The organism is Frigidibacter oleivorans (assembly GCF_003993775.1).
Classification (GTDB): domain Bacteria; phylum Pseudomonadota; class Alphaproteobacteria; order Rhodobacterales; family Rhodobacteraceae; genus Frigidibacter; species Frigidibacter oleivorans.
In genome coordinates, this window is sequence record NZ_RJRZ01000001.1 from 161,941 (window position 1) to 217,337 (window position 55,397).

The 55,397-nt window shown below is 70.6% G+C and carries 55 protein-coding genes, 2 tRNA genes and 1 riboswitch (2 of these 58 only partly in view); of the genes, 18 read left to right on the plus strand and 39 right to left on the minus strand.

The annotated features are described in order from the left end of the window. The 3 genes from EEY80_RS00875 to EEY80_RS00885 form a co-directional block, all read right to left on the minus strand. A protein-coding gene (locus EEY80_RS00875) for a trimethylamine methyltransferase family protein (RefSeq protein ID WP_126974676.1) crosses the window boundary here: on the minus strand, positions 1–1,283 show its 5' portion. Its footprint begins 313 nt before the window's first position; only the first 1,283 of its 1,596 coding nucleotides appear in the window; its start codon is at positions 1,281–1,283; the stop codon falls past the left edge of the window. A 114-nt stretch (positions 1,284–1,397) separates the two neighbouring features. After that, on the minus strand, positions 1,398–2,135 hold the full coding sequence (locus EEY80_RS00880) for an HAD family hydrolase (RefSeq protein ID WP_126974677.1): 738 nt from the start codon (positions 2,133–2,135) through the stop codon (positions 1,398–1,400). Between the two features lie 80 nt (positions 2,136–2,215). Then, positions 2,216–2,515, minus strand: a complete 300-nt coding sequence (locus EEY80_RS00885; RefSeq protein WP_126974678.1) for a DUF3572 domain-containing protein — start codon at positions 2,513–2,515, stop codon at positions 2,216–2,218. A gap of 196 nt (positions 2,516–2,711) precedes the next feature. Here EEY80_RS00885 and EEY80_RS00890 point away from each other — a divergent pair, with 196 nt between their 5' ends. From EEY80_RS00890 to EEY80_RS00900, 3 genes are all read left to right on the plus strand, one after another. Further along, positions 2,712–4,322, plus strand: a complete 1,611-nt coding sequence (locus tag EEY80_RS00890; RefSeq protein WP_126974679.1) for a diguanylate cyclase — start codon at positions 2,712–2,714, stop codon at positions 4,320–4,322. A 385-nt stretch (positions 4,323–4,707) separates the two neighbouring features. Further along, a complete protein-coding gene (locus EEY80_RS00895; RefSeq protein WP_126974680.1) occupies positions 4,708–6,015 on the plus strand; it encodes a cation:proton antiporter in 1,308 nt (435 codons plus the stop codon). A 239-nt stretch (positions 6,016–6,254) separates the two neighbouring features. After that, positions 6,255–8,225 (plus strand): TonB-dependent receptor domain-containing protein, encoded by a 1,971-nt coding sequence (locus tag EEY80_RS00900; protein ID WP_164738091.1) that lies wholly within the window; start codon positions 6,255–6,257, stop codon positions 8,223–8,225. 60 nt (positions 8,226–8,285) lie between these two features. On the opposite strand, the gene EEY80_RS00905 is transcribed toward EEY80_RS00900, so the two are convergent. From EEY80_RS00905 to glpD, 9 genes are all read right to left on the minus strand, one after another. Next, positions 8,286–9,449 carry an iron-containing alcohol dehydrogenase gene (locus EEY80_RS00905; RefSeq protein WP_126974682.1) on the minus strand — a complete coding sequence of 388 codons (1,164 nt, stop codon included), beginning with the start codon at positions 9,447–9,449 and terminating at the stop codon, positions 8,286–8,288. Beyond that, positions 9,449–10,945 carry a glycerol kinase GlpK gene (glpK, locus tag EEY80_RS00910; RefSeq protein WP_126974683.1) on the minus strand — a complete coding sequence of 499 codons (1,497 nt, stop codon included), beginning with the start codon at positions 10,943–10,945 and terminating at the stop codon, positions 9,449–9,451. Before glpK ends, EEY80_RS00905 begins: the two co-directional genes overlap by 1 nt. Before the next feature lie 89 nt (positions 10,946–11,034). Next, positions 11,035–12,762, minus strand: coding sequence for an ABC transporter substrate-binding protein (locus EEY80_RS00915; protein ID WP_126974684.1), 1,728 nt, complete (start codon positions 12,760–12,762; stop codon positions 11,035–11,037). Between the two features lie 81 nt (positions 12,763–12,843). Then, a complete protein-coding gene (locus EEY80_RS20340) occupies positions 12,844–13,290 on the minus strand; it encodes a DUF2160 domain-containing protein (protein ID WP_164738092.1) in 447 nt (148 codons plus the stop codon). Between the two features lie 13 nt (positions 13,291–13,303). Then, positions 13,304–14,110 carry a carbohydrate ABC transporter permease gene (locus EEY80_RS00925; protein ID WP_126974685.1) on the minus strand — a complete coding sequence of 269 codons (807 nt, stop codon included), beginning with the start codon at positions 14,108–14,110 and terminating at the stop codon, positions 13,304–13,306. Continuing rightward, positions 14,107–14,979: a carbohydrate ABC transporter permease gene (locus tag EEY80_RS00930; protein WP_126974686.1), complete on the minus strand. Its 873-nt coding sequence runs from the start codon at positions 14,977–14,979 to the stop codon at positions 14,107–14,109. The genes EEY80_RS00925 and EEY80_RS00930 overlap by 4 nt, the downstream gene beginning before the upstream one ends. Next, positions 14,979–16,058: an ABC transporter ATP-binding protein gene (locus EEY80_RS00935; RefSeq protein ID WP_126974687.1), complete on the minus strand. Its 1,080-nt coding sequence runs from the start codon at positions 16,056–16,058 to the stop codon at positions 14,979–14,981. The genes EEY80_RS00930 and EEY80_RS00935 overlap by 1 nt, the downstream gene beginning before the upstream one ends. Continuing rightward, on the minus strand, positions 16,058–17,164 hold the full coding sequence (locus EEY80_RS00940; protein ID WP_126974688.1) for an ABC transporter ATP-binding protein: 1,107 nt from the start codon (positions 17,162–17,164) through the stop codon (positions 16,058–16,060). Before EEY80_RS00940 ends, EEY80_RS00935 begins: the two co-directional genes overlap by 1 nt. A gap of 10 nt (positions 17,165–17,174) precedes the next feature. Beyond that, positions 17,175–18,788: a glycerol-3-phosphate dehydrogenase gene (glpD, locus tag EEY80_RS00945; protein ID WP_126974689.1), complete on the minus strand. Its 1,614-nt coding sequence runs from the start codon at positions 18,786–18,788 to the stop codon at positions 17,175–17,177. Positions 18,789–19,029: 241 nt separating this feature from the next. Between glpD and EEY80_RS00950 the strand changes: the two genes are divergently transcribed. The 5 genes from EEY80_RS00950 to EEY80_RS00970 all read left to right on the plus strand — a co-directional run bounded on the left by EEY80_RS00950 (position 19,030) and on the right by EEY80_RS00970 (position 23,355). Further along, positions 19,030–19,806, plus strand: coding sequence for a DeoR/GlpR family DNA-binding transcription regulator (locus EEY80_RS00950; RefSeq protein ID WP_126974690.1), 777 nt, complete (start codon positions 19,030–19,032; stop codon positions 19,804–19,806). Between the two features lie 248 nt (positions 19,807–20,054). Further along, positions 20,055–21,017, plus strand: a complete 963-nt coding sequence (locus tag EEY80_RS00955) for a glycosyltransferase (RefSeq protein ID WP_164738093.1) — start codon at positions 20,055–20,057, stop codon at positions 21,015–21,017. Then, positions 21,007–22,101 carry an acyl-CoA dehydrogenase family protein gene (locus EEY80_RS00960; protein ID WP_126974692.1) on the plus strand — a complete coding sequence of 365 codons (1,095 nt, stop codon included), beginning with the start codon at positions 21,007–21,009 and terminating at the stop codon, positions 22,099–22,101. The genes EEY80_RS00955 and EEY80_RS00960 overlap by 11 nt, the downstream gene beginning before the upstream one ends. After that, positions 22,098–22,805: a PIG-L deacetylase family protein gene (locus tag EEY80_RS00965; protein ID WP_126974693.1), complete on the plus strand. Its 708-nt coding sequence runs from the start codon at positions 22,098–22,100 to the stop codon at positions 22,803–22,805. The genes EEY80_RS00960 and EEY80_RS00965 overlap by 4 nt, the downstream gene beginning before the upstream one ends. Beyond that, positions 22,798–23,355, plus strand: coding sequence for an SAM-dependent methyltransferase (locus EEY80_RS00970; protein WP_126974694.1), 558 nt, complete (start codon positions 22,798–22,800; stop codon positions 23,353–23,355). The genes EEY80_RS00965 and EEY80_RS00970 overlap by 8 nt, the downstream gene beginning before the upstream one ends. 97 nt (positions 23,356–23,452) lie before the next feature. Here EEY80_RS00970 and EEY80_RS00975 read toward each other — a convergent pair. From EEY80_RS00975 to EEY80_RS01040, 14 genes are all read right to left on the minus strand, one after another. Beyond that, positions 23,453–23,528 (minus strand) — tRNA-Phe (locus EEY80_RS00975). 165 nt (positions 23,529–23,693) lie between these two features. Then, positions 23,694–23,888, minus strand: a complete 195-nt coding sequence (locus tag EEY80_RS00980; RefSeq protein ID WP_126974695.1) for a DNA gyrase inhibitor YacG — start codon at positions 23,886–23,888, stop codon at positions 23,694–23,696. Positions 23,889–23,921: 33 nt separating this feature from the next. Then, the gene (locus EEY80_RS00985) at positions 23,922–24,971 is read right to left on the minus strand and encodes a ribonuclease E/G (protein ID WP_126974696.1); all 1,050 of its coding nucleotides are present in this window, start codon (positions 24,969–24,971) and stop codon (positions 23,922–23,924) included. Beyond that, positions 24,968–25,585 carry a Maf family protein gene (locus EEY80_RS00990; protein ID WP_126974697.1) on the minus strand — a complete coding sequence of 206 codons (618 nt, stop codon included), beginning with the start codon at positions 25,583–25,585 and terminating at the stop codon, positions 24,968–24,970. The genes EEY80_RS00985 and EEY80_RS00990 overlap by 4 nt, the downstream gene beginning before the upstream one ends. Before the next feature lie 7 nt (positions 25,586–25,592). Then, entirely contained in the window at positions 25,593–25,811 is a 219-nt protein-coding gene (infA, locus tag EEY80_RS00995; protein ID WP_126974698.1) for a translation initiation factor IF-1, read from the minus strand. A 73-nt stretch (positions 25,812–25,884) separates the two neighbouring features. Further along, positions 25,885–26,790 (minus strand): carbon-nitrogen hydrolase family protein, encoded by a 906-nt coding sequence (locus tag EEY80_RS01000; protein WP_126975071.1) that lies wholly within the window; start codon positions 26,788–26,790, stop codon positions 25,885–25,887. A gap of 11 nt (positions 26,791–26,801) precedes the next feature. Beyond that, on the minus strand, positions 26,802–27,383 hold the full coding sequence (locus EEY80_RS01005) for a GNAT family N-acetyltransferase (RefSeq protein WP_126975072.1): 582 nt from the start codon (positions 27,381–27,383) through the stop codon (positions 26,802–26,804). A gap of 2 nt (positions 27,384–27,385) precedes the next feature. Continuing rightward, positions 27,386–27,799 carry a ketosteroid isomerase-related protein gene (locus EEY80_RS01010; RefSeq protein WP_126974699.1) on the minus strand — a complete coding sequence of 138 codons (414 nt, stop codon included), beginning with the start codon at positions 27,797–27,799 and terminating at the stop codon, positions 27,386–27,388. Positions 27,800–27,801: 2 nt separating this feature from the next. Next, positions 27,802–28,281 (minus strand): arsenate-mycothiol transferase ArsC, encoded by a 480-nt coding sequence (locus EEY80_RS01015; RefSeq protein WP_126974700.1) that lies wholly within the window; start codon positions 28,279–28,281, stop codon positions 27,802–27,804. A 1-nt stretch (position 28,282) separates the two neighbouring features. Then, entirely contained in the window at positions 28,283–28,762 is a 480-nt protein-coding gene (locus tag EEY80_RS01020) for a UPF0262 family protein (RefSeq protein WP_126974701.1), read from the minus strand. Beyond that, complete coding sequence (hisD, locus tag EEY80_RS01025; RefSeq protein ID WP_126974702.1) at positions 28,759–30,072, minus strand: histidinol dehydrogenase; 1,314 nt, start codon at positions 30,070–30,072, stop codon at positions 28,759–28,761. Before hisD ends, EEY80_RS01020 begins: the two co-directional genes overlap by 4 nt. A 99-nt stretch (positions 30,073–30,171) precedes the next feature. Further along, a complete protein-coding gene (locus tag EEY80_RS01030) occupies positions 30,172–30,651 on the minus strand; it encodes a DUF2948 family protein (protein WP_126974703.1) in 480 nt (159 codons plus the stop codon). 90 nt (positions 30,652–30,741) lie between these two features. Continuing rightward, positions 30,742–32,010 (minus strand): UDP-N-acetylglucosamine 1-carboxyvinyltransferase, encoded by a 1,269-nt coding sequence (gene murA, locus EEY80_RS01035; RefSeq protein WP_126974704.1) that lies wholly within the window; start codon positions 32,008–32,010, stop codon positions 30,742–30,744. An 80-nt stretch (positions 32,011–32,090) separates the two neighbouring features. Then, entirely contained in the window at positions 32,091–32,399 is a 309-nt protein-coding gene (locus EEY80_RS01040) for a hypothetical protein (protein WP_126974705.1), read from the minus strand. Positions 32,400–32,515: 116 nt separating this feature from the next. Between EEY80_RS01040 and EEY80_RS01045 the strand changes: the two genes are divergently transcribed. The 3 genes from EEY80_RS01045 (at position 32,516) to EEY80_RS01055 (ending at position 35,192) form a co-directional block, all read left to right on the plus strand. Then, positions 32,516–32,590 (plus strand) — tRNA-Thr (locus tag EEY80_RS01045). Between the two features lie 124 nt (positions 32,591–32,714). Continuing rightward, the gene (locus EEY80_RS01050; protein ID WP_126974706.1) at positions 32,715–34,049 is read left to right on the plus strand and encodes an aspartate aminotransferase family protein; all 1,335 of its coding nucleotides are present in this window, start codon (positions 32,715–32,717) and stop codon (positions 34,047–34,049) included. Positions 34,050–34,115: 66 nt separating this feature from the next. After that, the gene (locus tag EEY80_RS01055; RefSeq protein WP_126974707.1) at positions 34,116–35,192 is read left to right on the plus strand and encodes a lysine-2,3-aminomutase-like protein; all 1,077 of its coding nucleotides are present in this window, start codon (positions 34,116–34,118) and stop codon (positions 35,190–35,192) included. Positions 35,193–35,256: 64 nt separating this feature from the next. On the opposite strand, the gene EEY80_RS01060 is transcribed toward EEY80_RS01055, so the two are convergent. The 3 genes from EEY80_RS01060 to EEY80_RS01075 form a co-directional block, all read right to left on the minus strand. Continuing rightward, positions 35,257–35,862: a 50S ribosomal protein L25/general stress protein Ctc gene (locus tag EEY80_RS01060; RefSeq protein WP_126974708.1), complete on the minus strand. Its 606-nt coding sequence runs from the start codon at positions 35,860–35,862 to the stop codon at positions 35,257–35,259. A gap of 149 nt (positions 35,863–36,011) precedes the next feature. Then, complete coding sequence (trpA, locus tag EEY80_RS01070) at positions 36,012–36,803, minus strand: tryptophan synthase subunit alpha (RefSeq protein WP_126974709.1); 792 nt, start codon at positions 36,801–36,803, stop codon at positions 36,012–36,014. Between the two features lie 113 nt (positions 36,804–36,916). After that, positions 36,917–37,378, minus strand: coding sequence for a VOC family protein (locus EEY80_RS01075; protein ID WP_126974710.1), 462 nt, complete (start codon positions 37,376–37,378; stop codon positions 36,917–36,919). Positions 37,379–37,539: 161 nt separating this feature from the next. Here EEY80_RS01075 and ychF point away from each other — a divergent pair, with 161 nt between their 5' ends. Further along, positions 37,540–38,637 (plus strand): redox-regulated ATPase YchF, encoded by a 1,098-nt coding sequence (ychF, locus tag EEY80_RS01080; RefSeq protein WP_126974711.1) that lies wholly within the window; start codon positions 37,540–37,542, stop codon positions 38,635–38,637. A gap of 57 nt (positions 38,638–38,694) precedes the next feature. Here the strand turns inward: ychF and trmB are convergent, their stop codons facing one another. The 10 genes from trmB to miaB form a co-directional block, all read right to left on the minus strand. Further along, entirely contained in the window at positions 38,695–39,408 is a 714-nt protein-coding gene (gene trmB, locus EEY80_RS01085; protein WP_407920708.1) for a tRNA (guanine(46)-N(7))-methyltransferase TrmB, read from the minus strand. 78 nt (positions 39,409–39,486) lie between these two features. Further along, the gene (locus tag EEY80_RS01090) at positions 39,487–39,933 is read right to left on the minus strand and encodes a DMT family transporter (protein ID WP_126974712.1); all 447 of its coding nucleotides are present in this window, start codon (positions 39,931–39,933) and stop codon (positions 39,487–39,489) included. 48 nt (positions 39,934–39,981) lie between these two features. Further along, positions 39,982–41,148, minus strand: a complete 1,167-nt coding sequence (gene metK, locus EEY80_RS01095; RefSeq protein WP_126974713.1) for a methionine adenosyltransferase — start codon at positions 41,146–41,148, stop codon at positions 39,982–39,984. 7 nt (positions 41,149–41,155) lie between these two features. Continuing rightward, positions 41,156–41,207: riboswitch (SAM-SAH riboswitch) on the minus strand. A gap of 33 nt (positions 41,208–41,240) precedes the next feature. Beyond that, entirely contained in the window at positions 41,241–42,743 is a 1,503-nt protein-coding gene (gene lnt, locus EEY80_RS01100) for an apolipoprotein N-acyltransferase (protein ID WP_126975074.1), read from the minus strand. A 65-nt stretch (positions 42,744–42,808) separates the two neighbouring features. After that, positions 42,809–43,708 carry a transporter associated domain-containing protein gene (locus EEY80_RS01105; RefSeq protein WP_126974714.1) on the minus strand — a complete coding sequence of 300 codons (900 nt, stop codon included), beginning with the start codon at positions 43,706–43,708 and terminating at the stop codon, positions 42,809–42,811. A gap of 60 nt (positions 43,709–43,768) precedes the next feature. Then, positions 43,769–44,275 (minus strand): rRNA maturation RNase YbeY, encoded by a 507-nt coding sequence (gene ybeY / locus EEY80_RS01110; RefSeq protein ID WP_126974715.1) that lies wholly within the window; start codon positions 44,273–44,275, stop codon positions 43,769–43,771. Beyond that, on the minus strand, positions 44,256–45,278 hold the full coding sequence (locus EEY80_RS01115; RefSeq protein ID WP_235829671.1) for a PhoH family protein: 1,023 nt from the start codon (positions 45,276–45,278) through the stop codon (positions 44,256–44,258). Before EEY80_RS01115 ends, ybeY begins: the two co-directional genes overlap by 20 nt. A 166-nt stretch (positions 45,279–45,444) precedes the next feature. After that, positions 45,445–45,747 (minus strand): hypothetical protein, encoded by a 303-nt coding sequence (locus EEY80_RS01120; protein WP_126974717.1) that lies wholly within the window; start codon positions 45,745–45,747, stop codon positions 45,445–45,447. Positions 45,748–45,760: 13 nt separating this feature from the next. Further along, positions 45,761–46,270 (minus strand): OmpA family protein, encoded by a 510-nt coding sequence (locus tag EEY80_RS01125; RefSeq protein WP_126975075.1) that lies wholly within the window; start codon positions 46,268–46,270, stop codon positions 45,761–45,763. A gap of 238 nt (positions 46,271–46,508) precedes the next feature. Then, entirely contained in the window at positions 46,509–47,891 is a 1,383-nt protein-coding gene (gene miaB / locus EEY80_RS01130) for a tRNA (N6-isopentenyl adenosine(37)-C2)-methylthiotransferase MiaB (RefSeq protein ID WP_126974718.1), read from the minus strand. A gap of 186 nt (positions 47,892–48,077) precedes the next feature. On the opposite strand from miaB, the gene EEY80_RS01135 reads away from it, so the two are divergent. From EEY80_RS01135 to EEY80_RS01155, 6 genes are all read left to right on the plus strand, one after another. Further along, complete coding sequence (locus EEY80_RS01135; protein ID WP_126974719.1) at positions 48,078–48,941, plus strand: hypothetical protein; 864 nt, start codon at positions 48,078–48,080, stop codon at positions 48,939–48,941. Between the two features lie 188 nt (positions 48,942–49,129). Beyond that, the gene (locus EEY80_RS19945; RefSeq protein WP_164738094.1) at positions 49,130–49,300 is read left to right on the plus strand and encodes a hypothetical protein; all 171 of its coding nucleotides are present in this window, start codon (positions 49,130–49,132) and stop codon (positions 49,298–49,300) included. A gap of 200 nt (positions 49,301–49,500) precedes the next feature. Next, a complete protein-coding gene (locus tag EEY80_RS01140; protein WP_126974720.1) occupies positions 49,501–51,399 on the plus strand; it encodes an AMP-binding protein in 1,899 nt (632 codons plus the stop codon). 134 nt (positions 51,400–51,533) lie between these two features. Next, the gene (locus EEY80_RS01145) at positions 51,534–53,057 is read left to right on the plus strand and encodes a response regulator (RefSeq protein WP_205749005.1); all 1,524 of its coding nucleotides are present in this window, start codon (positions 51,534–51,536) and stop codon (positions 53,055–53,057) included. Then, positions 53,054–54,481 (plus strand): sigma-54-dependent transcriptional regulator, encoded by a 1,428-nt coding sequence (locus tag EEY80_RS01150; protein WP_126974722.1) that lies wholly within the window; start codon positions 53,054–53,056, stop codon positions 54,479–54,481. The genes EEY80_RS01145 and EEY80_RS01150 overlap by 4 nt, the downstream gene beginning before the upstream one ends. 76 nt (positions 54,482–54,557) lie before the next feature. Continuing rightward, positions 54,558–55,397: the 5' portion of a DUF305 domain-containing protein gene (locus EEY80_RS01155; RefSeq protein WP_126974723.1), read on the plus strand. 72 nt of this gene lie beyond the right edge of the window; only the first 840 of its 912 coding nucleotides appear in the window; its start codon is at positions 54,558–54,560; its stop codon lies off the right edge, out of view.

Below are 55,397 nucleotides of genomic sequence, written 5' to 3' on the forward strand. Positions count from 1 at the left end.
TCCGGCCCCGCCGCGGTCAGGCCCGGTTGCAGATAGCGCTGGATCATCGTCAGCATCTCGCAATCCAGCACGAACTTCTCGGGGCTGGCGGTCAGCCCGCCCTCGAGCCAGCCCGCCGCGTGATAGACCATGTTCGCGCCGGACTGCACCGCCGACCACAGGGCGTTCGACGTCTCCCACATCGACTGGCCGTCGGGGACATTGGCCGAACAGGCGCCCGATCCGCGCAGGGGAAGCCCGTAGAACCGCGCCATCTGCCCGGCCATCTGCGCCGCGCGCATGTTGTCCGGCGTGCCGAAGGCCGGCGCGCCGGAGGCCGGGTCCACGTTCGAGGTGAAGGTGCCGAAGATGCAGGGCGCGCCCGGCACCACCGTCTGGATCAGCGCGATCGCCGACAGCGCCTCGGCCAGGGACAGCGCCACCGCCCCCGCCAGCGTCACCGGCGCCGTCGCCCCCGCCAGCGTCACCGGCGTCACCATCACCGCCTGTCCCGCCCGGGCGCAGCGCAGCGCCCCGTCGATCATCTGCCGGTCATGCTTCAGCGGCGAGGCGGAGTTGATGTTGGTATAGGTGCGGGGCGCGGCCCGAAACGCCTCGGGCGTCAGGCCCGCGGCGATGCGGATCATCTGCAGCGCATCCTCCACCCGCCCCTCCCCCAAGGCATAGGCATGCACGACCTTGTCGGTCAGCAGCAGCGTGTCCTGCAGGCAGTCCAGATGCCGGATGGCGGCGGGGCTGTCGGCGGGTTCGACCGGATAGCCGCCGACGAAATGGATGCAGTCGAAATGCTGGGCGAGGATCAGCAGGTTGCGAAACCCCGCCATGAAGCCCGGCACCCTGCCGGTTTCCAGGTCGCGGTAATGCGGCGGCGAGGACACGCTGCCGAAGGCCAGCGCCCGGCCCCCGACCGGGATGCGCCGGTCCGGGTTGCGCGGGGTGATCGCGAATTCGGCCGGACAGCGGCGCAGCATCTCGCCCACGAAGGCGGCGTCCATCCGCACCAGATCGTCGCGGACGATGCAGCCCGCGCCCCGGAAGACCGCCAGCGCCTCGTCGTTCTGGAACCGGATGCCGATCTCCGACAGGATCCGCATCGCGCCGTCATGCAGCGCGGCCACGCCCTCGGGCGACAGCGGCTCGACCGGGCTGTCGGGGTTGAGCGGCACCTGCCAGCCGGAGCGGATGATCGCCGGCGCCCCGGCGCGGGTGCCGCGGCGCCGGATCTCTGCCGTCCGGCCGGCGCGCGCCGTGCCCCTGCCCGCGCTGCCCGCGTCACCCGCCATGCCTGCCTCCTGCATCCACGGGCGCAGGATCGGACGGGGGAGGTCGCGCGTCCCCGCGCCGCGCGACAGGCTTGCGTCGTTTTCGGGACAGGGCAACCGCGCGACGGAAATGGATCAGGCCGCGGTTTCCCGCGCGCCCGCCAGCGCCGGCCGTGCCGCGCGGCCGGCCAGCCAGTCCGGCAGATGGCCGATATCGGGCAGCACCTGATCGGCGAAGGGCGACAGATCCTCGGCCCGGGCCAGCCCTGTCAGCACCGCCACCGCCGTCATCCCCGCTGCCCGCGCCGCATGCAGGTCATGCCGGGTGTCGCCGACCATCGCCACCTGCGCGGGCATCAGCCCCTGCGCCTCGGCAAAGGCCAGCAGCTGCCCCGGCGCGGGTTTGGAGCCGTGGCCGCTGTCGAAGCCCGCGACGAAGTCGAACAGATCCTCGACCCCCGCGGCGGCGAGATGCGCCCGCGCCGGGCCTTCGGCATCGTTGGTGGCGACGCCCAGCCGAAGGCCGCGCCCCTTCAGCACCGCCATCAGCGGCGCGAGTGGCACCGCCTGGGCCTGCGGGGCCTCGGCGGCCAGCTGGTTCATCCGCGCGACCAGCGTCAGCGGGCTGGCCCCCGGCAGATGCGGCAGCAGCGCCTCGGCGATCTCGCCCGGCGTCCCGGCGATCACCGGGCTCCACGGCAGGAACCGCTGCTGCGGCAGGTCGTAGCCGATGGCCTCGCCCAGGATCGCCGCGCGGGCCGGATCGTCCCCCGCGAGGTCCATCAGCAGCGCGCGCGTCCAGGCCCCCCATGTCGCGACGAAGTCGAACAGGGTGCCGTCCTTGTCGAAGACGATTCCGCGAATGTCGGACATGTGAATCTCTCTCCCCGGACCAAGGTGGCCGATGGGGGCCGCGATTGCAACCGTGACGGGCAGCGCCGGCCGGGGCGAGGTCAGGTCCAGTGCGGATCGCCCCCGCCCGGCAACAGCGCGCGGGCGGCCAGCGGCGCCTCGGGCGGAAGGCCGCTGGTCCGCGCGAAGGCGAGGATCGTGGCATCGTCGGCCAGCAGGAAATCCAGCACGGCGGCAAGGAACAGCGGGTCCCCGACCCGGTCGCGCAGGTCGGCGGGGGCGCATCCCGTGGCGTTCAGGAACTGCGGGAAGACCTCGTCCTGCGCCGCGATCCAGGCGAGGGCGGACAGGGCGACCGTCTCGGCCGCGTCCCGCGTGGTGACCGTTCGCTGCCCCGCCATTCCGCCTGTTCTCCTGTCGGCCCATCCGTCACCGGCACCGATAGCAGCCCCGGCCGACGCGGAACAGACCCGGCCCGGATCGGCGGCGGATGGCCGGGTAGTAGGCCGGAAAGGAAATGTTAACTCTTCGCCCCGATCTATGAGGACGGGAGGCCCGGAACGCGGCCCGACCCCGAACAGCCGTGAAGAGGCGCAGATGGCCGGCAGGATCCTCATCGTGGACGACGTTGCGACGAATCGCATCGTGCTGAAGGTGAAGCTTGCCAATGCCTGCTATGACACGCTGCAGGCCGCCGACGGGCAGGAGGCCTTGCTGCTGGCGCGGCGGCACCGGCCCGACCTCGTACTGCTCGACCTGCGGCTGCCCGACATGGACGGGCTGGAGATCTGCCGCCGGCTGAAGGCCGATCCCGCCACCGCCCGCTCTGCCGTGGTGATGCTCAGCACCGAGGCCGGCCCCGGGCAGGCGGGCGCCGCCGCGCGCATCGCCGCGCTGGAGGCCGGGGCAGAGGACATCCTCGGCAAGCCGGTCGATGACGGGCTGCTGCTGGCGCGGCTGCGCAGCCTACTGCGGGGGCGCGAGGGCGAGGAGGAACGCCGCCTGCGCGAGGCGGCGGCGTTGCCCGACCCCGGCATCGCCCCCGGGATCGCCCTGGCGGCAGGCGCCTTCGCCGGACGGCCGACCGCCGGTCGCGCCTGTGCCGCCGACGGTCCGGCGCCGCGTCCTGCGGGGCCACGCCCCCCGGCACTGGCCGAGGCCGCCGCCCCCTATCTGACGCCGAATCCGGCCCCGTGCCGGCGCGACCTGCCGGCCGGCACCATCGCGCTGGTCGCCTCCCGGCGCGATGCGATGCTGGGCTGGAAACGCGACCTCGCGGCGCTCTTGCCGCATCGGCTGCAAATCCTCGACCCGGCGGCGGTCTTCGCCGGGGCGGACCGTGCCGGGGATGCGCCCGACGTCTATCTGATCTGCACCGCGCCGCGCGACGGGGGCAGCGGCCCGGGCCGCTTTCGCCCCGACCTGCATGATGGCGGCCCGGTCGAGGGCAGCCTCGGCAGCGACACGCTGAAATTCATCGCCGAACTGCGCGCACGACGCGCGACGCGGCACGCGGCGATCTGCGTCGCCGCCCCCGCCGGAGCGGCCGAGACGCTGGCGATGGCGCTCGACCTGGGCGCGGCGGATGTGATGGACACCGCCTGCACGCCCTCCGAAATCGCCCTGCGCCTCGACCGCCAGCTGCTGCGCAAGCGCGAGGCCGACCGCGACCGCGCGCGTCTGGCCGAGGGCCTGCGCCACGCCCTGACCGACCCGCTGACGGGCCTGCACAACCGGCGCTATGCCCTGCCGCGACTGGCCCAGATCGCGGAGCAGGCGCGCCTGACCGGACGCTGCTTCGCCGTCATGGTGCTGGACCTCGACCGGTTCAAGCTGGTGAACGACGGCTGGGGCCATGCCGCGGGCGATGCGGTGCTGCGCGAGGTGGCGCAGCGGCTGATCGCGAACCTGCGCCCCCGCGACCTGCTGGCCCGGCTGGGCGGCGAGGAGTTTCTGGTGGTGATGCCCGACGCCGACGAGGACCGCGCCCTGCAGGCCGCCGAGCGCCTGCGCCGCGCGATCGAGGCCCGCCCGGTCGCCCTGCCGGACGGGGGGGTGGTGCCGATCACCGTCTCCGTCGGGCTGGCCATGGGCGGCGCCGCGCGCGCGCCGGTGCTGACAGACCGCCTGCTCGACGCCGCCGACCGCGCGCTGCGCGGGTCGAAGGCCGAGGGTCGCAATCTGGTGACGATCAGCCCGGCCGCGTGACGGGTCGCGGACGGGAGGGGCGGCGTCGCGGTGCCGGATCGGCGGTGACCATGCTTGACCGGGGCGCGCCCGGTCGCCCCACCCGACAGAGCGGCGGTGCCAATAGCCGTCTTCATCGGGCTGGCGATGGGCGGCGCCTCGCGCGCGCCGGTGCTGACCAACCGCCCCTTCACCCGCGCAACCCCGCAGCCGGGACGCTGTGCCGGTTGCCCGCTTTCCGGCCCCGCGGCCACCGCCCGGCTCATTGCCTTCAGTCCGGGCGGCCAGCCGCGCCGCGCCCGCCCCGAAGTGCCCGCCTTGAACCGCCCGCCCCCCGAACCCGCCGGCGCGTCACGATTCCGCATCCGCCGCGGGAGCAAACATCGTCCCGCCGGGTTCTCATGCCATGGACTTCATCCTCGACTTCCTTCGCGACACCGCGACCGGTCCCGTTCTGGTGATCATCGCCGCAGGCCTGCTGATCGCGCTCGTCGCCTGGCTGCCGCTTGCGCTGCGGGGTCTGCCGCTGTCGCTGCCGGTCGTCTGCGTGGCGATCGGCGCGGCAATCTTCTCGCTACCGCATGTACCGCCGGTGCCCTCGCCGCTGGACCGCCCGCATATCGCCGAACGCTATGCCGAGTTCATCGTCATCGTGGCGCTGATGGGCGCGGGGCTGAAGATCGACCGCATCTTCGGCGTCCGGCGCTGGCGGATCACCTGGCGGCTGATCCTGCTGACCATGCCGCTGAGCATCCTCGCCATCGCGCTGCTGGGCGGCTTCTGGATGGGGTTGCCCTGGGCGGCGGCGGTGCTGCTGGCGGCGGCGCTGGCACCGACGGATCCGGTGATGGCCGCCGATGTGCAGGTCGGCCCGCCGCGGACGGGCGCCGAGGACGAGGTCCGCTTCGGCCTGACCTCGGAGGCCGGGCTGAATGACGGCGCCGCCTTCCCCTTCGTCCACCTTGCCATCGCCATGTCGCTGGCTGCGGCGACCGGCGAGCCGTTCCTGCGGGACTGGTTCCTCGAGGCCGTCCTTTGGGAGATCGCCGCGGGCGTCGGCTGCGGCTGGCTAATTGGCCGCGCCTTCGGCTGGATCACCTTCCGCATCCCGGCCGAGACGAAGCTGGCCCAGACCGGCGACGGGATGATCGCACTGGCCGCCACCTTCGTGTCCTACGGCGTGACCGAGGCGGTGAACGGCTACGGCTTTCTCGCCGTTTTCGTCGCGGCGCTGGCCTTCCGCGACGCGCACCGGACCCATGACTTCCACCGCGAGATGCACGACATCACCGAACAGGTGGAGCGGGTGGCGATGATGGTGCTGCTGATCTTCTTCGGCGGCGCACTGGTCGGCGGACTGCTGGCGCCGCTGCGGGCGGTCGACGTGGCGGGCGTGCTCGCCATCCTGCTGGTGATCCGGCCGCTGGCGGGGTGGCTGGGGCTGGCGGGGCTGCCGCTGGCCCCGGGCGAACGGTGGGTCATCGCCGTCTTCGGCATCCGGGGCGTCGGGTCGATCTACTACCTCGCCTATGGCCTGAACCACATGCAGACCGGCGAGGGCGCGCGGCTGTGGGCCATCACGGGTCTGGTAGTGCTGTGTTCCGTGCTGATGCACGGGCTGACGGTGACGCCGATCATGCGCCGGCTCGACCGGGGGCGCGGGGACGACCCGGACGCACCGGACGCACCGGACGGCCCCCGCGGGACGGACTGAGCGCCCCCCGGGGCGGCATCGGCCCCACAGGCCCGGAAAACTTGCACCCACGGCGCCGGTTCAGGTTGACACGGGCGCCCCCGGGGTTGTCTTGTCGCCCCGCTCTGACGACGCCCGCCAGGTTCATTCCCCCAGCAGGTCGATCATGCCTTCGCCGCCCGCGTTCCGGGCGGCCCTGACCGCCTGTTTGAATGAATGCGCGGCCCGCCCCGTACCGGGCCGCCCGCGAGGAGACCACCATGCCGTCCCGACCGAATTTCCGCCGCGTGGCCCTGGCCACGGGCACCGGCCTGCCGCTGCTGATGCTGTCCGGCCTTGTCGCCCATGCGCAAACCGAAGCCGACCCCTACCAGCTGGACGAGATCGTCATCACCGCGACCGGCCGCGACCAGCAGATCGCCGACGCGCCGGCGACGATCACCGTCATCACCTCGGAACAGATCGAGGGCCGCGCCTATACCAATGTCACCGACATCCTGCAGGACACGCCCGGCATCTCGATCGAGAACGGTGGCAAGCTGAACGCGCCCTCGGTGACGATCCGGGGCATGACCGAGAACTACGTGCTGTTCCTCGTCGACGGCCGGCCGCTCGGCGACACGCAGGACGCCTTCTACAACGGCTGGGGCGGCGGGCAGAAGACCTCGCTGCTGCCGCCGCCTTCGGCCATCGAACGGATCGAGGTGATCCGCGGTCCGATGTCCTCGCTCTACGGATCGGCGGCCTCGGGCGGGGTGATCAACGTCATCACCAAGAAGGTGGGCGACGTCTGGACGGGCTCGATCACGGCAGACGCGACGGTCCCGGAGTCGTCGGACGCAAAGACCGGGACGCAGGGGCGCTTCTATGTCAGCGGCCCGCTGGTCAGGGACCGGCTGGGCCTGACCGTCTTCGGCTCGGCCTATGACCGCGACTCGGACGAGGTCGAGGGCGGTTCGCCCGAAACGCATCGGGACTCGCTGGGGCTGCGGCTCGACTGGCGGATCGACGCGGCGCAGGACCTGACCTTCGACGCCAACATCGTGACGCAGGATTACAAGGACTATGCCGAACTGACCGGCGAGGCCGGCGATGTCGAAAGCGAGGAACTGCGCTTTGGCCTGACCCATGTGCTGCGCTGGGGCGCCGGGCACGAAACGACCAGCTTCCTGACGCAGGAACGGCTGGAGGTGGAGAACGGCGATCTGGTCTCCGCCTACGAGATGCTGAACTTCAACACCAAGACCGCGATGACCTTCGGCGACCACAATGTCGTCGCCGGGCTCGACTGGCGGAACGAGACCACCGAACATGACGAGGCGCGGTTCACCGGATCCGTCGCCACCGATCTGGAACGCTGGCAATATGCGGTCTTCGCCGAGGACGAGTGGTGGATCACCGACCGTTTCGCGCTGACGCTGGGCGGGCGCTATGACGAGAATGAAAACTACGGGTCGCACTTCACCCCGCGCGTCTATGGCGTCTTCCACCTGAACGACCAGCTGACGCTGAAGGGCGGCGTCAGCGCGGGCTACAAGGTTCCCGCGCTGAAGCAGGCCGACGACAACATCGTCGAACCGGCGGGCCGGGGCGCGGGCTGGGATCAGGGCAACACCGACCTGCAGCCGGAAGAAAGCACCAATTACGAGATGGGGCTGGTCTGGAACGCGCCGCGGGCGATCCAGCTGGGTCTGGTGGCCTATCACACCAGGTTCGAGAACAAGATCGACCGGGAATATGTCTGCGAAACGCCCGACGGATCGCCGCCGAGCTGCACCTACAACGGCGAGACGCGCGAGTGGATCCGCCAATACGTGAACCGCGACGCGGCCGAGCTGAACGGGGTCGAACTGACCTTCGACATGCCGCTGGGTCCGGTCGACATCAGCGCCAACTACACCTGGCAGGACAGCGAGATCACCAGCGGCGCCGGAGAGGGCGAGCCGCTGAACGACCTGCCCGAGCATATGGCCAACCTGCGGCTGGACTGGGAGGCGACCGACCGGCTCGATGTCTGGGGCAGCGCCCGCTACAAGAGCGAGACGGTGCAGGACGAGGACGCCACCCCCGGCTACACGCTGGTCGACATGGGCGTGGAGTACGAGTTCACCGACAGGCTGCAGGGCTTTGCCGGGGTCTACAACGTCTTCGACAAGACCATCGACAGCGACACCTACGGCAAGGTTCTGGACGGGCGCCGCCTGCACCTCGGCATGACCTCGACCTTCTGAGCATCGCCTTGGCCCGGCCATTCCGGCCAGTAAACTGGGCCGGACCGGCGGCGCGCCGCGCTACTCGCCGGCCCCGGCCATGTCGAGGATGCGGGCCAGATCGGCGGTGGCGAGCGGAACCGGGTTGCCGCGGGTCGACGAGGCCGCCGCCGCGGCCTCGGCTACCGCCGCGATATCGGCGCGGCCCACCCCCATGTCGCGCAGCGAGGGCAGGCCCGCGCCGCGGGCCCAGTCCGACAGCCGCGCGGGCGCGTCATCGGCAGAACCACCCAGCACCGAGGCGATGGCGGCGCAGGCCGCGTCGATCCGCGCCCGGGCGGGGCCGGTGGCGCGGTCGCGGTTGACGTTCAGCGCCGGGCCGAGCAGCAGCCCGCAGATCGCCCCATGCGCCGCCCCGGTCCGCCCGCCGATCACGCCCGCAAGCCCGTGCACCGCGCCGAGCCCGCCATTGGCCAGGGCGAGCCCGCCTGACAGCGAACACCAGGCCATCGCGTCACGGGCCGCCCGCCGCCGTTCGTCGGCCGGGTCCTGCGGTCCGTCGACCAGCTGCACCAGCGCCGCGAGGCCCGGCGCCATCGCGCCCCGGGTCAGGGCATCGGTATAGGGCGTGGCGCGGCAGCTGACGAAGGGTTCGATCACCTGCGCCACCGCGTCGAGCCCCGAGGCCAGCGTCACCGCGCGGGGGCAGTCGTCGGTCAGTGCAGGGTCCACCACCGCCAGCCGCGCCAGCATCCGGTGGTCGCGCAGGCTGACCTTGCGGCCATGATCGGGCAGGCCGATCACCGCGTTCTTCGTCACCTCCGCCCCGGTGCCGGCGGTCGTGGGAATAGCGACGAATGGCAGGGGCGGTGCGTGCAGGGGACGTGCGCGGCCAACCACCTCCAGATGGTCCAGCGGATCGCCCGCCGCAGGGATCAGCGCCGCCAGCGCCTTGCCAAGGTCCATGGCAGCGCCTCCGCCAACGCCGGCGATCCAGAGCGGGTCGAACGCTCGCGCATAGCCCAATGCCTCTTGCAGGTCGGGCAGGGTCGGCTCGCCCCGGCTGGGCCAGCGCATCAGGGCACACCCGTCCAGCGCCTCGGCCAGCCAGTCGGATCGCGCGAAACTGGCGCCATGCACGATCACCCCCCGGTCGCCGAAAGCGCGGATCAGGTCGGGCGCCTGCGCCGCCACGCCGCGGCCGAACAGGATACGACCCGGCATCTCGATGGAGAACGGGTCCATCAGAAGGATATGGTCGCGGCGATGGCCCGGGTCCAGCGAGCGAATTTCGCATCGCGTTCGGCCTCGTCCATCTGCGGTCTGAACTGGCGGTCGAGGGCCCATTGCGCGGCAAAGCGGGTCTCGTCGGTCAATCCGGCCTGACGGGCCGCAAGCCAGGCCGCGCCGAGGGCGGTCGTCTCCGTCACCTGCGGCCGGTCCACGGGCGCGCCCAGGATGTCGGCGAGGAACTGCATCGTCCAGTCGCTGGCCGCCATCCCGCCATCCACCCGCAGCACGTTGTCGCCGGACCCGGACGGTCTGGCGCCCGACCAGTCGGCGCGCATCGCCTCGATCAGGTCGCGGGTCTGGAAGCCCACGCTTTCCAGTGCCGCCCGCGCCAGTTCCGCAGGGCCGGAGTTTCGCGTCAGGCCGAAGATCGCGCCCCGGCAGTCGGGCCGCCAGTAGGGCGCGCCAAGCCCGGTGAAGGCCGGGACCAGCACCACGCCCTGCCCCGGGTCGGCCGCCTCGGCCAGGCCCTGCGTCTCGCCCGCCGCGCGGATCATCCGCAGCCCGTCGCGCAGCCACTGGACGACCGCGCCGGCGATGAAGATCGACCCTTCCAGCGCATAGGTCATGCGCCCGTCCAGCCGGTAGGCGACGGTCGTCAGCAGCCGGTGGGTCGAGGGCACGCGGTCCGCCCCGGTGTTCATCAGTGCGAAGCAGCCCGTTCCATAGGTCGATTTCATCATGCCGGGGGCAAAGCAGGCCTGACCCAGGGTCGCCGCCTGCTGGTCCCCCGCGACGCCGAGGATCGGGATCTCGCGGCCGAACAGGTCGGCCCGCGTCACGCCGAAGGAGGCGGCGCAATCCCGCACCTCGGGCAGGATCGCGCGCGGCACGTCGAACAGCGCCAGCATCGCGTCATCCCAGTCGCCGGTGCCGATGTTCCACAACAGCGTGCGCGCGGCATTGGTGGCGTCGGTCGCATGTACCGCGCCGCCGGTCAGCTTCCAGATCAGGAAGCTGTCGACGGTGCCGAAGGCCAGCGCCCCGCGTGCCGCCCGCTCGCGCGCGCCGGGGACGTTGTCCAGCAGCCAGCCGATCTTGGTGGCCGAGAAATAGGGATCGAGCAGCAGCCCCGTCCGCGCCGTCACCTCCGGCTCGTGTCCCGCCGCGATCAGCCCGGCGCAGGCATCGGCGGTGCGGCGGTCCTGCCAGACGATGGCGTTGTGGATCGGCTCGCCGGTGGCGCGGTCCCAGATCAGCACCGTCTCTCGCTGGTTGGTGATGCCGATGGCGGCGATGTCGGCCGCCGTCACCCGCGCCTTCTCGATCGCCGCCCGCGCGGTGCCGGCGACGGTGGCCCACAGGTCGGAAGGATCATGTTCCACCCAGCCCGGCCGGGGATAGTGCTGCGCGAATTCCTCCTGCGCCGCCGCCACCGGGCGAAGCTCGGCATCGAAGAGGATCGCGCGCGAGGATGTGGTGCCCTGGTCGATGGCAAGAACATGGGTCATGGCGTCTTCTTTTTTCCTTGCGGCAGGCGGCGGGACCGCACAGGCCCCGCCGCACCCCGTTCATCCTTCGCTGCCGCGCCGCTGGCGCGTCAGTTCCGCCAGGAGGCGATCAGCTCGTCGTAATTGACCGTCTCGCCCGCCGGCTCCTCGTTGTCGAGCTTGGCCACCGGGGCACCCGGCGCGTCGAGCCAGACATGCGGATCCTGCGGCTCGTTCAGCTTCGGCCCGATGTCGCCCTGCACCCCGGCGCGTTCCAGCCGTTCCAGCACCCGCTCCTGCTCTTCGCACAGGGCGTCGAGGGCCTCTTGCGGGGTCTTGGCGCCGGACATGGCGTCGCCGATGTTCTGCCACCACAGCTGCGCCAGCTTCGGATAGTCGGGGATGTTGGTGCCGGTGGGCGACCACTGCACCCGCGCGGGCGAGCGGTAGAATTCCACCAGACCGCCCAGTTCCGGCGCCCGTTCGGTGAAGCTGTCGTGCTGGATCGTCGATTCCCGGATGAAGGTCAGGCCGACATGGCTTTTCTTCACGTCGACGGTCTTCGAGGTGACGAACTGCGCATAGAGCCATGCGGCCTGCGCCCGCTCCACCGGCGTCGATTCCATCAGCGTCCAGGCTCCGGCGTCCTGATAGCCGACCTTCATGCCGTCCTGCCAGTAGGCCCCGTGCGGCGAGGGCGCCATCCGCCATTTCGGCGTGCCGTCCTCGTTCATCACCGGCAGGCCGGGCTTGACCATGTCGGCGGTGAAGGCGGTGTACCAGAACATCTGCTGGGCGATGTTGCCCTGCGCCGGGACGGGACCCGCCTCGCCGAAGGTCATGCCCTGCGCTTCGGGCGGCGTGTATTTCTGCAGCCACTCGATCGCCTTGGTCACCGCATAGACGGCCGCCGCGTCGTTGGTCGCCCCGCCGCGCGCCACGCAGGACCCGACCGGACGGCTGTTCTCGTCCACCCGGATGCCCCATTCGTCGACCGGCAGGCCGTTCGGTTCGCCCACGTCGCCCATGCCGGCCATCGACATCCAGGCATCGGTATAGCGCCAGCCGAGCGAGGGGTCCTTCTTGCCGTAGTCCATGCTGCCATAGACGCCCGTCGCCGGACCCCCGACATAGGACATGTCGCGGCCGGTGAAGAATTCGGCGATGTCCTCATAGGCCGTCCAGTTCAGCGGCACGCCGAGGTCGTAGCCGTACTTGGCCTTGAAATCCTCCTGCGTCTTGGCGTCGCTGAACCAGTCGTAGCGAAACCAGTAGAGGTTCGCGAACTGCTGGTCCGGCAGCTGATAGACCTTTCCGTCCGGTCCGGTGACGAATTGCAGGCCCACGAAATCCTCGAGGTCGAGGTTCGGGTTGGTCACCGCCGCGCCGTCGCCCGCCATCCAGTCGGTCAGGTTTCGGGCCTGCTGATAGCGCCAGTGGGTGCCGATCAGGTCGGAGTCGTTGATATAGGCGTCGTAGATGTTCTCGCCGGTCTGCATCTGGGTCTGCAGCTTCTCGACGACGTCGCCCTCGCCGATCAGGTCATGCGTGACCGTGATGCCGGTGATCGCGGTAAAGGCGGGCGCGAGCACCTTGGATTCGTATTCATGCGTCGTGATCGTTTCCGACACGACCTTGATTTCCATTCCCGCATGGGGCGCGGCCGCGTCGATGAACCACTGCATCTCGGCTTCCTGCTCTTCGCGGGTCAGCGACGACAGGTCGCCGATTTCCGCATCGAGGAAGGCGCGCGCGGCCTCCATGTCGGCCCAGGCCGGGCTCAGCCCGGTGGCCATCAGTGCCGCGGCCATTGCCGTGGCTGTGGTGCGAAGTCTCATGGTTCTCCTCCCTTATACAGCGTTGTCGTTTCGTCACCGGCCCGCGGCCTCCTCCCGCGGGTCGGTTCCTTGTCGTTTCGTCTAGACCCAGCGGAACACTGCCGCGGCATAGACGAGGCACAGCGCGAGCGCCCACCAGAGCGGCGAGCCCGCGAAGAACAGCCAGGCAAGGCAGATGAAGGCCGAGCCGAGCAGCGAGATGAACAGCCGGTCGCCGCGCGTCGTCTCGATCCGCAGGATCCCGATGCGGGGCGTTTCCGGCAAGCGGATCGCCAGCAGCGTGAAGATGACGAGCAGCGCCCCGATCACGTAGAAGAACAGCGCCCCGGGCAGCGTCCAGGCCATCCAGCCCGAGGCGATCATCGGCGCGAACCAGTCGATCGCGCCGTCGCGGCGCGGGGCAGCCGCGAAGATCGCGGCAAGGATCGCCAGCAGGATCAGGCCGGTGGCCAGCGCGATCAGTCCCCATCTGCCGCGGGGGCCGGCGGCGGTGCGGGCGGCGGGGGCGGACGCTTCGGTGCCGGACATTCGGTCAGCCTCCTCACACCCGGCCGAGGGCGAAGCCCTTGGCGATGTAGTTGCGCACGAAATAGATCACCAGCGCGCCGGGGATGATCGTCAGGATCCCGGCCGCGGCCAGCACCCCCCAGTCCATCCCCGAGGCCGAGACGGTGCGCGTCATCGTCGCGGCGATCGGCTTGGCATTGACCGAGGTCAGGGTGCGGCTCAGCAGCAGTTCCACCCAGGAGAACATGAAGCAGAAGAAGGCGGCGACGCCGATGCCGCTGGCGATCAGCGGCATGAAGATCCGCAGGAAGAAGCGGGGGAAGGAATAGCCGTCGATATAGGCGGTCTCGTCGATGGCGCGCGGGACGCCGCGCATGAAGCCTTCGAGGATCCAGACCGCGAGCGGCACGTTGAACAGGCAATGCGCCAGCGCCACGGCGATATGCGTGTCGAACAGCCCCACCGAGGAATAGAGCTGGAAGAAGGGCAGCGCGAAGACGGCGGGCGGCGCCATGCGGTTCGTCAGCAGCCAGAAGAACAGGTGCTTGTCGCCGACGAAGCTGTAGCGGCTGAAGGCATAGGCGGCCGGTAGCGCGACGGTGATCGAGATCACCGTGTTCATCACCACATAGATGATCGAGTTGACATAGCCCATGTACCAGCTGGGATCGGTCAGGATCACGGCATAGTTGCGCAGCGTCAGGTCGCGGGGCCACAGCGTGAAGCTCGAGGTGATCTCGGCATTGGTCTTCAGGCTCATGTTCAGCAGCCAGTAGATCGGCACCAGCAGGAACAGCAGGTAGAGCGTCATCACGATGGCAGAGGATTTCGGGCGGGTCATGCGCCGGACTCCCGGTCGAGATTGGTCATGACCGTGTAGAAGACCCAGGACACCAGCAGGATCACTAGGAAATACATGATCGAGAAGGCGGCGGCCGGCCCGAGGTCGAACTGCCCGATCGCCATCTTCACGAGGTCGATCGACAGGAAGGTGGTGGAGTTGCCGGGCCCGCCCCCCGTCACCACGAAGGGTTCGGTATAGATCATGAAACTGTCCATGAAGCGCAGCAGCACCGCGATCAGCAGCACGCCCTTCATCTTGGGCAGCTCGATGTAGCGGAAGACGGCCCAGCGGCTGGCCTGGTCGATCCGGGCCGCCTGGTAATAGGCCTCGGGGATGGATTGCAGCCCGGCATAGGCCAGCAGCGCCACGAGGCTGGTCCAGTGCCAGACATCCATCACGATCACGGTGATCCAGGCGTCGAGCGGATCGTTGGTGTAGTTGTAGTCGATCCCCAGCGCCGCGAGCGTATGGCCCAGCAGCCCGATGTCCACGCGGCCGAAGATTTGCCAGATCGTGCCCACCACGTTGAAGGGGATCAGCAGCGGCAGCGCCATCAGCACCAGGCAGAGGCTGGCCCAGAAGCCGCGCTTGGGCATGTTGAGCGCGATCAGGATGCCCAGAGGCACCTCGATGGCGAGGATGATGGCCGAAAACAGGATCTGCCGGCCCAGCGCATCGTGCAGCCGGTCGGAGGTCACCATCTCCTCGAACCATTCGAGCCCGGCCCAGAAGAACTGGTTGTTGCCGAACGTGTCGTTCAGCGAATAGTTGACCACCGTCATCAGCGGGATCACCGCCGAGAACGCCACGACCGCCAGCACCGGCAGCACCAGCAGCCATGCGCGGTTGTTCACGGTCTTTTCCATCAGGCGGCCCTCCCCTCGATCCGCCAGTCATCGGCGTAGACGCTGATCCGGTCCGGCGGGAAGGCGACATGAGTCAGTTCCGCGCCGATCGGCATGCCTTCGGGCACGACGATGTCGACGGGCTGGCCCGCCGTCTCGGCCCGCACCAGCCGGTGCCGGCCCACATCCTCGACCCGGCGGATCGTCACCGGCAGGCCCTGCCCGGCGGTCAGCACCGCATATTCCGGCCGGATGCCGATGCGGGTGCGGCCGGCCCCGGCCGCGTCGTAATGCCCGGCCAGTTCCACCTCGCCGCCCGGCAGGCGGGCGCGGTCGCCCTCGATCCGGGCGTCGAACAGGTTCATCCCCGGCGAGCCGATGAAGTAGCCGACGAAGGTGTGGGCCGGCCGTTCGAACAGGTCCTCGGGCGTGCCGGTCTGCACCACCCGGCCATCGTACATCACCACGACCTTGTCGGCGAAGGTCAGCGCCTCGGTCTGGTCATGGGTGACGTAGATCATCGTGTGCCCGAACTGGCGGTGCAGCGTCTTCAGCTGGGTGCGCAGCTCCCATTTCATATGCGGGTCGATCACCGTCAGCGGCTCGTCGAAGAGGATCGCGTTGACATCCTCGCGCACCATGCCGCGGCCGAGGCTGATCTTCTGCTTGGCATCGGCGGTCAGGCCCTTGGCCTTGCGGTTCAGCGCCGTTTCCATCCCGATCATCCGGGCGATGGACTGCACCCGGTCCGCGACATAGGCCGCGTCGCGGCCGCGGTTGCGCAGCGGGAAGGCGAGGTTTTCGCGCACCGTCATCGTGTCGTAGACCACCGGGAACTGGAAGACCTGCGCGATGTTGCGCTCGGCCGTGGGCGCGCCGGTCACGTCGCGGTCGCCGAACAGCACCCGCCCCTCCGAGGGATGCAACAGTCCCGAGATGATGTTGAGAAGCGTGGTCTTGCCGCAGCCCGAAGAGCCCAGCAGCGCATAGGCGCCGCCATCTTCCCAGACATGGGTCATCCGCTTCAGCGCATAGTCGGCCTCGCCCGCAGGGGCCGGCAGGTAGCTGTGCGCGAGGTCGTCGAGCGTGATCCGTGCCATCAGGCCGCCCTTTCCGCGTCTTGGGCATAGGGCGCCGGGGCGGCCAGCCGCCCGTCCGGGTGGAACAGGTAGACATGCGCGGGGTCGAGCCAGACGCCGACCGCGCTGCCCGGCGCCAGGTCATGCACCCCGTGCACCAGCCCCACCCAGCGGTCCGGCCCGTGATCGACATGCAGGAAGGTTTCGGACCCGGTGATCTCGGTCACCGCCAGCCGGCAGCCGAATTCCATCGCCGCGGCGGCGTGGCGGCGAAGCTCCAGGTGATTGGCGCGAAAGCCCGCGACATAGCGCCCGTCCGCCAGCCCCGCCGCCGCGCCGGTGGCGGCCGTCGCCGTCCCCTGCCCCGCGCCGAAGCTCAGCCGCCCGCCCTCCTTGACGCAGGGCACGAAGTTCATCGGCGGATCGCTGAACACCCGGGCGCTGACCATGTCGGCGGGCTGGCGATAGACGCGGGGGGTGGGGCCGAACTGCGTGACCCGGCCCTCCCACAAGGTCGCGGTATTGCCGCCCAGAAGCAGCGCCTCTTCCGGCTCGGTGGTGGCATAGACGAAGATCGCGCCCGATGCCTCGAAGATGCGCGGGATCTCGATCCGCAACTCCTCGCGCAGCTTGTAGTCGAGATTGGCGAGCGGTTCGTCCAGCATCACCAGCCCCGCCCCCTTGACCAGCGCCCGGGCCAGCGCGCAGCGCTGCTGCTGGCCGCCCGACAGTTCCAGCGGCCGGCGGTCGAGCAGCGGCGAAAGGCGCATCAGTTCCGCCGTCTCGCGCACGCGACGGTCGATCTCGTCCGCCGGGCGGCGCAGGATCCGCAGCGGCGAGGCGATGTTCTCGTAGACCGTCAGGCCGGGGTAGTTGATGAACTGCTGATAGACCATGGCCACGCCCCGGTCCTGCACCCGCATCCCGGTCACGTCCCGTCCGTCCCAGACCAGCCGCCCGCGCGTCGGCGCGTCGAGCCCCGCCATCAGCCGCATCAGCGTGGTCTTGCCCGACAGCGTCGGCCCCAGCAGCACGTTCATCGTGCCCCGCTGCAGCACGAGGCTGGTCGGATGGATGTGGACCTTGCCGCCCACGCTGCGCGTCACCTCCCGCAGTTCCAGCGTCATCCGCGCCCCCTCATTCCGCGGCCTGCCCGGCCGGCAGCCGCGCCAGATGATCGTCGAGCGCCGCGATCTCGGCCGGCGTCATCCGCAGGCCCAGCTTGCTGCGCCGCCAGACGATGTCCTCGGCGGTGCGGGCATATTCGCGCGCGACCAGCCAGCGCGTTTCCGCCTCGGTCAGGCCGGCGCCGAAATCGAGGCCCAGATCCTCCGGCCCGGTCGCGCCCTCCAGCAGAGTAAGCGCATCGGTGCCATAGGCCCGCGCCAGCCGCCGCGCCTGCGCCGGGGCGAGCCAGGGATGCACCGCGGCCAGCCGCGCCACCAGCGCGTCGAAGCCGTCATGCGGGAAATCCCCGCCCGGCAGCGGCACCCGCGCCGTCCAGGCGCCCGACCGGCCGGGGAAAAACGGCGCCAGCTGCGCCAGCGCGCTTTCCGCCAGCCGGCGATAGGTGGTGATCTTGCCGCCGAACACGTTCAGAAGCGGCGGCCCCGCGCTGTCGAGCCGCAGCACATAGTCCCGCGTCGCCTGCGTGGCAGACCGCGCCCCGTCGTCATAAAGCGGGCGCACCCCGGAATAGGTCCAGACCACGTCATCGGCGGTCACCGCCTTCGCGAAATAGCGCGAGGCGAAGGCCAGCAGGTAGTCGCGTTCCTCGGGCGTGCATTCGGCCTGGCTCGGCGTGCCGGTATGGTCCTTGTCGGTGGTGCCGATCAGGGTGAAATCGCCCTCGTAGGGGATGGCGAAGATGATCCGCCCGTCCTGGCCTTGGAAGAAATAGCAGCGGTCATGGTCATAAAGCCTGCGGGTGACGATATGGCTGCCCCGCACCAGCCGCACCCGTTCGGCCGTGTTGATCCGCGCCACCTGACGGATGACGTCGCCCACCCAGGGACCGGCGGCATTGACCAGCGCCCGTGCCCGGTACACCTGCCGCGCGCCGGGCGCGTCGCCCGGGCGCACACCGGCATCCTCGGTCACCACCTCCCACAGGTCGCCCACGCGGGTCGCGCTGACGACGCGGCGGCGGGTCAGGATGCGCGCGCCCCGTGCCTCGGCATCGCGGGCGTTCAGCACCACCAGCCGCGAATCCTCCACCCAGCAATCGGAATATTCCCACGCCTTGCGGAAGCCGGGTTTCAGCGGTCGCCCCGCCGGGTCGCTGGCAAGGTCCAGCGTGCGGGTCGCGGGCAGGATGTGCCGCCCCCCCAGCGTGTCGTAGAGAAACAGCCCCAGCCGGATCAGCCATGCCGGGCGGCGCCCCTTCATCCAGGGCATCACCCTGGCCAGCAGCCGCGAGGTCGGCGTTTCGCTGTCGAAGCGCATCGCCGGGTCCCAGGGCAATACGAAGCGCATCGGCCACGAGATATGGGGCATCGCCACCAGCAGGGTTTCGCGCTCTTCCAGCGCCTCGCGCACCAGCCGGAACTCGAAGAACTCCAGATAGCGCAGCCCGCCGTGGAACAGCTTGGTCGAGGCAGAGGAGGTGGCCTGCGCCAGATCGCCCTGTTCGGCCAGCACGACCGACAGCCCGCGCCCCGATGCGTCGCGCGCGATGCCGCAGCCGTTGATCCCGCCGCCGATGATGAAGATATCGGCCACGTCGGGCCGTTCCTCCTGCGCCACGTCCATATTCCTTTCGCGGCCCTCCCCGCCCCGTCAGTCCTGCACGGCGGCCTGCGGCGCGTCAACTGCGATCTTTCGTTTTCGCGCGTTTCATGACAAAACGAACCTCAGCGCGCGGCCACAGGTGCCGGTGCGGGAGTTTGGCAGAGGATTGCTGCGAAACCGCGCAAAAACGAATGCAACCGCGGCAATGCGGATGCAGCGAAGGCGCGGCAGTGAAGAACGGCGGGGCGGGGCGAGAACACGAATGGCGCTGAACATCCGGCAGAACAACATTCTGGATATCGCGCGGGCCGAAGGCCGTGTGCTGGTCGAGGATCTGGCCCAGCGGTTCGACGTGACGCTGCAGACGATCCGGCGCGATCTGGGCGATCTGGCCGAGGCGGGGCTGCTGGACCGGGTACATGGCGGCGCGGTCGCGCGGACCGGCGTGGCGAATATCGGCTATGAACAGCGCCGCCGGATGAACGAGGCCGGCAAGGCCGCCATCGCCCGGGCCTGCGCGGCCGCGATCCCCGACAACTCGTCGCTGATCCTGAACCTCGGCACCACGACCGAGGCGGTGGCGCGGGAATTGCTGCATCACCGCAACATCACCGTCGTGACCAACAACATGAACGTGGCGAACATCCTTCTCGCCAATCCGGGCTGCGAGATCATGGTGGCCGGCGGGGCGCTGCGCCGGTCGGATGGCGGGCTGGTGGGCGAGCTGACCACCCGCTTCTTCGAGCAGTTCAAGGTGGATTTCGCGGTGATCGGCACCTCGGTTCTGGACCTCGAGGGCGACCTGCTGGATTTCGATCTGGCCGAGGTCCGCGTCAGCCAGGCGATCCTTGGCCAGGCGCGGCGGGCCTTCCTCGTCACCGACGCGTCGAAGCTGGGCCGGTCCGCCCCGGCGCGCATCGCCTCGCTGGCGCAGATCGACACGGTATTCATCGACCGCCCCCTGCCCGCGCCGCTGGCCAGTGCCTGCGAGGGCTGGGGCACCCGTGTGGTGGTGGCGGAACCGCCCGGACCGGCCTGACATCCCCGCAAGCCTGATCCGCCGCACGCCGCCGCGCCGGCTGCGAAGGCCGACCTTCGCGCGGACGGGAACCCGGATCGACGCCTGCGGGTTTCCCCCTCGGACCTGCCATTCGCATGTCCCCACAGGCATTTCCCGCGGCGGCGGGCGCGCGAGGCATGGAATTGAGTTTCGTCACCCGTCTTCCCCACCCTCGCCCCGACCGCCCCGAGCCCGGTTCCCGACCAGCCCCCCGACTGGCCGCCAGAATGCGGCCGACACTGACAGTCGCCCTTCCGGCCCGGAACGAATCCCGCCTGATCGGCGCCTGCCTCGCCGCGCTCGACCGCGCTGTGGTCGCGGCCGGCCTGCCGGTGACGACCGTGGTCTTCGCCAACAACTGTTCGGATGACACCGCCGCCCGGGCGCGCCGGTTCCTTCCCTCGCCCGGGCATGTCGTCGAGGTCTGGACCGGAACGGTCGAACCGGGCAGCGCCGGCATGGCGCGGGCCATCGCCATCGATCTTGCCCGCGCCCGGCACCCGACGCTGGGCGTGCTGACCACCGATGCCGACGGGCAGATGCATCCGGCGGCGGTGGCGCGGATGGCGGCAGCGCTTGCCACCGCGGATGTTGCCTGCGGGCGAAGCTGGTTCCGCGGCGCCGGGCTGTTCGCCACCGCCGAGGAAACCGAATACAGCGAGCTTCTGCACGACCTGCGGCACCGCATCGACGTGATGGCGGGGCGGCAACCGGCGGATGCCCGGCCGCATTACATCGAATCCGGCGCCTGCATCGCCATCCGGACCGGAACCTTGGCGGCGATCGGCGGCCCGCCCCGGTTGCCGTCGAGCGAGGACCGGGCGCTGGTCGCGGCGGCGGAACGCGCCGGCGCCCGCATCCGCTATGTCGATGCGCGGGTGCGGGTGTCCGGCCGGCTGATCGGGCGGGCGGAGGACGGAATGGCCGCCTGCCTGCGGGCGCGGCGGACCGACCCCGACCCCTGGGTCGACCAGGGCCTGATCCGCGTCGATGTGCTGCGCGTGCTGTGGCAGCAGGCCTGCCGCCCGCCCGCCCTGCCCTTCCCCAGCCGCGCCCTGCCCTGCGGCCCCCGGATGCGGATCAGCGAGCTTCGCGCCGAACTGCCCCGGCTGCGGGCCCTTCTGGCCGATCTCGGGGACGAGGGCCTTGTCGCGGGTCCGTTGCCTGACCCGGTCGCCCATGTCGCCTGACGCCTGCGCCCTGCGCCACCGGGTCGACGAGGCCTGCCGATGGATCGCCGGCCTGCCGGATGCCGGGGACGGCCCCTCCGGTCCCGATCTGGTGGCGGCGCTGCGCGGCTCGAGCCTGCTGGCGGCGGCGGCCCCGGCGCAGTTCGGCGGCCTCGGCCTTGCCCATCAGCCGCACTGCGCCGAGGATCTGGTCGAGGCGCTGGCGGCGGTCGGCGGCAGCAGCCTGTCTGCCGGCAGGCTGTTCGAGGGCCATGTCAACGCGGTAAAACTGGCCGTGCTGCATGGCAGCGAAGCGCTGCAGCGCGAGGCCGGCCAGGGCGCCCTGCTGGGGGTCTGGGGCGCCGACGGGCCGGACCCGGTCCGGATCGACGGCGGCGTCCTGCGGGGGGCGAAGCTGTTCGCCAGCGGCGCGGACACCGTCGATACGGCGATCGTCACGGCACGCGACGGGGCGGGCGCGATCCGGCTGCTGGCGCTGCGCCGCCCGGCGATGGCCGGGCGCCTGCACCCGGAGGAATGGCAGACGGGCGGCATGTGCGCCACCGCATCGGGCCGCGCCGATCTCGACGGTCTGGCCCTCGATGCGCTGGAACCCCTCGGCGGACCCGATGCCTATTTCATCGAGCCGCATTTCCAAGGCGGGGTCTGGCGATATGCGGCGGTGCAGATGGGGGCGATGCGGCGGCTGACGGCCCTTGCTGCGGACCAGTTGTCCCGGCGCGGCCAGCAGGAGGCGCCGCTGCAGGCCGACCGGCTGCGGCAGATGGTCTGCGCCTGCGAAACAGCGCGTCTGTGGCTGCTCTCGGCGGCGGGCGAGGTCGAACGCGCCGATGCCGGGGCCAGCGCGGCAGAGGCGGCGATCCTCGCCCGGCTGACGGTGGCGCGCGCGGCGATGGAGGTGCTGCGGCTGTTCGACGAGGCGGCGGGGGCCGCCTCCTTTGCCCGTGCGCATCCGGCCGAACGCATCCGGCGCGATCTTCTGTTCTACCTGCGGCAGGCCAATCCCGACGGGCTGGCGCTGGACGCGATGGCGCGGATCCAGGGCGACCCGGCGCGGCGGATGCGCTGGCGGCTCGATCCATGATCGGGGCGCTGCTCGACCTCGCCCGCGCGGTGGCGCCCGTGCCCGCACCCGCGCTGCTGGCCGACGCGCCGGCGTTGGTGGTCGTGGCCCCCCATCCCGATGACGAGACGCTGGGCTGCGGCGCGCTGATCCATGAGGCCGCCTGCCGGGACCTGCCCACCCGCATCATCTGCGTCACCACCGGCAATCGCTCGCATCCCAATTCGCAGAGCCACCCCCCGGCCGCGCTGGCGGCGCTGCGCCGGGCAGAGTTCGAGGCGGCAGTGGACCTTCTGTCGCCGAATGCGCGGCGGCACTGGCTGGGGCATGACGATTGCGGCCTGCCGGAGGACCCGGCCGGCCTGGCACGTGACCTCGACCCGCTATGCCCGCGGGGGGCGCTGGTGCTGACGACCTGGCGGGGCGATCCGCATGTCGACCATCGGCGCGCGGCGATGGCGGTGGAGCGGATGTACGCGGCGCGGGGTGATCTGCGGCTGCTGTCCTATCCCGTCTGGGGACGCTTCCCCGAGACGCTGCCGCAACCGGCGGGCCGGCTTCTGCGCCTGTCCGCCACGCCGGGGGCGCTGGCGCGCAAGGCCGCGGCGCTGGCCTGCCACCGCAGCCAGATGACGCCGCTGATCGCCGACGATCCCGAGGGCTTCGTGATGAGCGCCGGACATCAGGCGCATTTCCTGACAGAGCCGGAGATCTACCTTGCCTGATCCGCGCACCCTCGCCCATCTCTCGGCGCTGTATCAGGGGTCCGACGATCCCTGGCACCACCGGTCGAGCGACTATGAGCAGCGCAAATACGCCGCCACCCTGGACCTGATCGGGCCGGCCCGCGTGGCACAGGGGCTGGAGGTCGGTTGCGGCAACGGCACGCTGACGGCGCGGCTGCTGCCCCTGTGCGACCGGCTCGTCGCCATCGACTGCGTGGCGGCGGCCGCCGATCTGGCCCGCGCCGCCGCACCGGGGGCGCAGGTCCTGTGCGGGCAGGCGCCGGCCGATCTGCCGGACATCCGGCCCGACCTCGTGGTGCTGTCCGAGGTGCTGTACTACCTGCGCCCGGACGAGATCGCCGACCTGGCGGCCTGGCTGCGCGACCGGATGCCGCCCGGCGGGCGCGTCGCCATCGTGTCCTGGACGGGCGAGACGGGCGAGGCGCTGCGCGGCCCCGAAGCGGCGCGGCTGCTGGCCGCCGGGCTCGCCCCCCGCCAGACGCGGCACCGGTGCGAGACGGGCTTCGACCTGGACCTGCTGACGGTGTGACCCGGACGGTGATGCAGTGCGTCGCGGGGGATCTGCGGACAGGGCGATGCCAAGCGCCGCCGGGACATGCTCAACCGATTTGCCGGAGGGATTTAAGTGGTGCCCAGAGCCGGAATCGAACCAGCGACACGCGGATTTTCAATCCGCTGCTCTACCAACTGAGCTATCTGGGCACCGTGCCACGGTGGACGTTTCCGCCTTGGTGGCGCGGTATTAGGGGATGGCGCGGGGGCTGTCCAGAGGGTTGTGACAGTTTTCCGGCGGGTCGCCGCCCGGCGGGCCGGCGGTCGCCGCCGGTGCCCAGACCACCGGCGCGGACCGCCGGCGCGGGCGGCCCGTCAGTGCCTGCGGCCGCCGGGGTCGTCACCGGGGTCGCGGCCACCGGGGGACGGGGTCTCCTCGTCCTCGCCCGCGTCGCCGGGGATCACGTAGCCGCCCGTCAGCCAGCGGCCGAGGTCGATATCGGCGCAGCGGCGGGAACAGAAGGGGCGATAGGCGGCGACGGTGGTCTTGCCGCAGATCGGGCAGGTCATGGCGCACTCCTCCGCATCACTCGGTCCTCCGCATCACTCGGTCCCGCGCACCGCCTCGGCCAGCGGCAGCCGCTCGCGCTTGCGCTGCAATTCGTACAGGCCCAGCGGCGTCCAGCCCGCGAGGCTGGTCTCGATCCCGCAGGCCTTTACCGCCACGCGCAGCTGCTGTTCGAGCACGGCGCGGTCCTTCTTCGGCATCGGCGCGAAGTCGATGACGATCTGCCCGCCCAGGCCCCGCAGCCGCAACTGGCGCGGCAGGTCGCGGGCGGCGGCGATATTGGCCTTCAGCGCGGCGGCGGGCGAGGTATCGCGGCCGGTGTTCACGTCGACGGCCACCAGCGCCCGCGTCGGCTCGATCACCATCGACCCGCCGCCCGGAAGGCTCACCACCGGGTCCAGCAGCGCCTCGATCCGGTCCTCGACCTCATGCGCGGCAAAGGCGCCCTCGCCCTCGGCCAGTTCGTCGGGGGGCGGGTCCGCCCAGTCGCGCCAGGCCACCTCGTGCGGGGTGGCGGCATCGACCAGCAGTTCCGGCCCGCCGTCGAGATCGGCCATCACCGCCTCGGACAGGTCGCGCATCGCGGCGATGTCTTCCAGCACCTCGCCCGACTCGGCGCCTTCGGCGGCAGAGCGCAGGATCAGCCCGGCCGCGCTGCCCTCCATCGCCAGCTGCGCCAGCGCATCGAGCCGCGCCCGCTCTTCGGGGTCGCGGATGCGGCGCGAGACGTTCAGCCCCGGCGCGCCCGGCGTGACGATGGCGAGGCGCGACTTGAACAGCACCCGCAGCGTCACCGGCAGCGCCTTGCCCGGTTCGGCATGGCCCGCGACCTGGACGATGACGCGCTGGCCGGGGGCAAGCCCGGACGTGTCGCGCAGAAAGCCCGTCAGGCCCTCGCCCAGCCGCAGAAAGACGCCGCCCTGCCCCTTCACCGGCCGGTCGAGCACGCCGCGAAAGATCGCGCCGGGGCCGGGCGCGGCCTCGTCCGCCGGGGCGACCAGCAGATCCTCCAGCTGGCCATCGACGATCAGCGCCGCGGCCTCGCGCCCGCGCCATGCGCCCATTGCGACGACGCGGCCCTTCATGCCTGCCTCCAGACCGGATAGCCCGCCGCCGCCAGCAGCTGCGCCGTTTCGGCAACGGGCAGGCCCATCACCGCGGAATAGCTGCCCTGGATCCATGGCAGGAAGGCACCCGCCGGACCCTGGATGCCATAGGCGCCGGCCTTGCCCTGCCAGTCGCCGCTGGCCAGATAGGCGTTCAGCTCGTCATCCGACAGGCGTTTCATCTGCACCACCGTCTCGACCAGCCGTTCCCACAGCCGCGCGCCCCGCCGCACCGCCACGGCGGTCAGCACCCGGTGCCGCCGGCCCGACATGGCCAGCAGGAAGCTCGCCGCCTCGCCCGCGTCCCGGGGCTTGCCCATGATCCGCCGGCCCAGGGCCACCGTGGTGTCGGCGCAGAGCACGATGTCATCCGGCCCGGCCTGCAGCGCCAGCGCCTTGTCGCGGGCGACACGGGCGCAATAGGGGCGGGGCAGTTCGCGGGGCAGCGGGTCTTCGTCGATATCGGGAGACAGGACCGCATCGGGAACCAGCCCGATCTGCGCCAGCAGTTCGCGCCGGCGCGGGCTGGCCGATCCCAGCACCAGCCGCGGCCGCGCCGGGCAGGCGTCGCCTGCCGTCAGGCCATCGGCCATCGCGGCCTCACTTGAAGCGGTAATTGATCCGCCCCTTGGTCAGATCGTAGGGGGTCATCTCGACCTGCACCCGGTCGCCCGCCAGAACCCGGATGCGGTTCTTCCGCATCTTTCCCGCCGTATGCGCGATGATCTCATGGCCATTGTCCAGCTCGACCCTGAACGTCGCATTCGGCAGGAGTTCCTTCACGACGCCGGGGAATTCGAGCAGTTCTTCCTTGGCCATGGTCACTCCACTGAAAATACCCCCGGAGCGGGGGCGCCGCTTAAATGCGCTTACCGGGGCAACATTTCAAGGCTTAATGCGGTTCCGGCGGGCGTTTCCCCGCATGCCGCAGCGGCCGGTCGAGCGGCGCCTGCTGTTCGGGCCAATGCGCGAAGGGCAGGACGGCGCCGTCGGCGCGGCTGCGCTCCACCGCCTGCAGATCGACCGTGGCCAGCACCCAGCCGGGCCGGTCGAGCGCACCCTCGGCAAGGATGCCGGTCTCGGGCCAGCCGCGATCGGGGGGGCCATAGATCGCGGCCCGGCCCACATTCTCGTCCACCGCCGGGCACCAGGGCGCGGGGCCGACGGTCGGCGCCTGCACCACCGCGCACTGGTTTTCCAGCGCCCGCGCCATGCTGCCCACCCGGACGCGGGTGAAGCCCGCCAGCGTATCGGTGCAGGAGGGCACCAGCAGCAGGTCCGCCCCCGCCGTGCAGAGCCGCCGCGACAGCAGCGGAAACTCGCTGTCATAGCAGATCACCACGCCGATCCGGCCGAGATCGGTGTCGAACAACGTCAGGTCGCGCCCCGCGGTCACGTTCCAGTCCTCGCGCTCGAACCGGGTCATCATCAGCTTGTCCTGATGGCCGATCCGGCCCCCGGGGCCGTACAGGACGGCGCGGTTGACCGGGCGGGCCGCCCCCTTTACGAAACAGGGGGCAGAGGCCGCCAGCACATGCAGCCGGTGGCGCGTGGCAAGATCTGCATGCAGCGCCTCGACCGCCGGGCCATGGCGGGCGACCTCGTGCAGGGCCGCCTCCAGATCGGCGGCGACGGCGGGGCCGCCGAGGCTCGCCAGTTCCATCGCGCCGTATTCGGGAAAGACCAGCAGCTGCGCGCCCTGCCCTGCCGCGTCGGACACCCAGCGGGTAATCTTCGCCTCGTAGGCCGCCCAGTCCTCCAGCCAGTCCAGCGGATAGGCCGCGGCCGCCACGGTGATGCGCCGGCCGGTCACAGCGCGCGCATCCAGAATTGCAGCGGCTTGTCCGATTCCGCCGCCTCGCCCAGATCCTTCCAGCCGAAGCGGGCCACCACGCCGGGCAGCGGCGCATAGCCCCGCCCCCGCCAGAAGGCGTCGAGCGGGCGATAGCCGGGGGGCCGGGCCGGATGATCCTCGGGCCGCATCACCGCGCAGAAGGCCGCTTGGGTCCGGCCGAGCGCGCGGGCATGGGCCTCGCGCTTGTCGAAGAAGGCGTGCCCGATCCCCCGCCCGCGATAGTCGGGCAGCAGCACCGACTCCGCGCAGTAGAATATGGCGGACAGATCCACCCCCTGCCCCGCGAAGGCCGCGCCGAATTCCGCGGCATGATCCTCCATCGGTGTGCCTGTCGCCGCACCCACCAGCCGGTCCCCGTCGAAGGCGCCCACCACGACCGCCCCGGGCGAGTTGTGGTAGCCCTCGAGATAGCGCCGCTCGTAATCGAGGTCGCCATCGTAGAGATAGGGCCAGTCGCGGAACACCGCGATCCGCAGCCGCGCCACATCGTCCAGCGCGGCCTGCAGCGCCGGCCCGGTCAGCGGCGCGACGCGGATCGTCACGCGGCCTCCGACACCTGCCGCACCCAGTCGGCGAGGTTGTAATAGGTGGTGACGCGGGTGATGCGGCCATCGCGAATGGCAAAGAACGTGCCCGCCGGCAGGACATAGCGCTGCCCCCGCGCCTCGGGCAGGCCCGGATCGGTCTGCAGGTATTCGCCATGGACGGTGAATTCCGCCGCGGCGCGGCTGCCATCCTCGCTGACCAGGATCACGATATCCTCCAGCCGCTCGCGATAGCTGACGCCCATATGGCCGCAGAATTCCGCGAACAGCGCCTTGCCCTGCCGGACCCCGCCTTCGTTGACGTGATGGGCGACATCGTCGGCGAGGCAGTCGAGCATGCCCTGCGCATCGCCCGCGTTGAAGGCGGCGTAATAGCGCTCGATCAGCGCCCTGGTCGGGGTCGTCATGGTCAGATCCTTTGCAGCTTGGCGGGGGCCGCCGAGGGCGGGCCGAACCGGTCGAGAATGCGGTCGCGGATCTGGTCGCGGGTCTGGCGATAGGCGGCGAGCTTGCCCTCGCGATCCTCGGCCAGGCCCGTCGGGTCCATCACCGGCCAGTATTCGACATCGAGATGGTAGAACCGCGTCATGTCCAGCGCCCGCCGCTGGCTGGCGGGCGACATCGCCACCACAAGGTCGAAGCCCGACAGTTCGGACCCCAGATGCTCCATCTCCTCGAAGGACCGGGCGCGGTGGCGTTCCAGCCGCACGCCGATCTCGGCGCAGACGGCGACAGCGAAGCCATCAACCTCGAGGTCGTTCTTCACGCCCACCGACTGCACATAGACCTGATCGCCGAACATCTGCTTCATCAGCCCCTCGGCCATCGGCGAGCGGACAGCGTTGTGATCGCAGCAGAACAGGATGGAACTGGGCAGCTTCCCGTCCACGTCAGGTCCCGCTGTTGAGCACGCAGATCAGGGTGAACAGGCGCCGCGCCGTGTCGATGTCGAACTCGGCCTTGCCCTCCAGCCGCTCGATCAGGATGCGCGCGCCTTCGTTGTGAATGCCGCGCCGGGCCATGTCGATCGCCTCGATCTGGCTGGGCGGAAGCCGCTTCACCGCGTCGAAATAGCTGGCGCAGATCTGGAAATAGTCCTTCACCGCCTGCCGGAACGGCCCCATCGACAGCTGGAACTCGGCCAGCTTCTCGCCATCCTCGGTCGCCGTATCGAAGACGAGCCGCCCCTCGCGCATCGCGAGCGCCAGCACGAAGGGCCCCGGCGGCGCCGGCTGGTCACCGCGTCCCGGCAGGCGGAAGCTGTTGTCCTCCAGCAGGTCGAAGACGGCGACGCGCCGTTCCTGCTCGATCTCCGGCGTGGGCGGCGGCAGGCCCGCGTCGTCGATCTCGATCCGGGCGATGCGGGTCATTCCGCGGCCTCGCGGTTCAGCCGGTCCAGCCGCGCCCGCACGCTCAGCCCGTGGGCTTGCAGGCTTTCGGAGGTGGCCAGCCGTTCGGCCGCGGGGCCGATGGCGGCCAGCGCCGAAGGTGTCATCTTCGCCAGCGTCGTGCGCTTGAGGAAATCCATGACCGACAACCCGCTCGAAAACCGTGCCGACCTTGCCGTGGGCAGCACATGGTTCGGCCCGCCCACGTAATCACCGATCGCCTCGGGCGTCCAGCTTCCGAGGAAGATCGCCCCCGCATGGCGGATCCGGCCCGCCAGCGCCTCGGGATCGGCCACGCACAGTTCCAGATGCTCGGGCGCCACCCGGTCCGACAGGGCCGCCGCCTCGGCCAGATCGCGGGTGACGATCACCGCGCCGAAGTCGCGCCAGCTGGCCGCGGCGATGGCACGCCGTTCCAGCGTCTGCAGCCGCCGCTCGACCGCCGCCGCCACCGCCTGCCCGAAGCCCGCATCATCGGTGACCAGGATCGACTGCGCGCTTTCGTCATGTTCCGCCTGGCTGAGCAGGTCGAGCGCGATCCAGTCGGGGTCGTTGTCGCGATCCGCGATCACGAGGATTTCCGACGGACCCGCGATCATGTCGATGCCGACCCGGCCGAAGACCCGCCGCTTGGCCGCCGCGACATAGGCGTTGCCCGGCCCGGTGATCTTGTCCACCGGCGCCACGGTTTCGGTGCCATAGGCAAGCGCCGCGATCGCCTGCGCGCCGCCGATCCGGTAGACCCGGTCCACCCCCGCCAGACGCGCGGCCATGAGCACCAGCGGATTGACCACCCCGCCCGGGGTCGGGCAGGCGATCACCAGATGCTCCACCCCCGCCACCCGCGCCGGGATCGCGTTCATCAGCACCGACGACGGGTAGGAGGCGAGCCCGCCGGGCACATACAGCCCCGCCGCCGCGACCGGGGTCCAGCGCCAGCCGAGGCTCGCCCCCGCCGCGTCCTGCCACATCGCATCCTCGGGCATCTGCCGGTCGTGATAAGCGCGGATACGCTCCGCCGCCAGTTCCAGCGCCTCCCGATCCTCGGCCGGGACCTTCGCGCATTCCGCCGCGATCTCGGCCTCGGTGAAGGCCAGCCGGTCGGGCGTCAGGTCCAGCCGGTCGAACCGCGCGGTCAGTTCGATCAGCGCCGCGTCGCCCCGGTGGCGCACGTCGGCGATGATGTCCGCCACCGCCGCATCCACATCGGGCGCATCCTCGCGCTTCATGGTCAGAAGCGCAGCGAAGGCGGCGTCGAAACCCGCATCGGCGGTGGTCAGGAACTGGGGCATCGGGTACCTCTTGCGTCCAGCCCCGTCTAGCGAAGCCCCGCGCGCGGCTCAAGCGCCCGTCGTGCCGCGCCGTCTTGCCGCGTCGTCCGGCAGCGCCTGTCAGTCGGGATGGCGCGGCTGCCGGCGCGAGGGCGCCGAATAGGGGCGGGTCACGTCGCGCAGGCTGACATCGAGGCATTCCACGTCGGCCGCCAGCGCGCCGTCCCCCGCGAACCACAGGACCAGCCGCCCGGTCCCGTCCTCGCCCGGCTGCCAGTCGAGCGACAAGAGCGACAGCACCAGATCGGCATCGCCCTTGTCGATCCCCTGCGACGACACGCGCAACACATCGCCGATCACCAGCAGGCTGCGCACCCGTTCATAGGGGCGGCCCGCGCGTTCCGCCGCCTCTCGGTCTTCCCAGCGGAACCGCCCCAGCAGCAGCGCCAGCCGCCGCGCCGACCGGTCCCAGCGGATGTCCGCCCCCGACAGCACCGCATCCTGCACCAGCGCCGAGATCACCGGCAGATCGTCGGGGCCGATGGCGGCCAGCGCCAGCGGCCGTTCGTCGCCGTCCTCATAGCGTGCATCCTGGGGCATATGCGTCTCCTCTGTCGCAGGGCAGGATGGCGCCTGCGGCGGCAAGGTCAAGCCGGGGGCGGCAAGGTCAAGCCGGGGGCGGCGGCGGGTTCAGCCGGCGATACGTTCGATCACCGCGCCGCAACCGCTCAGCTTTTCCTCCACCCGCTCATAGCCGCGGTCGAGGTGATAGACCCGGCTGACCACCGTCTCGCCCTCGGCGGCGAGGGCGGCGAGGATCAGGCTGACGCTGGCGCGCAGGTCGGTGGCCATCACCGGCGCGCCGCGCAGCCGCGGGACGCCCGTGACCGTGGCGGTGCCGCCATGCACCTCGATCCTGGCGCCCATGCGCATCAGTTCCGGCGCGTGCATGAAGCGGTTCTCGAAGATCTTCTCCTCCAGCACCGAAATGCCGTCGGCGGTGCAGAGCAGCGCCATGATCTGCGCCTGCAGGTCGGTGGGGAAGCCCGGGAAGGGCTGGGTCGTCACATTGACCGCGTTGACCCGTCCGTTGCGGCGGCTGACCTTCAGGCCCTCGTCCGTCGTCTCGACCGCGATCCCCGCCGCGTCCAGCCGTTCGGCGAAGGCGCCCACCAGATCCAGCCGCCCGCCCAGGCATTCGACCGTGCCGCCGGTGATCGCCGGGGCCAGCATGTAGGTGCCCAGTTCGATCCGGTCCACGACCACCGGATGGGTGGCGCCCCCCAGCCGGTCCACGCCCTCGATGGTGAGGGTCGAGGTGCCCTCGCCCTCGATATGCGCGCCCATCCGCCGCAGGCATTGCGCCAGATCGACGATTTCCGGCTCGCGCGCGGCGTTGTTCAGGACGGTGGTGCCCTTGGCCAGCGTCGCCGCCAGCAGCGCGTTCTCCGTCGCCCCGACCGAGACGAAGGGGAAGTCGATCACCGCCCCCTTCAGCCCGCCCGACGGCGCCTTGGCATGCACATAGCCGTCGCGCAGGTCGAGCGTCGCGCCCATCGCCTCCAGCGCCTTCAGGTGCAGGTCCACCGGCCGCGCGCCGATGGCACAGCCGCCGGGCAGCGAGACCTCGGCCCGTCCGTGCCGCGCCAGCATCGGCCCCAGCACCAGGATCGAGGCGCGCATCTTGCGGACGATTTCGTAATCCGCGTGCAGGTTGTTCAGGTCGTGGCTCGACAGCGCCAGCACCTGCCCGCCCTGCAGGCTCGCCGCCTCGGCGCCGAGCGACTGCAGGAGCTTGGTCATCGTGCGGATGTCCGACAGCCGCGGCGCGTTGGTCAGCGTCAGCGGCTCGTCCGTCAGGATCGTCGCCGGCATCAGCGTCAGGCAGGCATTCTTCGCCCCGGCGATCGGAATCCGCCCGTTGAGTTCCCGTCCGCCCAAGACCCTGATCGAATCCATCTGCCCACCTCGTTTGTTGTCGTTATGCCCGGCCTCAAGGGGCCGGATCGTCGCCCCGGCCCGCCGCCTCGGGCGAAAGATCAGCCGTCCCGCCCGGACGCAACCCCACCCGCCGGCCCGCCGTTCCGGTCCGCCCCGGCGCCGCCGGCGTCGCGGTCTGCGTCGCAGCCCGCATCCTCGCCGGCATCGGGGCCCCTGTCTTCGCCGGCATCCGGCTCCGCTTCATCGGCCGCGCGCGCCCGCGCCTGCGCCTTGCGCCGGCCGATATTCGCCTTCAGCGCGGCCTTCAGCCGGGCGGCGCGCGCCGCGGCCCCGCCCGCACCGGCAGGGCCGGTCGCGCGTCCATCGGCAGGCCCGGCGGGCATCGTGCGGCGGGGATCGCGGTCCATCGCGGCCTTCCTAGCGCGCCCGCCGCGGGGCGTCCAGATTGCGCTTGCGCCCTGCCGGGTTTGCGTCTAAATCCGCGCCCACACCGGCCCTGCGGCCCCCCGCAAACGGCCCCGGCGCTGCAGTAGCTCAGTGGTAGAGCACACCCTTGGTAAGGGTGAGGTCGAGAGTTCAATCCTCTCCTGCAGCACCATCCTGAACCTTCACCCGCCCATTTTCCCCGCGCCATTGCCGCTTTCCCGCCGCGCGGCGTCGGTTTCGCTTGGGTGCCGGGCACCCCGGCGCCTAGGCTGGGGCATTCGCCATACGAGGTGCCCATGACCCCCGCCGCAGCCCCCCTTCCCGCCGCCGCCCCGGCCGATCTCGATGCCGCCTTCTGGGCCGCTGCCGACCGCCATGTCCTGCGCTACGGGCCGCAGTTCGAGCGGCGGGTGATCGAGCGGGCCGAGGGCAGCTATGTCTTCGATTCTGCCGGGCAGGCGATCCTCGACTTCACCTCGGGGCAGATGAGCGCGGTGCTGGGCCATGCGCATCCGGCCATCGTGCAGACGGTGCGCGACCAGATCGGCCGGCTCGACCATCTGTTCAGCGGCATGCTGTCCCGCCCGGTGGTGGACCTGTCGCAGCGGCTCGGCTCGATGGTGCCGGGGCTGGAGAAGGTGCTGCTGCTGTCCACCGGCGGCGAGTCGAACGAGGCGGCGATCCGGCTGGCGAAGGTGGTCACCGGCCGGCACGAGATCGTGGCCTTCTCGCGCAGCTGGCACGGGATGACCGGCGCCGCCGCCGCCGCGACCTACAGCGCCGCGCGCCGGGGCGCCGGGCCGGCCGCCGTCGGCTCCTTCGCCATTCCGGCACCGAACGCCTATCGCCCCCGCTTCACCCATGCCGATGGCAGCCTGGACTGGCAGACCGAACTCGACGACGCCTTCGCCATGGTCGACAGCCAGTCCACCGGCAGCCTCGCCGCCTTCATCGCCGAACCGATCCTCTCCTCCGGCGGGATCATCGACCTGCCCGAGGGCTATCTGGCCGCGCTGAAGCGCAAATGCGAGGAGCGCGGCATGCTGCTGATCCTCGACGAGGCGCAAACCGGTATCGCCCGCACCGGCCAGATGTTCGCCTTCCAGCGCGACGGGGTGACGCCCGACATCCTGACCCTGTCGAAGACGCTGGGCGCGGGCCTGCCGCTGTCGGCGGTGCTGACCAGCCGCGAGATCGAGGAAGAGGCGCATCGCCGCGGCTATATCTTCCTGACCACCCATGTGTCGGACCCGCTGCCCGCCGCGGTGGGCCTGACGGTTCTGGACGTGGTCGAGCGCGAGGGGCTGGCGCAGCGGGCGCTGCAGATGGGCGCGCGGCTGAGGGCGGGGCTCGAAGCGCTGAAGCAGCGGTTCGACTGCGTGGGCGACGTGCGGGGGCGCGGGCTGCTGCTGGGGCTCGACATCGTCAGCGACCGCGCCAGCAAGACCCCGGGGCTGGAGATCGGCGACCGCATCGGGGCCGAGGCGATGGCCCGGGGGCTGAGCATGAATATCGTCAAGCTGCCGGCGATGGGGGCGGTGTTCCGCATCGCGCCGCCCCTGACCGTGTCCGAGGCCGAGATCGACGAAGGGCTGCGGATCATGGGCGAGGCGATCGCGGCGGCACGCTGACCGGGGGATGGGTCCGCCCTGCGGCGGGCTTGCCTTCGCGCCCCGCGCGCGCGAAAAGCCGGGGCCATGGCCGACCCCCTGCCCCTTTGTCCGCCCCATCGCCTGCCCCGGGCGCTGACCAGCATCGCCGACCTGCGGGCCGACGGGCTGGTCGCGGCAGCCGATGCCCCGGCGCTGGAGGCGGTGGCGGCGGAATTCCGGGTGCGGCTGTCCCCCGCGATGCGGGCGGCGCTGCGCGACCCCGGTGATGCGGTGGCGCGGCAGTTCCTGCCCGACCGGCGCGAGGCGCGGGTGCGGCCCGAGGAACTGGCCGACCCGATCGGCGATGCGGTGCACAGCCCGGTGCCGGGCCTGACCCATCGCTATCCCGACCGGGTGATCCTGCATGTCACCCAGACCTGCGAGGTCTATTGCCGCTTCTGCTTTCGCCGCGAAGGCGTGGGCAGCACCGGCGCGCTGCCGGCGGACCAGCTCGACGCGGCGCTGGCCCATGTCGCGGCACATCCGGCGATCCGCGAGGTGATCCTGACCGGCGGCGACCCGATGTCGCTGTCGGCGCGGCGGATCGGGGCGATCCTGGACCGGCTGGCGACGATCCCGCATGTGGGCGTGGTGCGCTTCCATACCCGCGTGCCGGTGGTGGCGCCCGAGCGGATCGACGCCGGACTGATCGCCGCGCTCGACATCCGGCCGGCGGTGCATGTCGTCGTCCATACCAACCATGCCGACGAGATCGGGGCCGAGGCGCGCGCCGCGCTGCGCCGCCTGTCCCGCGCGGGCATCCCGCTGCTGTCGCAGACGGTGCTGCTGCGCGGGATCAACGATTCGGTGGGGGCGCTGGAGACGCTGTTCCGCACGCTGATCGAGAACCGGGTAACGCCCTACTACCTGCACCATTGCGATCTGGCGCGGGGCACCTCGCATTTCCGCACCACGATTGCCGAGGGCCGGGCGCTGGTCGCGGCGCTGAGGGGGCGGATTTCCGGCCTCTGCCAGCCGACCTATGTGCTGGACATCCCCGGCGGGCATGGCAAGGCGCCGCTGACCGCGGACAACCTGCGCGAGACGGGCGAGCCCGGCCACTGGCAGGTGCGCGACTGGCAGGGGCGCTGGCACGACTACCGCGATCCGGTACGGGACTGAACCGCCCCCCGAAATGCAAACGGGGGCCCGAAGGCCCCCGCCGCGAAACGTCAGTGCCGGGCGATCACGCCTCGGCTTCGGCCGCCTCGGCCGACACGAGGCCCGAGGGCGCCGCCAGATTCGCCACCACGAAGTTGCGCGCGATGGTGGGCGTCGCGCCCTTCGGCAGCTCGATATCGTTGATGTGGATGACGTCGCCGATCTGCTTGCCGGCCAGGTCCACGGTGATGTGGTCCGGGATGTCGCCGGCGGTCACTTCCAGTTCGACTTCCGACCGCACCACGGTCAGCGTGCCGCCGCGCTTCAGCCCGGGGGCCTCGTCGTGGTTGATGAAATCGACATGGATGAACAGGTTGATGCGCGAATTGCGGTGCAGGCGCATCAGGTCGACATGGGTCGGCAGGTCCTTGACCACGTCGCGCTGCACGCCGCGGCAGATGACGCGCACGTCGTCCTGGCCGTCGATCTTCAGGTTGAAGAGCGTCGACAGGAAACGGCCGGCCTTCAACTTCTTCAGCAGGGCGTTGTAGTTGATGTTGATCGGCTGCGGCTCTTTGCCGTCGCCGTAGACGATGCCGGGTACGTAGCCTTCACGACGGGCTTGACGGGCGGCCCCCTTGCCTGTCCCCGTCCGCACCACGGCCACAAGATCCGGGATCTCACGTGCCATTGGGTCTTCTCCTAGGTTAAACGGCGGACATCCTCCAAGGGTGCATGCCCGCAAGGCTGCCCCCTTACACGGGAACGCCCGGGTTGGGAAGCGGATTCCTGCGGCGGTTTCCGCCCCCGCCGCGGCCCCCCTTGCGCCCGCGCCTGCGCTCAGGCCGCGTGCGCGCCGGCGGCCAGCGCGGTGACCAGCGACAGCACCTCTGTCACCGGCTTGCCCTCGCCCACCAGCTTCACGATGGCCGATCCCACGACGCAGCCATCGGCGATGCCGGCGATGTCCTGCGCGCCCTCGGGCGTGGTGATGCCGAAGCCCACCACCACCGGCAGGTCCGTCGCCGCCTTGATCCGCGCCACCTGCGGGCCGACATCGGCGGCCTGCGCCGCCGCCGATCCGGTGATGCCGGTGATCGAGACGTAATAGACGAAACCGCTGGTATTCTGCAGCACCCGGGGCAGGCGGCGGTCGTCGGTGGTGGGCGTCGCCAGCCGGATGAAGTTCAGCCCCGCCGCCTGCGCCGGCAGGCACAGTTCGTCATCCTCCTCCGGCGGCAGGTCCACCACGATCAGCCCGTCGATCCCCGCCGCCTTCGCCTCGGCCAGGAAGCGGTCGACGCCGCGGGAATAGATCGGGTTGTAATAGCCCATCATCACGATGGGCGTGGTGGCGTCGCCCTTGCGGAATTCGGCCACCATCGCGAGCGTCTTCTGCAGGGTCTGGCCCGCCTCCAGCGCCCGCTGGCCGGCGCGCTGGACGGTGGGGCCGTCCGCCATCGGATCGGTGAAGGGCATGCCGAGTTCGATCACGTCGACGCCCGCGCCCGGCAGGCCCTTCATCAGCTCCAGCGAGGTGGCCGCGTCCGGATCGCCCGCCATGATATAGGCGACGAAGGCCTTGCGCCCCTCGCCGCGCAGCCGTGCGAAGGTGTCGTCGATCCGGGTCATGGGCTTCCCTCGTGCTGAATTCACCGGGTCTTGCCCAAGCCGGCCCGGAAAATCAATGCCCGTTGCGGCACCCTGCGGCGGGGATGCGACGGCCCCTGCGCGACGTCCGGTCCTCAGACCGCGGCCACCTCCTCCTCCTCGGGGCAGCCCATGCCGGCCTTCATCGGGCCCGAGATCATCCAATGGGTGCCGAAGCGATCCTTCACCATGCCGAAGCCCTCGGCCCAGAAGGTTTCGGCGAAGGGCATGATGACCGCGCCGCCCTCGGCCAGCCGGTCGAACAGGGTCTGGCCCGCCGCCAGATCGGGCACCGACCGGCTGACCGAAACCGAAGCCTGCGGCATCCCCTCCATCCCCGGCGGATAGTCCGACGCCATCAGCGCCCGCCCGTCCTTCATCAGCGCCGCATGCATGACCAGCTGGCGCCCGGTCTCGTCGAGCGGCGGGCCGGGCGGGGCTTCGGGCGCCTCGCCATAGCGCATCAGCATCAGGTCGTCGGCGCCGAAGACCTCGGCATAGAAGGTCATCGCCTCGGCACAGTTGCCCTGGAAATGCAGGTAGGGATCGAAGCTCATCGCGCGTCTCCTCTGGTGGTGGGATGTCGGCCGCGGCGGACGGGGACAGGGTGGCACGGCATTAGGTTGGCATCAACACTTTTTCCCGCTGCCCCCTGCCACGGCTTGCACGCGGGCGGGGCCTTGCCTATGACACCCCCGGGCTTTGCAGGAGAGCGATCATGGGCTTCAGGATGGGCATCGTCGGGCTGCCGAATGTCGGCAAGTCCACGCTCTTCAACGCGCTGACGAAGACGGCCGCCGCGCAGGCCGCCAACTTCCCCTTCTGCACCATCGAACCGAATGTGGGCGACGTGGCGGTGCCCGACCCGCGGCTGGACCGGCTGGCCGCCATCGCCGGGTCGAAGCAGATCATCCCCACCCGCATCACCTTCGTCGACATCGCCGGGCTGGTGAAGGGTGCGTCCAAGGGCGAGGGCCTCGGCAACCAGTTCCTCGCCAATATCCGCGAGGTGGATGCCATCGCCCATGTGCTGCGCTGCTTCGAGGATGGCGACATCACCCATGTCGAGGGGCGCGTCGATCCGGTGGCCGATGCCGAGACCATCGAGACCGAGCTGATGATCGCCGACATGGAATCGATCGAGAAGCGGCTGGCGAACCTCGCCCGCAAGCTGAAGGGCGGCGACAAGGAAGCGCTCGACCAGGACCGGCTGCTGCGTCAGGCGCTGGCGGCGCTGGAGGCGGGGCGGCCCGCCCGCGCGGTCACGGTGGCCGAGGATGACCGCAAGGCCTGGGCGATGCTGCAGCTGCTGACGGCGAAGCCCGTCCTCTATGTCTGCAATGTCGAGGAATCCGCCGCAGGCACCGGCAATGCCCAGTCGGAACGGGTGGCGAAGATGGCTGCCGAACAGGGCGCGGCCAGCGTGGTGATCTCGGCCCGGATCGAGGAAGAGATCAGCCAGCTCGACGCCGAAGAGGCGCAGATGTTCCTCGCCGAGATGGGGCTGGAGGAGGCCGGGCTCGACCGGCTGATCCGCGCGGGCTATGCCCTCTTGGGCCTGCAGACCTATTTCACCGTCGGCCCGAAAGAGGCCCGCGCCTGGACCATCCACAAGGGCACGCTGGCGCCGCAGGCGGCGGGCGTGATCCACGGCGATTTCGAAAAGGGCTTCATCCGCGCCGAGACGGTCGCCTATGACGACTACATTGCCGGCAACGGCGAAGCCGGCGCCCGCGAGGCCGGCAAGTTCCGGGTCGAGGGCAAGACCTATGAGGTCAAGGACGGCGACGTCCTGCACTTCCTGTTCAACGGCTGACCGTCGGCGGCTGACCTTCGGCGGCTGACCTTCGAGACGGCTGGCCTTGGCGGGCCGTCAGACCCGCCGGAAGGTCGCGTAATCCGGCACCCGGCCCTCGCGCAGCGCCTTTTGCTCATAGCGGGTGGACAGCCAGTCCTCCCAGGGTGTGCCGGACCGGGCGACGAGGGCGAAGCCCGCCTTCGGCACCTCCAGCAGCGCCTGCCGCATGTAGTCGGAGATGTCGGTGGCCACCCGGAACTCCGCCCCAGGCGCCATCACGCGATGCAGCGGCAGCAGATGGTCCTGCGTGACGAAGCGGCGGCGGTGGTGGCGGCGCTTGGGCCAGGGGTCGGGATAGTTCAGGAAGGCCTTCGCGATGCTGGCGGCGGGCAGCACGTCGAAGAGGTCGCGCACATCGCCCGGATGCACGGCAAGGTTCGACACCCCCGCCTGCCGCACCTTGCCCAACAACATCGCCACGCCGTTGATGAAGGGCTCGCAGCCGATCAGGCCGATGCCGGGATAGCGGGCCGCCATATGCACCATGTGCTCGCCGCCGCCAAAGCCCACTTCCAGCCAGACTGGGCGGTCCGGGCCGAAGACCCCCGCCAGGTCGAGGGGCGCACGGTCGGGATTGTCGGCGCGGCTGACGCCGCGCAGACCCAGATGCAGCAGATCCTCGGCCAGATAGGTCCGCTGGGACGGGCGGATCGTCTTGCCGGACCGGCGGCCATAGAAGTTGCGCCATTGGGGCGCGTCGGAGTCGTCCGCCGCGCGGTCGTCCTGCATGTCATCATCGGGCATCGGGGTCATGGGGCGCGGCCATACCGCCGCTTTGCGGGCGGGGTCAACCCCGGTCGGGTCCGCTCATCCCCGCTGGATCAGCCACAGCCCCAGCCCCATGCAGCACAGGCCCGCCACCCGGGCCGCGCCGAGCGGGCGCACCATCGCGCCGAACAGGCCGAACTGGTCGATGATCGCGGCCGAGATCATCTGCCCCAGCAGCACGAAGAACACCGCGTTGCCGACGCCGAAGCGCGGGGCGACGAAGGTGACCGAGGTGACGTAGAAGCAGACGAAGAGGCCGCCCAGCATCAGGTGTTTCGGCTGCGCCGGCACCTTGGCCAGCGCCCCGGCGCTGCCCGTCGCCAGCATCACCGCCACCGCCCCCGCCAGCGCCACGCAGAACAGCACCACCCCGGCGGCGGGGGGCGAGCCGATACGGGCGCCCAGCTGCGCGTTCAGCGCCGCAAGCAGCGGAATGCCGATGCCGGCGGCGAGCATGATGAGGGCATAGCGAAAGGCGTCGGGCATGTCGGCTCCACTGAGGGCGTGGGGCGGCAGCGCCGCCCCCGGTTGGCGTCAGAGCGCGGCCTTCAGCGCCGCCACCAGATCGGTGCGTTCCCAGCTGAACCCGCCGTCATTGTCGGGCGTGCGGCCGAAATGGCCATAGGCCGCGGTACGCTGATAGATCGGCCGGTTCAGCGACAGATGTTCGCGGATGCCGCGCGGGGTCAGGTCCATCACCTGCGCCACGGCGCGTTCGATCTCGGCCTCGGGCACCTCGCCGGTGCCGTAGGTATCGGCATAGATCGCCAGCGGGCGCGCCACGCCGATCGCATAGGCGACCTGGATCACGCAGCGCTTCGCCAGACCGGCCGCGACCACGTTCTTGGCAAGATAGCGCGCGGCATAGGCCGCCGAGCGGTCCACCTTGGTCGGGTCCTTGCCGGAAAAGGCGCCGCCGCCATGCGGGGCCGCACCGCCATAGGTATCGACGATGATCTTGCGCCCGGTCAGCCCCGCATCGCCGTCCGGCCCGCCGATGACGAAGGTGCCGGTCGGGTTGACATGCCACTCCGTCGCCTCGGTCAGCCAGCCCTCCGGCAGCACCTCGCGGATATAGGGTTCGACGATGGCGCGAATGTCGTCCGAGGTCTGGCTTTCATCGGCATGCTGAGTGGACAGCACCAGCTGCGTCACCTCGACCGGCAGGCCATTTTCATAGCGCAGCGACAGTTGCGACTTCGCGTCTGGGCGCAGCGTCGGCTCCTCGCCCGCCTTCCGCGCCTCGGCCAGACGGCGCAGGATCGCGTGCGAATAGAGGATGGGCGCCGGCATCAGTTCCGGCGTCTCGTCCGTGGCATAGCCGAACATGATGCCTTGGTCGCCGGCACCGTCCTTGTCGACCCCTTGCGCGATATGCGCCGATTGCGGGTGCAGCAGGTTCGACACCTTCAGCGTCGCCCAGTGAAACTCGTCCTGCTCATAGCCGATGTCCTTGACGCAATCGCGCACGATCCCGTCGATCCGGCCCATGTATTCGGCGAGCTTGGTCTTGTCCGACAGCCCGACCTCGCCGCCGACGACCACCTGATTGGTGGTGGCGAAGGTTTCGCAGGCCACGCGGGCGTTGGGTTCCTCGGCGAGGAACGCATCCAGCACCGCATCGGAAATCCGGTCGCAGACCTTGTCGGGGTGACCTTCCGAGACGCTCTCGGAGGTGAAGATGAAATTCTGCCGTGCCATCGGGAAGCGCTCCATTCACAAAAAATCCCCGCCACGCCAGGAAGCCGTTGTGGCAGTTCGTTTTGCCTGCGTATCCCTGCCGCAGGGCAGCGTCAATCGCGCTTGCGCAAGCGCAGCAGCGCGAGCCCGGCCAGCAGCGCCGCGAGCAGCATCAGCATGGGCAGGTCGCCCGTCCGCGCATAGGGCGGCGGCGGCAGCGCGCCGGGCAGCGCGATATCGAGATGCCCCTCCTCGTTCAGCGGCAGCGCCGCCAGCACCCGCCCCCGGGCATCGATGGCGGCCGACACGCCGGTATTGGCCGCGCGGATCAGCGGCAGGCCCTGCTCGATTGCCCGCAGCCGCGCCTGCGCCAGATGCTGGAAGGGGCCGGACAGGCTGCCGAACCACGCATCGTTGGTGGCCTGCAGGATCCAGCCGGGCGGCGGGCCGGGCAGATGCCGAGCGGCGGTCAGTTCCTGCGGGAACACCGCCTCGTAGCAGATCAGCGGCAGCACCCGGCCCAGCCCGGCGCCGAGGTCCAGCAGCGCGGGGCCGGGACCAGCGCTGTAGCCATGCCCCGCCTGCGCCGCGAAGGCGGAAATGCCCACCCGCGCCAGCAGGTCGCCCGCCGGCAGATATTCCCCGAAGGGCACGAGGTGATGCTTGTCGTACAGCCCTTGCAGCCTGCCCGCGCCGTCCAGGACCGCGAGGCTGTTGTAGTAGCGCGCGCCCTCGGCCCGCTGCAGGCCCAGCACGATCCGTCGCCCGCCCGCGCCGGCCGCAATCGCCTGGGGCAGCGCACCCTCGGCATCGAAGAGCCAGGGCACCGCAGTTTCCGGCCAGATCACCAGATCGGGCTCCGGCCCCTCGGCCGGGGCGGCGCTGTGGTCCAGCAGCCGCTGGAAAAACACCTCCGCCATGCCGGGCTGCCATTTCAGGTGCTGGGCGGCGTTCGGCTGGACGATGCGCAGCGTCACCGGCCGGTCGGGCGGCGGCACCGGCTGCGCCAGCCGCCAGGCGCCGCCTGCCCACAGCCCCGCGACCAGCGCCAGCGCCGCCGCCGCGCCGCGCAGGCCGAAGATGGCCGGCAGCGCCGCGGCGAGCGTCGTGGCCAGCGACAGGCCGAGCGACCCGGCCAGCGCCGCGGCCTGCGCCACCGGCGTGCCGATCCAGACATGCCCGAACAGCGCCCAGGGGAAACCGGTGAAGACATAACCGCGCAGCGCGTCGCCCGCGGCCAGACAGACCGCCAGCGCCAGCGCCCGCCGCGCGGGCGTCCGGCCCAACAGCGCAGCGCCCCAGCCCGCCCCCGCCCAGAACAGCGCCATGCCGAAGGCCATCATCGGCAGGGCGAAGGGTGCCATCCAGCCATGCCGCCAGGGTTCGACGAAGAAGGGCTCGACGATCCAGAACAGGGCCGCGGCGAAATGGCCCGCCCCCGCGAACAGCGCCGCCAGCGCGGCATGGCGCGGCCGCGATTCCGCCGCGACCCGGCGGATCACCAGCCACAGCGCCGGCAGCGCGACATACCACGCGCCGAGCGGCGCCTGCCCCGCCGCCACCAGCCCCCCCAGCAGGGCGAGCCATCCCCGGTCGATCCAGCGCAGACTCGGCACCGCCGCGACGGCGCCGTCCACGCGGGCGGCCACGGCGGCCGGGGTCGGCGCCGGGCCGGCCACGGTCAGGCGCGCGCTTCGGGCAGGCGGACGCGCAGCCGCTTGATCCGGCGCGGATCGGCGTCCAGCACCTCGAATTCCACGCCGTTCTCGGCCAGAACCCGTTCGCCCCGCAGCGGCACCCGCCCCGTCAGCATGAAGACGAGGCCGCCCATCGTGTCGACCTCCTCGCCCTCTTCGTCATCGGCCAGCCGGCGGCCCACCGCCTCTTCGAACTCGTCGAGCGGCGCGCGGGCCAGAACCACCCACTGCCCCGGCTTTTCCTGCGACCAGAAGGCGCCTTCCTCGTCCTCGTCATGTTCGTCGTCGATGTCGCCGATCACCGTCTCGATCAGGTCCTCGATCGTCACCAGCCCGTCGACGCTGCCGTATTCGTCGATGACCAGCGCCATGTGGATCCGCTCGGCCTGCATCTTCTGCAGCAGGGTCGCCAGCGCCATCGACGGCGGCACATACAGCAGCGGCCGCAGCAGTGGGCGCAGCTCGAACCCCTCGCCGGGCGCGCCGAAGCCGAAGCCGAGCGCGAGATCCTTCAGGTGGATGATGCCCAGCGGTGTGTCGATGGTGCCGTCATAGACCGGCAGCCGGCTGAAGCCGTGTTCGCGGAACACCGCGACCAGATCGTCCAGCCCGATATCCACGGGCGCGGCGGCGATTTCCGGCTTGGGCGTGGCGATGTCGTCGACGCGCAGCCGCCTGAGCGCCGACAGGCCCGGCAGCGCACGCGCCTCGGGGCGCGCGGGCGCTTCCTCGCCGGACGGTTCGGGGACCTCGCCCCCGCCCAGCACGTTCAGGATACGTCCCAGAAAACCGCGGGGGCTGCTACTGTGTCCCTCGGCTTCACTTCCCGTCTCACGGTCCAGCGCGCCCTGCGCTGCCGTAGACCCGTCCGCACTCTCGCCCATCGGTCCTTTCCATATGGCCGGGCCTGTGGCGCCAAGGCGCGGCCCGCGTTTCAGATGCTGTCAGTCATAGGGATTTGCAAGCCCGAGCCCCGCAAGGACCCGCGCTTCCGTCCCTTCCATGAGCGCCGCATCGCCGTCGCGTTCATGATCGTAGCCCAGAAGGTGCAAGACCGCATGCACCAGCAGATGCGTCACGTGATCCGCCATCGGCTTGCCGGCCTCGGCCGCCTCGCGGTCGCAGGTGTCCCAGGCGATGGCGATGTCGCCCAGTTCCTCGGGCATGTCCGGGTCGCCCGCGGGCAGGTCGGGCGCCGCGCCCTCGGCCTCGGCGCCCCGTTCTTCCGACGGCCAGGACAACACGTTGGTGGGCAGCGGCTTGCCCCGGAACTCGGCATTCAGGGCGGCGATCCGCGCGTCGTCGCAGCCCATCAGGCTGATCTCGAACCCGGCCGGGTCCAGACCCAGATCGCGGAGCGTGGCGCGGCCCGCCCGTTCGGCGATGCCGTCCAGCCCGAACGCCTGCCAGCGGTCGTCCTCTGCGATCGTGTCAACCAGCCTCGGGTCCATCCGCGCGGTCATAGGCCTCGATGATGCGGGCGACAAGGGGATGGCGCACCACGTCCGAGGCGGTGAAGTAGTTGAAGCTGACGCCTTCCACCCCGTTCAGGATGCGCTCGGCATCCTTCAGGCCCGACGGCACCCCGCGCGGCAGGTCGATCTGGCTGCGGTCGCCGGTGATGACCATGCGGCTGCCCTCGCCCAGACGGGTCAGGAACATTTTCATCTGCATGGTGGTGGCGTTCTGCGCCTCGTCCAGCACGACAAAGGCGTTGGCCAGCGTCCGGCCGCGCATGAAGGCCAGCGGCGCGATCTCGATCCGCTTTTCCTGCATTAGCTTTTCCACCTGCTTGGCGGGCAGGAAGTCGTTCAGCGCATCGTAGAGCGGCTGCATGTAGGGATCGACCTTCTCCTTCATGTCGCCGGGCAGGAAGCCGAGCCGCTCGCCCGCCTCCACCGCCGGACGGCTGAGGATGATCCGGTCGACATGGCCGCCGATCAGCATCGTCACGCCCACGGCCACCGCCAGATAGGTCTTGCCGGTGCCGGCCGGGCCGATGCCGAAGGCCATCTCGTGCTGGAAGAGGTTGCGCACATAGGCCTTCTGCGCCTCGGTCCGCGGCTCCACCGCCTTGCGGCGGGTGCGGATCTCGAAGCGGCCTCCGGCGAACATCTCCAGCTGGTCGGCGGGGCTGCCCACCACGTCGACCGCCGGGTCGCCCATGCGGATCATCGCGTCGATGTCGCCCGATTCGACCTGGCGCCCGGATTCCAGCCGCGCATACATCTGCATCAGCATTCCGGCGGCCTGGTCGCGGGCTGCGGGCTCGCCCACCACCGCAAGCTGGTTGCCGCGGCGAAGGATGTGCACGCCGAGCGCCTGCTCCACCTGCGCGAGGTTCCGGTCGAACTGGCCGCACAGGTCGCGCAGCAGCCGATTGTCGGGAAATTCCAGAAGCGTCTCGTGGACGTCTTCGGGGCGAGGCGGGGGGGTCAGCGCGCTGATGCCCAATAACGACTCCCTTCGGCAGAGGGTTGGTAAGGCGATGGTGCCAAGCCGCTTCCCGTCTGGCAAGTGCTGCAGCGCATCGGCGGCGAAATAGAAACAAGATCGGCCGCGGAGACGTTCCGCGGCCGCTAAAGATTGTATCGGCATACCCGAGGTCGGCGGTTTCCCGTCAGACCGGGTCGGCCACCGCGCTGCCCCGCTGATAGGGACCGGTGATGTAGCCCGAGGTGCCGGACTTGCCGGTGCAGACCGGGCGGCCGTCGGGATAGCGCCGCGCGCTCATGTAGCCTTCGGCGCCGTCGTCGATGATCCAGTGATCGCAGCCCTCGGGATCGACCCAGATCCCGGCCTTCAGCTGGGTGACGCTTTTCGAGTCGACGAAATTGTCGACGGTCTTGTCCTGCTTCGGCGCATCGCAGGCGGCAAGCGCCCCGGCCAGCGCGAGGACAGCGGCGAGTTTGGTGGCGGTCATCGGACGCTCTCCCTCAACGGATGCAGAAGATTTCGACGCGGCGGTTCTGCTGCATCCCGGCGGCGGTGGCGTTCGAGGCGCGCGGCTTGCGTTCGCCATACCAGTCCACCGACACGACCCGCGCCCCCGTCGACTGCGCGACCGAGGCGACGGCCAGCGCCCGGCGGCGCGACAGGTCGAGGTTGTAGGCATCGCTGGCCCGGCTGTCGGTATGTCCGGCCACGACATAGCCGCCGGCGCGGTGCTGCGCGAAGAACTGCTGCAGCTGGCGCCGCCCCTCGGCCGAGATCGCGGCGCTGTCGGTGGCGAACAGCTGGTCGGTCGGCATCACCCCGCAGGCCTCGCCCCGGTTGCAGACCGGCAGGCCGCGGCTGTCGATGCGGGCGTCCATATAGCCCTCCCAGCCGTCGTCCATGACCCAGTGTTCGCAGCCGTCGGGATCGACCCAGATCGTCGGCGCGGCGCGTTCGCCCCGCACCGTCTGCGCCTCGACCGCCGCGGGCAGGATCGAGAAGGCGGCCATCGCCGCCGCAACCAGTGCCCCGCTGACCAGATGTCCTGCCACTGCTTCGCCTCCAACCGCTTTGTCCAAGCGCGCCGCGCGCAAACCCAATCGCTTGACGCGGAAACCAAAATCCCGCGAACGGTAGCAGGTTCCGGTGCTGGGGAAAGTGGTTAAGTCGGCGAATTGGGCCGGGTTCGGAAACTATACTGCCGCAGATGCAGCACTGTCACAGCCGCAGCGCCGCACTGCCGCGATTTCACCACAGCGGGCTCGTCACCTGCCCGGCCAGCGAGTTCGGGCCGCTGGCAGCGATTCTCACCGTGGCGATGCGGCCCCGCGCCTCGGGCGGGGCGGCGACATGCACGGCGTGCAGGTAGTCGGACTTGCCCACCATCTGCCCCGGCTCGCGGCCCGGCTTCTCGAACAGCACCTGCACCTCGCGCCCGACCATGCCCTGCTGGCAGGCCTTCTGCTGCGCGCCCAGCAGCGCCTGCAGCCGTTGCAGCCGGTCATCCGCGACATCGGCGGGCACCGGCGGCTTTTCCGCGGCGGGGGTGCCGGGCCGGGCGGAATACTTGAAGCTGTAGGCCATGCCGTAGTCCACCGCCCGGATCAGCGCCAGCGTCGCTTCGAAATCCGCCTCGGTCTCGCCGGGGAAGCCTACGATGAAATCGCCCGACAGCACCATGTCGGGCCGGGCGGCGCGGATACGCTCGACCAGCCGCAGATAATGTTCGGCGCTGTGCTTGCGCGCCATCGCCTTCAGGATGCGGTCCGATCCCGACTGCACCGGCAGATGCAGGTAGGGCATCAGCTTCGGCTCCTCGGCATGGGCGGCGATCAGGTCGGGGGCCATGTCGTTCGGGTGGCTGGTGGTATAGCGGATCCGCTCCAGCCCCTCGATCCGCGCGAGGTCGCGCACCAGCCGGCCCAGCCCCCAGACCCCGTCCGCCGCCGCGCCGTGATAGGCGTTGACGTTCTGGCCCAGCAGGGTGATCTCGCGCACGCCGCGTTCGACCAGCGCCCGCGCCTCGCGCAGCACCCGGTCCACCGGGCGACTGACCTCGGACCCGCGGGTGTAGGGCACCACGCAGAAGGCGCAGAACTTGTCGCAGCCCTCCTGCACCGCCAGGAAGGCGGTGGGCGCGCGGGTCGCGGGGCGGCGCTCGGGCAGGTGGTCGAACTTGTCCTCGGCCGGAAAGTCGGTGTCGACCGTCTTCTCCCCCGCCTCGGCCGCCTTCGCCATCGCCGGCAGCCGGTGATAGCTTTGCGGGCCGACGACCAGATCGACCAGCGGCATCCGGCGCAGGATCTCCTCGCCCTCGGCCTGGGCCACGCAGCCCGCGACGCCGATCTTCAGGTCCGGCTTCGCCGTCTTCAGCGGCCTGAGCCGGCCCAGATCGGAATAGAGCTTCTCCGACGCCTTCTCGCGGATATGGCAGGTGTTCAGCAGCACCATGTCCGCCTCGTCGGCGGTGTCGGTCAGCACATAGCCTTCGGCGCCCATCGCCTCGGCCATGCGCTCGCTGTCATAGACGTTCATCTGGCAGCCATAGGTCTTGATGAAGAGCTTCTTCACCTCGGCGCGATCCTCGGTCTCGCCGCCCTCGATCTGCCTGTGCTGAATGTCGCCGTCCATGCTGCCCGCCTTTCGCGCGGCCCCGCCGCCGCGCCGGGCCGGACCGGCGCTACCTACAGAAAACCCGCCGCCGGTTCAATGGCGGGCCGCGATGGACCACGGCGCCGGGCGACCGCCGGCCCTTGCATCCCGCGACCGGCTGGCGGATGGTCCGGCCACCCTGTCCCCGAACTGCCCGGGCCGCCGATGATCCACGCCTCCGTCGATGCCTTCCTTGCCGCGGCGCGGCCGGCGCTGGCGAAGGGTCCGGTCGCGATGGTGCTGGTCGAGGATCTGGTCGAGGTCGACAGCACCCTGCGCCACCTGATCGCCGCAGGGTTCCGCACGGTTCTGGCCTTCGCGCCGCCGGAACTGACGCTGCCCCCGGACCTGGAGGCGGTTCACCTGATCCGCCACCCGACACGCGCCGAAGATGCGCTGCTGGACGCGGTGAACCCGGTGCTGGACGCGGCGCCGACGACGACGTGGTTCCACTACTGCTTCAACGCCGAATTCCTGTTCCACCCGTTCCGCGAGACCCGCAATGTCCGCGAACTGATCGCCTTCCATGCCGAGGAACGGCGCGACGCCATGCTGGGCTATGTGGTCGACCTCTATGCCGCGGACCTGATGACCCATCCCGATGCCGTCGACATGGCCGCGCCGTTGATGGACAGGTCGGGCTATTACGCGCTGACGCGGACGGGGGCCGACGGGCAGCCGAAGGCGCGCCAATACGATTTCTTCGGCGGCATCCGCTGGCGGTTCGAGGAGCATATCCCGAAGGACCGCCGCCGCATCGACCGGGTCGCGCTGTTCCGGGCGCAGCCCGGGCTGGCGCTGCGTCCGGGCCACACCTTCAACATCGAGGAATATAATACCTACGCCTGCCCGTGGCACCACAACCTGACCGCGGCCATCGCGAGCTTCCGCACGGCCAAGGCGCTGAAGGCCAATCCCGGCTCGACCTTCGACATCCCGACATTTCGCTGGCACAACTCGGTCCCGTTCCTGTGGCACTCGCAGCAGCTGATGGACCTGGGGCTGATGGAACCGGGGCAGTGGTTCTAGGCCGCCGCTTTCCGCCGGAACGGGCCTGATGCGGCGCGGGTGACCTCGCGGCATTTGCCATATTTGGCCTGCAGCTTTCTCGACCGCGCCACAATCCTGCCGTACCGGTCACCGAGGCTGGGAGGGTATCGAAGACCCTGCCGCCGCGGCCCCGGACAAGGGGCGGCGCCGGACCGAAGGAGGCACCGGTGATCCAGCTCGATCGCTCCCACGCCGCACATCGCCCGTCCGCCCGTTCCGCCATCGGCGCGGACCGGCTGCGGGACATCGCGCGTTCTTGGTGGATCCTGCCGCTGATCGGCGCAGGCGCAGCCGGTTGGGCGGGGCTTGTGATTCTGCTGCTGCGCGCGGTCGGGTGAGCGACCCCCGCGACGGCTTTGCAAAGTCTGGGTCCCAGTAAGCAATATTCAGGGCGCCGCGGCGCGTTCTGCAAACTCCCTGCCCGCCCCTTGCTCCATGCAGGTGGGATCAGATGTCGCAGCCCCCTTGTCCGGCGGTAACATCGTTGCGCGATCCGGCCCCCGCCTCGTAACAAGCTTCAATGCTTGGAGGAGGCATCATGACCTATCGCGACGTCTATGACAGCTGGAAGCGCGACCCCGAATCGTTCTGGATGGCGGCGGCCGAGGGCATTGACTGGGTGCAGCCGCCCTCCCGCGCCCTGTTCGACGACCGCGCGCCGCTGTACGACTGGTATCGCGACGCGCAGGTGAATGCCTGCTGGAACGCCGTCGACCGGCATGTAGAGGCAGGACACGGCGACCGGCTGGCGATCATCCATGACAGCCCCGTCACCCATGCGACCAAGGGCATCACCTATCGCGAGCTGCGCGACCGGGTCGCCTCGCTGGCCGGGGCGCTGCGGGCGAAGGGGGTGGAAAAGGGCGACCGGGTCATCATCTACATGCCGATGATCCCCGAGGCGGTCGAGGCGATGCTGGCCTGCGCACGGCTCGGCGCGATCCATTCCGTGGTCTTCGGCGGCTTCGCGGCGCATGAACTGGCGGTCCGGATCGACGATTGCACGCCCAGGGCGATCATCGCCGCCTCCTGCGGGATCGAGCCGGGGCGGATCGTGCATTACAAGCCGCTGCTCGACGCCGCGCTGGCCGAGGCGCGCCACAAGCCCGACTTCTGCGTGATCTTCCAGCGCGAGCAGGAGGTCGCGCATCTGACCGAGGGCCGCGACGTGGCCTGGCACAGCTTCCAGTACGGCGTCGAACCCGCCGATTGCGTCCCGGTCGCCGGCGATCACCCGGCCTATGTGCTGTATACCTCGGGGACGACCGGGCAGCCGAAGGGCGTGGTGCGGGCGACGGCGGGGCATCTGGTGGCGCTGAACTGGACGATGCGCCACATCTACGACACCGGGGCGGGCGACGTGTTCTGGGCGGCCTCGGACGTGGGCTGGGTCGTGGGGCACAGCTATATCTGCTATGGCCCGCTGATCGCCGGGGCGACCACGGTGATCTACGAAGGCAAGCCCGTGGGCACGCCCGATGCCGGCGCCTTCTGGCGGGTGATCCAGAACCACAAGGTGCGGGTGCTGTTCACGGCCCCCACCGCCCTCCGCGCGATCAAGCGCGAGGATCCCGAGGGCCGGCTGATCGGCGACTACAACCTGCGCAGCCTGAAGGCGCTGTTCCTGGCCGGCGAACGCGCCGATCCCGACACCATCCTCTGGGCGCAGCGGCTGCTTGGCGTTCCGGTCATCGACCACTGGTGGCAGACGGAAACCGGATGGGCCATCGCCGCCAACCCGCTGGGGATCGAGGCGTTGCCGGTCAAGATCGGCTCGCCCTCGATGCCGATGCCGGGCTATGACGTGCAGGTGCTGGACGAAGGCGGCCATCCCGTGCCGCCCGGCACGCTGGGCGCCATCGCCATCCGCCTGCCGCTGCCGCCCGGCACGCTGCCGACGCTGTGGCAGGCCGAGGCGCGGTTCCGCAAGGCCTATCTCGACCATTTCCCCGGCTGGTACGAAACCGGCGACGCCGGCTATCTGGACGAGGACGGCTATGTCTACATCATGGCCCGCACCGACGACGTCATCAACGTGGCCGGCCACCGCCTGTCGACCGGCGCGATGGAAGAGGTGCTGGCCAGCCATCCCGACGTGGCGGAATGCGCGGTGATCGGCGTGGCGGATGCGCTGAAGGGGCAGCTGCCGCTCGGCTTTCTCTGCCTCAACCGCGGCAGCAACCGCCCCCATGCCGAGGTGGTGCGCGAGGCGGTGGGGCTGGTGCGCGACCGCATCGGGCCGGTCGCGGCCTTCAAGCTCGCCTGCGTGGTCGACCGGCTGCCGAAGACGCGGTCGGGCAAGATCCTGCGCGCGACAATGGTCAAGATCGCCGATGGCGAGGACTTCCGCCCGCCGGCCACCATCGACGATCCCGCCATCCTCGACGAGATTGCCGTGGCGCTGAAGGGGCTCGGATTTCCGGTCGCGCACGACTGACGTTACGGCAGCGCGCCGCCGGACGGCCCTTGCGCCGGCGGAGCCCGCTTGGCGGACGGGACCGCATCGCATATCTTGAATGGGATGACCCTGTGGAACATCCCCTTCGGGCCGTCCGTCGCAACGAGGCGGACATGAGCCAGCCCGGCTGGACGCCGGAGGAATCGTCCGATCGCAAGGCCGATCCCGCCCGGCTGTCGCTGCTGGGGCACGACCTGCGCGCCGCCGTGTCCGATGTTCTGGGCGGCATTCGCCTGATCGAACAGGACGGGCTCGACCCCGCCACCCGGCTGCAGCTGGAACGGGTCCGGGCAGCGGGCGAGGTTCTGGCCCGGCTGCTGGAGGAAAGCCTGGCCGAGATGCTGGGCGAGGAACCGGGCGATGCCCCGGTCAGCAACGTGCAGCTGTCGCGCTTTCTCTACGATATCGAGATGCGCTGGTCGGGCCGCGCCCGGGAAAAGGGCCTGGCCTTCACCGTGTCGGTGGGGGCGGGCGTCCCGGCGGTGCTGGCGCTAGACCGGATGGCGCTGGAACGGGTGCTGGCCAATATCCTGTCCAACGCCATCAAATATACCGACAGCGGCCATGTCCGGATGGACGTGACGCTGACCGAGGATCACGCCCTGCAGATGGCGGTCTCGGACGAGGGACCCGGCTTTTCGGGGGCGGCGCTGCAGCGGCTGTTCCAGTATGCGGGGCGACCCGACGATGCCGACAAGCCGGGGCACGGGCTGGGCCTGCATATCAGCCACGACATGGCAGGGCGGCTTGGCGGGCATGTCTCCGTCCGCAACCTGCCGGGCCTCGGCGCCGAGGTGGCGCTGACGCTGCCCGCAAGCGTGTGGGAACTGGCGCTGCCGGACACGCCTACCGAACTGCCGGATCTGAGCCATGTGAAGGTGCTGGTGGCCGAGGACAACGCCTCGAACCAGATGATCCTGTCGCACATGCTGACGGCGATGGGGGCCGAGGTCGAACTGGCCGAGGACGGGGTCGAGGCGCTGCACCGGCTGGACTGCGAGGAGTACGACATCGCGCTGGTGGATATCGAGATGCCGCGCCTGTCGGGGATCGAGGTCATCCGCGCCCTGCGCGGCAGCGGCGGCCCCAAGGCGCGGATGCCGGTGCTGGCAGTAACGGCCTATGTGCTGCGCGCCAACCGCGACGCGATCTTCGCCGCGGGCGCGGACGGGATCCTCGCCAAGCCGCTGCCGGGGATCGAGACCTTCGGCCAGGCCGTCGCCGCCGCGGTGGCGCGGGCCGAGACGCCCGGAACTCAGCCGCAGCCGGCCCGCGAGGAGACGGTGGAGCTGAACGTCGCGCGCTTCGACCACCTGATGGAGATCGCCGGACCCGATGGCGCGGTGGAACTGCTGGACCGGCTGCAGATCGACCTGCGCCGCACCGAGCGCGGGCTGGTCGCGGCGCTGGCCGATTTCGACCGGCCGGCGATCCGGGCCGAGACGCATGTGCTGATCGCGCTGGCGGGGGCGGTGGGTGCCGAACGGCTGCAGGCGATGGCCGAGTCGGTGAACGCGGCGGCGCATCGGCGCGACGACACCGGCATGCGCGGCACCGGGGCGGAAATGTGCCGCCAGCTGGACCGGCTGATCCATTTCGTGCAGACCGAGTTCAACCGGCGCGGGGGTGCGGCATGACCAGCATGGCGATGGCCCCGTCATCCGGTGCGGCCCGCGGGCCGGTCAGCGGTCCGGGCCCGATCCTGCTGATCGAGGACACGCCCTCGCTGCAGCTGCTGTACCGCACGGTGCTGGCGGCCTCGGGCTATCGTGTCGTGACGGCGGGCGACGCGCAGGCGGGGCTGGCCGCCTTCCGCGCCGAACCGCCGGCGGCGGTGCTGCTGGACCTGATGCTGCCGGACCGCGACGGGCTGGACCTGATGGCCGAGATGCTGGAGGCGCGTCCGGGCCTGCCTGTCATCGTCATCACCGCGAACGGGTCGATCAACAAGGCCGTCGAGGCGATGCGGGCGGGGGCGCATGACTTTCTGGTCAAGCCCTTCGACGAGGCGCGGCTGCTGAACGCGGTCGAGAATGCGCTGGCCGAGGCCGGCCCGGCCGCGGCGGCACCGGCGGCGGACCGCGTCGATCTGGCCCGGCTGGGCGATTTCCTCGGCAATTCGGCGGCGATGCAGCAGGTCTATGCCACGATCCGGTCGGTCGCGCGCTCGATGGCCACGGTCTTCATCACCGGCGAGTCCGGCACCGGCAAGGAGTTGTGCGCCGAGGCGGTGCATGCGGTGTCGCCCCGGGCCGCCGGGCCCTTCGTGCCGCTGAACTGCGGCGCGATCCCGGCCGAACTGCTGGAATCCGAGGTGTTCGGCCATCTGCGCGGTTCCTTCACCGGCGCGATCGCCGAAAAGCAGGGGGCCGCCGCCGCCGCGGATGGCGGGACGCTGTTCCTCGACGAGATCTGCGAGATGGACCTCGGGCTGCAGACCAAGCTCTTGCGGTTCCTGCAGACCTCGACGATCCAGCCGGTGGGCGCGACGCGGCCCCGCAAGGTCAATGTCCGCATCATCTGCGCCACCAACCGCGACCCGCTGGAGGCGGTGCGGCTCGGCCATTTCCGGCAGGACCTGTATTACCGGCTGCATGTCGTGCCGATCCACATGCCGCCCCTGCGCGCCCGGGGCGACGATGTGGTCGAGATCGCGCAGGAGATGCTCGCCCGCTTCTCGCGCGAGGAGCAGCGGCAGTTCCGCGGTCTCTCGCCCGGCGCGAAGGACCGGCTGCGCCGGCATCCCTGGCCCGGCAATGTGCGGCAATTGCTGAACGTGCTGCGCAACATCGTGGTGCTGAACGACGGCGAGCTGGTGACCGAGGCGATGCTGCAGGGCGCGCTCGGCCACGAGGACCAGCCCCGGACAGCCGCGGGGCGCGACACGGCGCTGGCGCTCGACAGCCTGCTGGGCCTGCCGCTGGCCGAGGTGGAACGGCTGCTGATCGAGGCGACGCTGGCACGCGAAGGCGGCTCGGTCCCCCGGGCGGCGCGGGTGCTGGAGGTGGCGCCCTCGACCCTCTACCGCAAGATCGAGGCCTGGTCCCGCGACGGCGGCTGAGGGCGCGGCGGGGCGGAACGGCCGGAACATTGCCCCTAGCCGACGGTTGGGCCGGCGAACCAGCCGGGAGGATCGGATGTCCTATCGTCGCTTCGCCGCGATGATCGCCACGTCGACCATCGTCATGTTCGGACTGATGTATCTGAACACCTACGCCCTGGAACATGTCTATTTCAGCCAGACGCGGGCCTGGATGGCGCTGCTGATGGGCGCGGTGATGGCGATCGTGATGCTGGCCTTCATGCGCGGCATGTATCCCAGCCGAACGGTCAACGCGGCCATCTTCGCCGGGGCGGCGCTGGTCTTCGCCCTGTCGCTCTACCTCGTGCGCAGTCAGGCGACGGTCGGGCAGGTGTCATGGATGAAGGCGATGATCCCCCACCATTCCATCGCGATCCTGACCAGCGAGAGGGCCGACATCCGCGACCCGCGGGTGCGCAAGCTGGCGGACGAGATCATTGCGGCGCAGCGGCGCGAGATTTCCGAGATGCGCTATCTCGTCGCCGAACTGACCGGGGATGCCGCCCCTGCCCCGGCCCCCGCGCCGGAGCCGCCGCCGGAACCGGCACCGTCGGAGGCGGCGACAGGCAGCCTGGCCGAGGCGCTGGCCTCCGAGGTGCTGGCGACAGTCGACCCAGTGGAACTGACCGGGGCGGAGGTGACCCGCGCGCTCGGAGACGCCGCGCCGGGCGATTGCAGCTTTCGGCGCACCGGTGCCAGCGGGCCGATCCTCGTCCTGCGCCCGGCGGCCAGCCCCGGGGCAACCACGGGCCTGGTCAAGATCAGCGACACGCTGATCGCCCTGACCGGCGCCGGCGGCAGCGCCCATGCCCCGGTGATGGCGGCAGATGGCCTGCGTCTGGCGGTGCTGCCGCAGGACGAGAGCGCCGGGTCCGGGCAGGAGGCCGATCTGCGC

Bases quoted from the DNA above. Each gene is read 5' to 3' on its own strand.
- EEY80_RS00880 (WP_126974677.1), bottom strand. From the start codon at position 2,135: ATGTCCGACATTCGCGGAATCGTCTTCGACAAGGACGGCACCCTGTTC.
- EEY80_RS00885 (WP_126974678.1), bottom strand. From the start codon at position 2,515: ATGGCGGGGCAGCGAACGGTCACCACGCGGGACGCGGCCGAGACGGTC.
- EEY80_RS00890 (WP_126974679.1), top strand. From the start codon at position 2,712: ATGGCCGGCAGGATCCTCATCGTGGACGACGTTGCGACGAATCGCATC.
- EEY80_RS00895 (WP_126974680.1), top strand. From the start codon at position 4,708: ATGGACTTCATCCTCGACTTCCTTCGCGACACCGCGACCGGTCCCGTT.
- EEY80_RS00900 (WP_164738091.1), top strand. From the start codon at position 6,255: ATGCCGTCCCGACCGAATTTCCGCCGCGTGGCCCTGGCCACGGGCACC.
- EEY80_RS00905 (WP_126974682.1), bottom strand. From the start codon at position 9,449: ATGGACCCGTTCTCCATCGAGATGCCGGGTCGTATCCTGTTCGGCCGC.
- glpK (WP_126974683.1), bottom strand. From the start codon at position 10,945: ATGACCCATGTTCTTGCCATCGACCAGGGCACCACATCCTCGCGCGCG.
- EEY80_RS00915 (WP_126974684.1), bottom strand. From the start codon at position 12,762: ATGAGACTTCGCACCACAGCCACGGCAATGGCCGCGGCACTGATGGCC.
- EEY80_RS20340 (WP_164738092.1), bottom strand. From the start codon at position 13,290: ATGTCCGGCACCGAAGCGTCCGCCCCCGCCGCCCGCACCGCCGCCGGC.
- EEY80_RS00925 (WP_126974685.1), bottom strand. From the start codon at position 14,110: ATGACCCGCCCGAAATCCTCTGCCATCGTGATGACGCTCTACCTGCTG.
- EEY80_RS00930 (WP_126974686.1), bottom strand. From the start codon at position 14,979: ATGGAAAAGACCGTGAACAACCGCGCATGGCTGCTGGTGCTGCCGGTG.
- EEY80_RS00935 (WP_126974687.1), bottom strand. From the start codon at position 16,058: ATGGCACGGATCACGCTCGACGACCTCGCGCACAGCTACCTGCCGGCC.
- EEY80_RS00940 (WP_126974688.1), bottom strand. From the start codon at position 17,164: ATGACGCTGGAACTGCGGGAGGTGACGCGCAGCGTGGGCGGCAAGGTC.
- glpD (WP_126974689.1), bottom strand. From the start codon at position 18,788: ATGGACGTGGCGCAGGAGGAACGGCCCGACGTGGCCGATATCTTCATC.
- EEY80_RS00950 (WP_126974690.1), top strand. From the start codon at position 19,030: ATGGCGCTGAACATCCGGCAGAACAACATTCTGGATATCGCGCGGGCC.
- EEY80_RS00955 (WP_164738093.1), top strand. From the start codon at position 20,055: ATGCGGCCGACACTGACAGTCGCCCTTCCGGCCCGGAACGAATCCCGC.
- EEY80_RS00960 (WP_126974692.1), top strand. From the start codon at position 21,007: ATGTCGCCTGACGCCTGCGCCCTGCGCCACCGGGTCGACGAGGCCTGC.
- EEY80_RS00965 (WP_126974693.1), top strand. From the start codon at position 22,098: ATGATCGGGGCGCTGCTCGACCTCGCCCGCGCGGTGGCGCCCGTGCCC.
- EEY80_RS00980 (WP_126974695.1), bottom strand. From the start codon at position 23,888: ATGACCTGCCCGATCTGCGGCAAGACCACCGTCGCCGCCTATCGCCCC.
- EEY80_RS00985 (WP_126974696.1), bottom strand. From the start codon at position 24,971: ATGAAGGGCCGCGTCGTCGCAATGGGCGCATGGCGCGGGCGCGAGGCC.
- EEY80_RS00990 (WP_126974697.1), bottom strand. From the start codon at position 25,585: ATGGCCGATGGCCTGACGGCAGGCGACGCCTGCCCGGCGCGGCCGCGG.
- infA (WP_126974698.1), bottom strand. From the start codon at position 25,811: ATGGCCAAGGAAGAACTGCTCGAATTCCCCGGCGTCGTGAAGGAACTC.
- EEY80_RS01010 (WP_126974699.1), bottom strand. From the start codon at position 27,799: ATGACGACCCCGACCAGGGCGCTGATCGAGCGCTATTACGCCGCCTTC.
- EEY80_RS01020 (WP_126974701.1), bottom strand. From the start codon at position 28,762: ATGACCCGCATCGCCCGGATCGAGATCGACGACGCGGGCCTGCCGCCG.
- hisD (WP_126974702.1), bottom strand. From the start codon at position 30,072: ATGCCCCAGTTCCTGACCACCGCCGATGCGGGTTTCGACGCCGCCTTC.
- EEY80_RS01030 (WP_126974703.1), bottom strand. From the start codon at position 30,651: ATGCCCCAGGATGCACGCTATGAGGACGGCGACGAACGGCCGCTGGCG.
- murA (WP_126974704.1), bottom strand. From the start codon at position 32,010: ATGGATTCGATCAGGGTCTTGGGCGGACGGGAACTCAACGGGCGGATT.
- EEY80_RS01040 (WP_126974705.1), bottom strand. From the start codon at position 32,399: ATGGACCGCGATCCCCGCCGCACGATGCCCGCCGGGCCTGCCGATGGA.
- EEY80_RS01050 (WP_126974706.1), top strand. From the start codon at position 32,715: ATGACCCCCGCCGCAGCCCCCCTTCCCGCCGCCGCCCCGGCCGATCTC.
- EEY80_RS01055 (WP_126974707.1), top strand. From the start codon at position 34,116: ATGGCCGACCCCCTGCCCCTTTGTCCGCCCCATCGCCTGCCCCGGGCG.
- EEY80_RS01060 (WP_126974708.1), bottom strand. From the start codon at position 35,862: ATGGCACGTGAGATCCCGGATCTTGTGGCCGTGGTGCGGACGGGGACA.
- trpA (WP_126974709.1), bottom strand. From the start codon at position 36,803: ATGACCCGGATCGACGACACCTTCGCACGGCTGCGCGGCGAGGGGCGC.
- EEY80_RS01075 (WP_126974710.1), bottom strand. From the start codon at position 37,378: ATGAGCTTCGATCCCTACCTGCATTTCCAGGGCAACTGTGCCGAGGCG.
- ychF (WP_126974711.1), top strand. From the start codon at position 37,540: ATGGGCTTCAGGATGGGCATCGTCGGGCTGCCGAATGTCGGCAAGTCC.
- trmB (WP_407920708.1), bottom strand. From the start codon at position 39,408: ATGCAGGACGACCGCGCGGCGGACGACTCCGACGCGCCCCAATGGCGC.
- EEY80_RS01090 (WP_126974712.1), bottom strand. From the start codon at position 39,933: ATGCCCGACGCCTTTCGCTATGCCCTCATCATGCTCGCCGCCGGCATC.
- metK (WP_126974713.1), bottom strand. From the start codon at position 41,148: ATGGCACGGCAGAATTTCATCTTCACCTCCGAGAGCGTCTCGGAAGGT.
- EEY80_RS01105 (WP_126974714.1), bottom strand. From the start codon at position 43,708: ATGGGCGAGAGTGCGGACGGGTCTACGGCAGCGCAGGGCGCGCTGGAC.
- ybeY (WP_126974715.1), bottom strand. From the start codon at position 44,275: ATGGACCCGAGGCTGGTTGACACGATCGCAGAGGACGACCGCTGGCAG.
- EEY80_RS01120 (WP_126974717.1), bottom strand. From the start codon at position 45,747: ATGACCGCCACCAAACTCGCCGCTGTCCTCGCGCTGGCCGGGGCGCTT.
- EEY80_RS01125 (WP_126975075.1), bottom strand. From the start codon at position 46,270: ATGGCCGCCTTCTCGATCCTGCCCGCGGCGGTCGAGGCGCAGACGGTG.
- miaB (WP_126974718.1), bottom strand. From the start codon at position 47,891: ATGGACGGCGACATTCAGCACAGGCAGATCGAGGGCGGCGAGACCGAG.
- EEY80_RS01135 (WP_126974719.1), top strand. From the start codon at position 48,078: ATGATCCACGCCTCCGTCGATGCCTTCCTTGCCGCGGCGCGGCCGGCG.
- EEY80_RS01140 (WP_126974720.1), top strand. From the start codon at position 49,501: ATGACCTATCGCGACGTCTATGACAGCTGGAAGCGCGACCCCGAATCG.
- EEY80_RS01145 (WP_205749005.1), top strand. From the start codon at position 51,534: ATGAGCCAGCCCGGCTGGACGCCGGAGGAATCGTCCGATCGCAAGGCC.
- EEY80_RS01150 (WP_126974722.1), top strand. From the start codon at position 53,054: ATGACCAGCATGGCGATGGCCCCGTCATCCGGTGCGGCCCGCGGGCCG.